Consider the following 43264-nt stretch of genomic DNA (forward strand, 5'->3'; position numbering starts at 1 on the left):
CACGCGCACAAGCGGCCCGCCCAGCTCTCAGGGGGTCAGCGGCAGCGCGTCGCGATCGCCCGCGCGCTCGTGGGCACCCCCCAGGTCCTCCTGGTCGACGAGCCCACCTCGGCGCTCGACCACGAGCGCGGCACCCAGATCATCGACCTGATCACGCGGCTCGCCCGCGAGCTCGATGCGGCCACGCTCCTCGTCTCGCACGACGCGTCGACCCTGGCCTCGGTCGACCAGACGGTCCGGATGCACGATGGACGGGTGGAGGACGCGGCTCGCGCCGCGGCCTGATGGGGCATCCGCGTGTCAGACCACCGGCAGCTCGTCCCCCGGACCGGGATACGACGCCTGCGCGCCCACGGACGTGACGGCGTAGGCGCCGACGCGGGCCGCGTGCTGCGCGGCGTCGGGCAGGGGAGTGCCAGCAGCGAGCTGCTGGGCGAGCGAGCCGACGAACGCGTCGCCGGCACCGGTCGTGTCGACCGCGTCGACACGCGGCGACGGCACGTGGGTGACGCGCGGTGCGCCGTCGACCGTCTCGGCGACGTGCGCGCCGTCGGCGCCGACCGTCACGAGGACGGACCGCACGCCCGCGTCGAGGAGGGCGCGGGCGACGTCGGCGTCCGACGCGCCCGCGGGCAGCGCGACGCCGAGGGCGCGCGCAGCGAGAGCAGCCTCGTGCTCGTTGACGACGAGCGGGTCGGCCTGCCGCAGCACCTCGGTGTCGAGCGCGATCACCGGCGCGAGGTTGACGATCAGGCGTTCGCGGGCGAGCCGCGCGGCCTCCTCGATGCCGTCGCGCGGCACCTCGCCCTGCACGACGACGACGCGCGCCCGGGCGAGCAGGCCCGCCTGGGCGCGCACGGCGTCGGCATCCGTCGCCGCGTTGGCTCCGGGGATCACGACGATCGAGTTCTCGCCGTCCGCCGACACGGTCACGATCGCGATGCCCGTGCTGCCGGGAACGACGCGCAGCCCCGACAGGTCCACGCCGTTGGCGCGCAGCCCCGCGAGCGCCGCGTCGGCGAACTCGTCGTCGCCCACCGACCCGACGAACGCGACGTGCGCACCCGAGCGCGCCGCCGCGACGGCCTGGTTCGCGCCCTTGCCACCTGCGAGGACTGCCATCGAGCGCCCGAGCACGGTCTCGCCAGGAGCGGGGTGCGCGGCGACCTGGACGAGCAGGTCAGCGTTCGTCGACCCGACGACGACCACGTCGGGGGACGCGGCACCGACCGCGGCTGACGACGGCCGCGGGGCGCCCGTCACGACAGGAGCCTGGCGACGTCGTCGACGTGCACGGCATGCGCAAGGAGGTGGGGGGCCGGCAGGCCTCGCACGTCCGGCGGGACCTCTGCCTCGAGCGGGGCGGGGGCCAGCACGTCGCGCCTGAGCGAGGCAGGCCCCGTGGACCCGCGCACCACGAGCTGCGCGTCGAGCACGACGCTCTCGACCTTGTCGCCGTCGAGCATCTTCGTGAGCAGCTCGACGGCGAGCTCCCCCGTGCGGGCGGGGTCGTGCGAGATGACCGTGATCGGCGGGTCGAGGAGCCGGAACGCCTCGATGTCGTCGTACCCGACGATCGACATGTCGTCCGGGATCGAGATCGCCCGGTCCTGGCAGACGTGCAGCGCGCCGAGCGTCATGAGGCTGTCAGCCGCGAGCAGCGCGGTCGGCGGGCAGGCGAGCTCGAGCAGGTGCCGGGCGCCTGCGACGCCGCTCGACACCCGGAAGTCGCCCTCGTAGATCAGCGCCATGTCCTGGTCGGCGCCGTGCTTCTCGATGGCGTCACGGAACGCGACGAGGCGGTCCCGGCCCGTCGACGTGGCCTGGGGCCCAGCGATGAAGCCGATGCGGCGGTGCCCGAGCCCGACGAGGTGCTCGACCGCCTGGGCGATCCCGCTGAAGTTGTCCGACGTGATCGACGGGACGTCGACGCCGTCGACCGTGCGATCGACGAACACGAGGGGGACGCCGAGCTTGAGGGCGTCCCGCAGCGAACCGGACCCGTCGCCCTGCGGCGCGATGACGATGCCGTCCGCGCGGTGCGCGAGCAGCAGGTCGATGTACCTGTCCTGCTGCTCTGCCGACTCGTTCGCGTTGCACAGCATGATCGTGAGGCCGGCCTCGCGTGCGGTCTGCTCGGCGGTGTGGGCGATCTCGGCGAAGAAGGGGTTCAGGATGTCGGAGACGACGACGCCGATGGACTCGGTGCGCGCCTTGCGCAGGGAGCGGGCCTGGGCGTTGGGGCGGAAGCCGAGCTCGGTCGCGGCCTCGGCGACGCGCGTGCGGGCGTCGACGGAGGTGGCGGGATGGCCGGACAGGACGCGGGAGGCTGTTGCGGTCGAGACGCCAGCGAGCCTCGCGACGTCCTGAAGGGTGGCGGTTCGCATCGTCGGCCTCCTCGCTCTCCACCCTCACGGCCGCGGGCGGGAGCCTCGGGACCGATCGCGTGGAATCGATTACATGACGCTAGGTCAGGAAGCGCTCCCACCACAAGCAGCCAAAACGGGCACCTTCTCAGGGCCCGTCCTGACTGCCTGTTCCCGAGGGCAGGCTCAGGAAGCCCGCCGGAGCCGGATGCTGTTCGTCACCACGAGGACCGAGCTGAGCGCCATCGCCGCCCCCGCGATCATCGGGTTGAGCAGGCCCGTCGCAGCGAGCGGGATCGCCGCGACGTTGTACGCGAACGCCCAGAACAGGTTCTGCTTGATGATCCGCAACGTCGCCCGCGAGATGCGCACGGCTGCGGCCGCGGCGCGCAGGTCTCCGCGCACGAGGGTGATGTCGCTCGCCTGGATCGCGACGTCCGTCCCGGTCCCCATCGCCATGCCGAGGCCCTGCCTGCCCGCCTGCGCGAGCGCTGCGGCGTCGTTGACGCCGTCCCCGACGACCGCGACGACGCGCCCCTCGTCCTGGAGCCGGGCGACGACGTCGACCTTCCCTTCGGGGAGCACGCCGGCGACGACGTCTGCCGGGTCGATCCCCACCTCGCGGGCGACGCGGCGCGCTGCGCCCGCGTTGTCACCCGTGACGAGGAACGGCCGCAGCCCTAGGCCGCGCAGCTCCGCGATCGCGGCGGCCGAGGACTCCTTCACCGGGTCGCGCAGCACGACGACCGCCTGCGGCTGGCCGTTCCACGCGACGACGACCGCGGTCGCGCCGTCCTCCTCCGCGGCGAGGACGGCCTGCTCGGCCGCGTCGTCGTGCGCGCCTGTCTGCTCCGCGACCCAGCCGGGCTTGCCGACGACGACGCGCCGCGACACGTGCGGGCCCGAGTGCGCCGTGCGCACGGTCCCGGACACGCCGCCGCCCGGCGACGTCGTGAAGTCGAGCGCCTGCAGGCTCCCGATGGCGACGCCGTCCGCCCCGACGGCGGGCTCGCCGCCCTCGCCCTCGGCGACAGACTCTTCGCCGAGGTAGGCGCGTGCACGCGAGGTAGAGGCCTCCAAGGCACTACCTCGCGGGGAGACCCCTACCTCGGCGGCGGGGGCAGGGCTGGAGGGGGCAGGGCTGGAGGGAGCCAGGCTGGCGGGGGCGGACGAGAGCGCGACGGGTCGGGCGGGGGCCGCACCTGCAGCGGTGATCGCGCGGGCGATCGGGTGCTCGCTACCGGCCTCGATCGCCGCCGCGTACCGCAGCGCCTCCTCGGCGGTGACGCCGGGACGCAACGGCACGACGTCGGCAACCTCCATCGCGCCCGCCGTAACCGTCCCGGTCTTGTCGAGCACGACCGTGTCGATCCGGCGCGTCGACTCGAGCGTCTCCGGGCCCTTGATGACGACGCCGAGCTGCGCAGCCCGGCCTGTGCCGACGAGCAGGGCGGTCGGCGTCGCGAGCCCGAGCGCGCACGGGCACGCGATGATCAGCACCGCGACCGCGGCGGTGAAAGCCGCCTGGACGTTCGCCGCGTTCGTGCCACCGACGACGAGCCACGCGACGAGCGTGCCGACCGCGAGCACGAGGACGACCGGAACGAACACGGCCGAGATCCGGTCGGCGAGCCGCTGGACGGGCGCCTTCCCGGACTGGGCGTCCGCGACGAGGCGGCCCATCTGGGCGAGCGTCGTGTCCTCGCCGACGCGCGTGGCGCGCACGACGAGGTGGCCGTCCGTGTTGATCGTCGCGCCCGTCACGGCGTCGCCGACCGACACGTCGACCGGCACAGGCTCGCCCGTGAGCAAGGACGTGTCGATCCCTGCGCTGCCGGCGACGACGACGCCGTCGGTCGCGATCTTCTCGCCCGGCCGCACGACGATCTCGTCGCCGACCTGCAGCGCGCCGGTCGGGACCTCGTGCTCGGTCCACGCGCCGGCGCCGTCGGGTTGGCGGACGATCGCGGTCTTCGCGCCCATCTCGAGCAGGGCCCGGAGCGCGTCGCCCGCGCGGCGCCGTGACCGGTGCTCCGCGTAGCGGCCTGCGAGGAGGAACGTCGTGACGACGACGGCGACCTCGAAGTAGAGCTCGGGCATCGCGCTGTGGGCGCGCCGGGGGATCAAGGTGGGCTCCATCGTCATGCCGAGCCTGCCTGCGCCGCCGAGGAGCAGCGCCCACAACGACCACCCTGTCGCGGCGATGACGCCGATCGACACGAGCGTGTCCATCGTCGAGCCGCCGTGACGACCTGCGCGCAGCGCGGCGCGGTGGAACGGCAGCGCGCCCCAGGTGACGACGGGGAGCGAGAGCGCGGCCACGACCCACTGCCAGCCGGTGACCTGGAGCGCGGGGATCATCGACAGGGCGACGACGGGGACGGCGAGCAGCGCGGACGTGCGCAGCCGACGCCGCAGGTCGACGCCGCGGTCCGGCTCGGGCGCGGACGTGTCGGCGTCGGGGTCGTGGTCGTGACCCGCGCCGTGCGCGGAGAGCGCGTGCGCGACGGTGTCGGTCGCGTCGGCGACGTGGGCTGAGTGGTCGGCGGGGCCCGACGGCGCGGCGTCGTCCGCGCGGCTGCCGCCTGCGCTCGCGGCGTGGGAGCCGTGTGGCGCGGCCTGCGCGGCCGCAGCGGCCGGCTCGGCGGGGCGCGTGGTCCTGGTGACACGCGCGGTGTATCCGGCGCGCTCGACCGCGGCGACGAGCTCCGTGTCGTCGGCGACGTGGCCGTCGACAGGGAGGAGGGTTACGCGTGCGGACTCGAGCGGGAGGTTGACGGTCGCGGTCGCGCCGGGGACGCGGGCGAGGCGCTTCTCGACGCGGGCGACGCACGACGCGCACGTCATTCCGGAGACGGCGAGGTCGACGGTGATCGCGTCAGGGACGGTGGTGTGGTCGGTGCTCATCGCAGGAGCCTCCCGATCGCCTGGGTGGCTTCCTCGACCTTGGCGGCCGCCGCCTCGTCGGACTCCTTGGCTGCGTCGACGACGCAGTGGCCGAGGTGGTCGCCGACGAGCCCGAGGCTCACGGCGTGCAGCGCCTTGGTGACGGCGGCGACCTGGGTGAGGACGTCGATGCAGTAGGTGTCCTCGTCGACCATGCGGGCGATGCCGCGGACCTGGCCTTCGATGCGGCGCAGGCGCTTGAGGTAGGCGTCCTTGTCCTGGACGTATCCGTGAGACTTCGAGTGCTCGTCGTGTGCCATGCCATCACTATACCCCTGGGGGGTAACTTAGGCCAGGGGCCGAGGCGTGATGCGTGGATTGTGAAGTGCCACACTCAGGTAAAAGTCACGTTGCTATAACGATCGTGTCGCGAACGTTTCCGCAGGTCAGGCGGGGATCATGGTCAACGTTCCGCAAAGAACTCACCACGACGGCAGGCGTTTTGGCAGCGAGATCGTCGCGAGTGGGGCAAGGTGGTTCGGGGCCTGTGACAGGTCCCGGTGCAGGGTCATACCCCTCGTGCCGCTCCGGCGCCGCCCCCTCGGGTGGTCGTGGCCGCCCCGCGGGCAGAGCCTCCTCCGGACCGGCCGCACGCGCAAGGCGAACGAGGGGAGCGCCCCCTCGCGCCTCACCCGACGGAAGGTGGCGAGCCCGTTCAGCATGACGGCGATACGTGTGGAGAACGTCTACAAGGTGTTCGGTCGACGACCCCAGGAGGCGGTCCGGCGCCTGCGTGAGGGCGCACCCCGGGAGGACGTCAAGCAGCACGGCACCGCCGCGGTCATCGACGCGTCCTTCGAGGTCGCCGAGGGCGAGATCTTCGTCGTCATGGGCCTGTCGGGCTCGGGCAAGTCGACACTCATCCGCATGCTCAACGGCCTGTGGCGCCCTACGTCCGGACGCATCATGCTGGGCGACGACGACCTCGCGACGGTGAGCGCGAGCCGCCTGCGCAGCCTGCGCCGCTCGACCGTCTCGATGGTCTTCCAGCACTTCGCGCTCCTGCCGCACCGCACGGTTCTCGACAACGCCGCGTACCCCCTCGAGATCCAGGGCATCAAGAAGCCGGTGCGCCGAGAGCGTGCCCTCCAGGCGCTCGAGCTCGTCGGCCTGTCCGGCTGGGAGGACTCCCTCCCGTCGCAGCTCTCCGGCGGTATGCGCCAGCGGGTCGGGCTCGCCCGGGCGCTCGCCGCGGACACGGACATCCTGCTCATGGACGAGGCGTTCTCGGCGCTCGACCCGTTGATCCGCCGCGAGATGCAGGAGCAGCTCGTCGAGATCCAGCAGAAGCTCGGCAAGACGATCATCTTCATCACGCACGACCTCAACGAGGCGATGTTCCTCGGTGACCGGATCGCCGTGATGCGCGCCGGACGCATCGTGCAGATCGGCAGCGCGGAGGAGATCCTCTCCGAGCCCGCCGACGATTACGTCGCCCAGTTCGTCGCCGACGTCGACCGCACCCGGGTCCTGACCGCAGGCTCCGTGATGGTGCGGCCCGGAGTCGTCCTCGCGACGAGCGCCGGCCCACGCCAGGCAGCCCGCGCGATGCGCGAGGCCCACGCCTCCGCCGCGTTCGTCGTCGACCGTGACCGCGTCTTGCGCGGCGCCGTCCAGGACTCCGACGTCGTCGCCGCCGCTCGCGCCGGCGCCACCCGGCTCGACCCGGCGCTGCTCGACTCCGCGCACACCGTCGACGAGAGCACCCCGCTGTCCGAGGTGTTCGCGCCCTCGGCCGAGTCCCCGCTGCCCGTCGCCGTCACGGACGACCGAGGCCGCCTGCTCGGCGTCGTGCCGCGCGTCGCGCTCCTCGAGGCGATGGTCCCCCCGGACACCGACGCCGAGGGTGCCGGGGTGAGCGCCACCCCGACCGTCCCTGAGGGTTTCGAGCCGCTTCCGCCCGACGACGGCGTGCCGGGCCTCGCGCCCGACGTCCTGCCCGAGCCGACGACGCAGCTCCCTGCCGTCGGCGTGCGCGCAACGATCCAGGGAGGTGCCCGATGAGCGAGACCATGGTTCCCCGCCTCCACCTCGGCGACGCTGTCGAGAGCTTCGTCGACTGGGTGACCGTCGCCGGCGCCAGCTTCTTCACGGCGGTCAAGGACGGGCTGCTCGCTGTCTTCGACGTCCTCGACACCGCGCTGTCCGCCCCGCCCGCCTGGGCGATCATCCTCGTCGTCGCGGCCCTCGCCTGGTTCGCGAAGGGCTGGCTCCTCGCCGTCGGTGCGGCCGTCGGTCTCGTCGTCATCGGCGCGGTCGACCAGTGGGGCAACGCGATGGACACCCTCGCGCTCGTCATCCTGGCGAGCGGCATCGCCCTGCTCATCGCGATCCCGCTCGGCATCTGGGCTGCACGCAACCGCAAGGTGTCCCGCGTCGTCCGGCCCGTGCTCGACTTCATGCAGACCATGCCCGCGTTCGTCTACCTGATCCCGACGGTCGTCATCTTCCTCACGGGCGTGGTGCCCGGGCTCGTCGCGACGATCATCTTCGCCCTCGCACCAGGCGTGCGCTTCACCGAGCTCGGGATCCGCCAGGTCGACTCCGAGGTCGTCGAGGCCGGGCACGCGTTCGGCGCCACCGAGGGCCGCATCCTGCGGCAGATCCAGCTCCCGCTCGCACTCCCGACGATCATGGCCGGGGTCAACCAGGTCATCATGCTGTCCCTGTCGATGGTCGTCATCGCAGGCCTCACCGGCGCTGCGGGCCTCGGCCGCGAGGTCGTGTCCGCGCTCCAGCGCGTGAACGTCTCGCTCGGCTTCGAGGCTGGCCTCGCCGTCGTGATCCTCGCGATGATCCTCGACCGCACGACGTCGGCGCTGTCGGACCGCGCCCCCGTCGCCAAGGCCCTCAAGGCCGCCTGATCCGCCCTGACACGCCGGGCCGCACGGCCCGGCGCACGTCGCCCTGCCTTCACGGCTCCCGCACCCCTACCCGGGCGTCCACGCGCCCACGAGAGGAACGCATGACCCGCTCGACTCGCACCGCCCTCGCCGCCGTCACGACGGCCGCCCTCGCCCTCGGCCTCGGCGCGTGCGCCAGCGAAGAGGACGCAGGCACCCCGAAGGCCTCCGCCACGGACGACAAGAAGATCAGCATCGGCATCCACGCCGGCTGGGACGAGGGGATCGCCGTCTCGCACCTGTTCAAGGCCATGCTGGAGGACGACGGCTACACCGTCGATGCGGAGACCGCGGACCCCGGGGTCGTGTACACGGGCCTCGCAGGCGGCGGCTACGACCTCAACTTCGACATGTGGCTGCCCGCGACCCACGCGGACTACCTCAAGAAGTACGGCGACGACCTCGAGCAGCTCGGCGTCTGGTACGACGACGCGCGCCTGACGATCGCCGTCAACGAGGACTCGCCCATCACCTCGCTCGCGGAGCTCAAGGACGCCTCGGGCGACTTCGGGGACCGTCTCGTCGGCATCGAGGCGGGTGCGGGCCTGACGCGCATCACGCAGGACGAGGTCGTCCCGACATATGGCCTCGAGGAGATGGACTTCGTCATCTCGTCGACCCCGGCGATGCTCGCCGAGCTCAAGAGCCGCACCGGCGCCGGTGAGAACGTCGCCGTGACGCTGTGGCGCCCGCACTGGGCGTACGACGCGTTCCCGATCCGCGACCTGGAGGACCCCGAGGGTGCGCTCGGGGGTGCTGAGGAGATCCACACGGTGGGCCGCACCGGCTTCGCCGCCGATCACCCGGACGTCGCAGCGCTCATCAAGGCGTTCACGCTGACCGACGAGCAGTTGTTCTCGCTCGAGAACATCATGTTCAACGAGGACGACGGCGCCGACCCGGACAAGTCCGTGCGCACGTGGCTCGAGGCGAACCCGACGTTCGTCGACGACCTCAAGGCCGCTGCGGGGGTCTGAGAGCTCCGGCGCAGCGCCGCGCAAGAACGAGACGGTCCCCGTCGCGTCCGCGAACCGGACGCGACGGGGACCGTCCGCATGTCCGGCGGCGCAGGCTGTTGACCTGGTGCTCGGCGAGGTCCACTCTGGGGCCAACGGGACAAATCATCCAGGGGGCTCTCATGTCCGACACGACTGGCACGGCTCACACCGCTCGACCCGCTCGGCACGCGACCGCGGTCCCTGCCGGGGTTCCGGACCCGTTGGCGCGCATCGCGGAGCAGGTCTGGTGGCTCATCCTCCTGCGGGGCGTCGTCGCGATCGTCTTCGGCGTGATCGCGATCGCCTCGCCCTGGAGCACCGCGGCGGCGCTCGCGATCGTGATCGGGGCCTTCGTGGCGGTCGAGGGCTTGATCGACGTCGTCGAGGCGTTTCGGCACCGGAAGTTCGGCGGGATGGTCCTGCATGCTGTGGTGGGCGCCGTGGGGGTGATCGCTGGCGTCATCATGCTGGCCTGGCCAGGGATCACGCTCGTGGTGGTCGTCTACACGGTGGCGTTCTGGGCGATCATCTCGGGAGTCGTGCAGGTGGCGCTCGGCGCGACGACGCGCGGGCTCTCGGTGGGTGCCCGCATCTGGGTGATCCTCGGTGGCGTCCTGTCGTTCGCGTTCGGCGTGCTGATGCTCACCCAGCCGGCGACCGGGCTCGGCGCGCTCGTGTGGATCATCGGCGTCTACGCGATCATCTTCGGCACCGCTCTCGTCGCGTTCGCGTTCGCCGCCCGGTCTGCGGCCAAGCAGCTCTCTGCTGGCAGCTCGACCGTCTAGGCGTCCGTGACTCGCAGCAGCACCGTCATCGCACGGCTGCCGGGCCACAGCGCGTGCTCGGGCCGCACGTCCATGCCGCACGTGCGCGACCCGAGGCCGTGCTGGGCCGCGTCGAGGTAGAGGTAGGTGCGACTCGGTGACGGCAGCTCGTGCTGGTGCCGGGCGACGTCGAGCTCTTGGGCGGTGTGGCGTACCAGCGTGAACCCGGGACGTGTCCCGAGGGTGCCAGGTCGTGCGCCTGAGCCGTCGGCGATCGTCCGGACCCGGAGCGTCGGGACGTGCTCGCCGGACGTGACGAGCTCGCGCAGGTCGGGACGGTGGCCTGTCTCCTGGGGGACCGCGTACGGCTCGACGAGCTCGTCGACGAGTGACGCGAACCGGCCGATGCGCGCAGCGGAGCGGGAGTCCGCGTACGCCTCACCGGGCCCGGTGCCGAACCATGCGACCTCGTCGAACCCGAGGGGCAGGTCGAGGCGCACGCCGATGCGAGGCCACGTGCAGTCCCACCCGTTCGACGCTTCGAAGCTGGCGTGGACCTCGAGCTCGTCGTCGAGCCAGCGGTAGGTGAGGGTCGTCCCCAGCCAGAGTGCGGTACCCGCCGCCCCGGAGCGCAGATGCACGACGACGGCGTCGTCCCGTGTCTCGACGTCGCGGACGCGATGCTCGAGCCGGTCGAGGCCGCGTTCGCGCCAGCGCGCGGCGGCGGACGGCTGGGCGAGCGACTCCGGGGAGGGAACGTCTCCCGAGGTGGCAGGGTCGACAACCTCGTAGCCAGGCCCTCCCGTGGCGGAGTCGTTCTCCGTCGGTGCGCGCCACAGCTCGGGCTGCGGACCGTCGACGTCGAGGGATCCGATGCGCAGGAGTGCGCCGGTGTCGCGGTCGAACCACGCCTCACCGAGGCGCAGCGCACCTCCGGGGGCGTCGAGACCGGCGGGCATGTCGGTGGGGCTGACCACCTGAGGCGCCGCCGTGCCGTTCCGGCGCCGCGGCGCAGGCGCCGGATCGAGCCCGACGACGCGCGGGTCGATCGCCACCTGGTGCCGGGCGACGACGTGCCCGGCGGGAGCCCAGGGCGTGGCCTCACGGAGCGCAGCCGTGAGCGTCAGGAACACCTCGGAGCCCGGCTCGTGGCGTCGTGCGTCGAGAGCGGTCGGCTGCAAGCTGGTGCTGCGCGCCTCGCCCGCGGGGACGTCTGGTAGGTCGAGAGGTCCGTCGGCAACCGCGCGCCCGTCCACCTCGAGGGACCACGTGACGTCGAGGTCCGCGGTCGACGCGAACGCGCGACGGTTGCGCAGTGTCGCCCGACCAGCGTCGAACGACAGCCGCACTGGTGCGATGACGGCGGCGAGCTCTGCGAGCGCGGGCGACGGCACGTCGTCGGACCTGATGAGGCCGTCCATGACGAAGCTGCCGTCGTGGACGGGTTCCCCGAAGTCGCCGCCGTACGCGTAGAACGGCACGCCGTCACCGGTCGTCGTGAGGATGCCGTGGTCACGCCACTCCCACACGAACGCGCCGTGGAAGCGGTCCGAGGAGTCGAACAGCTCTTCGTATGCCGCGAGAGCGCCTGGCCCGTTGCCCATCGCGTGCGCGTACTCGCACAGCAGGAACGGTTGTGCGCGCAGGCGGGCGGCCTGCGCGGGGGCGGTGACGCCGAAGATCTCGCCGGACTCACCGAGGATCGCACGCACCTCCTCGAGCGTGGGGTACATCCGGGAGTACACGTCGGTGTACGCCCCGGTGCGGTCGCCCTCGTAGTGGACGGGGCGGGACGGGTCGCGGCCGTGCACCCAGCTCGACATGGCCGCGAGGTTGGACCCGGTGCCGGACTCGTTCCCGAGCGACCACATGATGACCGACGGATGGTTCTTGTCGCGTTCGACCGTGCGCTGGATACGGTCGAGGAAGGCGTCGCGCCAGCGCGGGTCGTCGCTCTCGGTGTCGAGCGTGCCGACGAGCTCGAAGCCGTGCGTCTCGAGGTCGCACTCGTCGACGACCCAGAAGCCGAGCTCGTCCGCGAGGTCGAGGACACGCGGGTGCGGCGGGTAGTGCGCGGTGCGGATCGCGTTGATGTTGTGACGCTTCATGAGCGCCATGTCGGCGCGGGCATGGGCCTCGTCGAAGACTCGGCCCCGTACCGGGTGGGTCTCGTGCCGGTTGACGCCTCGCATGACGATGCGCTGGCCGTTCACGGTGAAGCGCGTCCCGTCGATGCGGACCGTGCGGAACCCCAGCCTGAGGCTGACAGTCTCGCCCGGCGAGGAGACCTGGGCGTCGTAGAGGCGGGGAGTCTCCGCGGTCCAGGGCTCTGCCGGGACACGGACGGGGTTGACGTCGGAGGGCGCGTCCCAGCGGACCTCCGCGCCGAGCTCGGGAACGGTGAGCGTCACGGGCCAGGCGCTCGGGCTCGCGGCGATGTCGAGGTCGATCTCGCCGGTGCCGGCGACGTGGTCGTAGCCGGTGCGAGCCCACACGTCGTCGAGCCCGCCGACCGGCCGGGCGAGCAGGGTGACCGAGCGGAAGATCCCGGGCAGCCACCACTGGTCCTGGTCTTCGAGGTAGGTGGCGTCGGACCACTGGTGGACGCGCACGACCAGGACGTTGCGGCCGGGCCGGACGAGGCCTGTGACATCAAGCTCGTGAACGAGCCTGCTGCCCTTGACGACGCCGACCTCGGACCCGTTGAGCCATACGCGGCAGGCCGACTCGACGCCGTCGAGCCGCAGGAGGACGCGTTCGGCGTCGCGCCAGGCGTCGTCGTCGGGGAGCTCGAACGTGCGGCGGTGGTCGGCGGTCGGGTTCGTGCGGGGGACGTGCGGTGGGTCGACCGGGAACGGGTACTGGACGTTCGTGTACCAGGGCCGCCCGCGGGTGCCCTCCCCGGTGAGGACCCAGTGCGAGGGGACGGTGATGGTCTCCCAGCCGGAGTCGTCGAGGAGCACGTCCCAGGGTGGTTCCGTGGCGTCGCTGGCAGGGTCGGCGACGTCGTGCAGCCGGAACCGCCAGGTCCCGTCGAGCTGCAGCGAAGGGGCGTCGGTCGGGAGCCATGCGCGTGCGGGCAGGACGCGTCCGGCGCTGGGGGTGAGGTCAGACAGGTACGTCGGTTCGGTCACGTGCGTCATCTCCGTCGATGGCAGGTGCGTGGGTCGGGGTGCTCGAGCGTCAGCCTGCCGGGCGCGTCGCGTCGGCGGCAGCCCGAGCGGCGGCCGGCAGCGCATCCACGATGCGCCCGACCGCGTCCGCGTCGTGCGCGGCCGTGAGGAACCACGCCTCGAAGACGGACGGCGGGAGCGCGACGCCCGCGTCGAGCATCGCGTGGAAGAACGGCGGGTACCGCCACGACTCCTGCGCCTGGACGGCCGCGTAGTCGCGCGGTCCCGCGACGCCGGAGGCGTGCGCGGGGAAGGTGCCGAACGCGAACGAGAACAGCGACCCCGCACGCTGGACGGTGTGCTCGACGCCCGCGCCGGTGAGCGCGGCGCTGACCGCCTCGGAAACGATGTCGGCGGTGCGGTCGACGTGCTCGTAGACGGCGGCGTCGGCGGCGGCGAGCGTCGCGAGGCCTGCGGCGACGGCGACCGGGTTACCGGAGAGCGTCCCGGCCTGGTAGACGGGACCGAGCGGTGCGAGGTGGTCCATGATCGCGGCGGGGCCGCCGAGCGCGGCGACCGGCATGCCGCCGCCGACGACCTTGCCGAACGTGAACAGGTCGGGAGCCCAGCCTTCGCCGGCGCCCTCGAGGCCCCACCAGCCGCCTGCGGAGACGCGGAAGCCCGTGAGCACCTCGTCGAGGATGAGCAGCGCACCGTGCGCTGCGGTGATCGTGCGCAGCCCCGCGTTGAACCCGGGGTTGGGCGCGACGACGCCCATGTTCGCGGCTGCCGCTTCCGTGATGACCGCGGCGATGCTGTCACCGTGAGCCGCGAAGACCGCCTCGACGGCGGCCAGGTCGTTGTAGGGCAGGACGATCGTCTCAGCGGCGGCCGCAGCGGTCACACCCGCCGAGCCGGGCATCGCGAGCGTCGCGAGGCCCGATCCGGCCGAGGCGAGCAGCGCGTCGACGTGACCGTGGTAGCAGCCCGCGAACTTCACGATGAGCGGCCGCCCGGTGACGCCCCGCGCGAGGCGCACGGCGGTCATCGTCGCCTCGGTGCCCGTCGACACGAGCCGCAGCTTCTCGACGGCGGGCACGCGCGCGATGACGGCGTCGGCGAGCTCCGCCTCCGCGAGCGTCGGCGCGCCGAACGAGAGACCGCGCGCGGCCGCCTCCTGCACGGCGGCGACGACCGCCGGGTGCGCGTGCCCGAGCAGCGCCGGGCCCCACGACGCGACGAGGTCGACGTACTCGCGGCCCTCGACGTCGGTCACGTAGGCGCCGCGCGCCGACGCGATGAGCCGCGGCGTCCCGCCGACCGACCCGTACGCCCGCACGGGCGAGCTGACGCCACCGGGCAGTACTCGCTGCGCGCGCTCGAAGGCGCCGTCATTCGTCGTGGTGTCGCGGGAGTCGGTCACAGCAGCTCCTGGATGGCGGGGTTGGTCGCGGCCTCGAGGGCCCAGTAGGTGAGGGTCATGTCAGCGCCTGCGCGGCGGATCGCGACGAGGGACTCGGCGATCGCGCGCTCGCGGTCGATGTAGCCGATCGCGGCGGCGGCCTCGAGCATCGAGTACTCGCCGCTGACCTGATACGCGGCGACGGGTACCTCGGACGTCGCGGCGACGTCGGCCAGGACGTCGAGGTACGGGCCGGCCGGCTTGACCATGACGACGTCCGCACCCTCCGCGATGTCGAGCCCGACCTCGAGCGCTGCCTCGCGACGGTTGCCGGGGTTCATCTGGTAGGTGCGGCGGTCGCCCTGGAGGGTCGACTCGACCGCGTCGCGGAACGGCCCGTAGAACGCCGACGCGTACTTCGCGGCGTACGCGAGGACGGCCGCGCTCGGGAACCCGGCCGCGTCGAGGGCCTCGCGGACGGCGGCGACCTGGCCGTCCATCATCCCGGACAGCCCGACGACGTCCGCTCCGCGCTCAGCGTGCTGCACCGCCATCGCGGCGTAGCGCTCGAGCGTCGGGTCGTTGTCGACGGAGCCGTCGGCTGCGAGGAGCCCGCAGTGCCCGTGGTCCGTGAACTCGTCGAGGCACACGTCCGTCATGACGACGAGCGCGTTCCCGACCTCCGCGACGACGTCCTCGACGGCGACGTTGAGGATCCCGTCAGGGGCGGTCGCGCCGGAGCCGACGGCGTCGCGCTCGAGCGGCACGCCGAAGAGCATGATCCCGCCGATGCCTGCCTCGGCGGCGCGTGCCGCCTCGCGGCGCAACGAGTCGCGGCTGTGCTGCACGACGCCGGGCATCGTCGCGATCGGCGCCGGCTCGGCGAGCCCCTCCTTGAGGAACACGGGCAGGACGAGCTCGCGCGGGTGGACGCGCGTCTCGGCGACGAGCGCGCGCAGGGCGGGCGTGCGCCGCAGCCTGCGCGGCCGGTGGACGGGGGTGGGAGCGGCGCTCATGGCGTGTGCCTCTCGTCGGTGTCGGGTGCTGCAGTTCCAGACGCGGGTCCAGCCTGCCAGTGTCGTGTGACGGCCGTGCTTCCGCGTAGTGCCGCCTGGACGGCGGCGACGAGCGCGGGGACGTCGGGGCTGGTTGCCTCGCGGGTGATCGTGAGGCCGAGCGTGTGCGCGGTCTCGGTGGTGCGCGGTCCTATCGACACGAGGACGGGCCTCGCCGCGTCGGGGGCGACGCGTGCCCACGTCTCGGCCGTGCTCGACGACGTGAGGACGACGACGTCGACCCCCGCAGCGGCGTCGGGCACAGACAGCGCGGTCTCGGTGACGTACGCGTCGGGTGCGTCGACGTCCCAGCCGGCGGCGCGCAGGCCGTCGACGAGCTCGGGGCGCGCGATCGAGGATCGCGGCGCGAACGCGGTCGCGGGCGGCTCGTCGCGCAGCGCCGCGAGCAGGCCGGTCGCGGTGCGGTCCCACTCGGGCGTGACGTCGACGTCTAGGCCTGCGGCGCGGGCGCGGCGCCCGGTCGACGGCCCGACGACGGCGACGCGCGTGCGCTCCGGGAGCGTGCCGAGGCCGTGGTCGACGAGCGCGTCGACCGTGCGCTCCGACGTGAGCACGAGCCACCCGTACGCGCCGTCCGCGAGGCGGCGCAGGCCTGCGCGCAGGGGTGCGACGTCGTCCGGGTCGCGGAACGAGATGAGCGGCGCCGTGACCGGTTCGAGGCCCGCCGCCGCGAGGGCGGCAGCGAGCTCGCGGCCCGGGCGCCCGCCACGCGGGACGAGGACGCGCACGGCCCGTGCCCGGTCCGCCGCCGTCGTGGTCATCGCAGGGGCGCGATGTCCGCCGCGCCCATGTCCAGGACGAGCTCGGCGAGGCTGACGCCGAGCGCCGCTGCGCTCCTCACGTTGTGCACGAGGATCACGGCGAGCTCCTCGTCCGTCGGACGCGGCTCGCCGGGCAGCCAGGCGGCATTGCAGACCGACGAGGCGCCGTGGCGCAGCACGCGCGACCCGTCGAGCGAGGCGACGACGACCTGGAGGTCGAGAGTCCGGCCGTCGGCGGACACGGTGCCGAGCGCGCCGACGGGTGCGGCGCAGCCTGCCTCGAGGCGGGCGAGGAGCGCACGCTCGGCGGTCGCGGCGAGCCGGGTCGGCAGGTGGTCGAGCGCTGCGATCCCGGGAACCGTGGCTCCGGCACGTTGCTCGACGGCGAGCACGCCCTGCCCGGGGGCGGGCATCATCACGTCGGGCGCGAGCACCTCGGAGACGACGTCGGACCGTCCGAGCCGCGCGAGACCGGCCGCGGCGAGCACGACGGCGTGCAGGTCGGCGTCCGCACCCAGGGCCCGCGCGAGGCGCGTCTCGACGTTGCCGCGGATGTCGACGACCTCGAGGTCGGGGCGCGCTGCGAGGAGCTGCGCCTTGCGGCGCGGTGACCCGGTCCCGACGCGAGCGCCACGAGGCAGTCCCGCGAGGTGGAGGCCGTCGCGTGCGCACAGCGCGTCGAGCGGCGACACCCGTTCGGGCATGGCCGTGATCTCGAGCCCGGGCGCGGCTGCGGTGGGCAGGTCCTTGAGCGAGTGCACGGCGAGGTCGCACGTGTCTGCGAGCAGCGCGTCGCGCAGCGCCGTCACGAACACCCCGGTGCCGCCGAGCTGCGCGAGCGAGGCGCGGCTGCGGTCGCCCTCGGTTGTGACGTGCACGGTCTCGACCTCGACGGGCGTGCCGGCCGCCGCAGCCACCGACGTGAGCGCGTCGGCGACGTGCCCCGTCTGCGTGCGGGCGAGCGTCGAGGCGCGCGTCCCGATCCGGACGGTCGTGGCGGTCACGGCACCTCGCCGGCGACCGCAGGCAGCGGTTCCGCGACAGGGTTGAGGCAGCAGCCGGGGCGGCACACGTCGTACCAGGGGCCGAGCGTGGTCGCCGACCCGCAGCGTCCGCCTGCGGGGGCGGTCGTGCCGTCGTCCGCCGTCACGAGGGTGCGCTCGGCGACGAGGTCGACGAGCCCGCTGACGAACGCCGGGTGCACTCCCGGGGTGGGGACGCGCTCAGCGAGGATCGCGTGCTCCCGGGCTGTCGTCATCGCCTCGTTGTCGAGGTCCCACAGGACCTCCATGTGGTCCGACACGAAGCCGAGCGGCACGATGACGACGGCGTCGACGGCCTGGTCGTCCTCGGGGTCCTCACGCTCGGAGACGGGCTTGGCGAGCTCCTCGATGCGGTCGTTGATGTCCGGCTCGAGCCACGGCGTGCGGGGGTTGCCGGAGCGGGACTGGTAGACGAGCTCCCACGGCACGGTCGTGTCGACGGCCGTCATGATCGCGTCGGCGACGGCGTAGTGCTGCGCGTCGTACGCGCCGCCCTCGGCCCAGGGGATCTCGTGCTCGCCCTCGTCGTCGGTCCCGGTCTGCGGGCCCGTCGCGGACGCGGCCGCCGTCGGGATGGAGTGGGTCGCGAACAGGACGCGGACGCCGTCGGGCGCGACGCCCTCCTGGGCGCACAGGCGCTCGAGCGCCCCGCGGACGCCTTCGACGAACGGCTCGACGAACCCGGGGGAGTCGTAGAACTGGCGCACCTTGTCGATCGTCACCTGCCCGGTGAGACCGGCCGTCTCGATCGCGGCGGCGAGGTCCTCGCGGTACTGGCGGCAGCCGGAGTAGGAGGAGTAGGCGGCCGTCACGACGGCGAGCAGGCGGGTGTGGCCGTTCGCTGCTGCCTCGGTGATCGCGTCGGGGAGGTACGGGTCCCAGTTGCGGTTGCCCCAGTAGACCGGCAGGTCGAGGCCGCGTGCGTCGAGCTCGGCGAGGAGCGCGGCGCGCAGGTCGCGGTTCTGCTGGTTGATCGGTGAGACGCCGCCGTGGGCGCGGTAGTGGACGGCCACCTCTTCGAGGCGCTCGTCGGGGATGCCGCGCCCGCGCGTGACGTTGCGCAGGTACGGGATGACGTCGTCCTGGCCTTCCGGGCCGCCGAACCCGACGAGGAGGACGGCGTCGTAGGGCGCGGGCTCGGCAGGGACGGGCGTGGGGAGCGCCTCGCGGAGGTCGGCGAGGTAGTCGTCGAGGCCTACCTCGACGAGGCCGTGCTCGTCGCTGGTCTCGGCGCCGCAGCCACCCTCGCCGCACGCGCAGGCGTGCGGAGCGGCGTCCGTGGCGGCGCGCTCGGGCTCACCGGGCGTGCGTGCGCCCGGGGTGGGGAGGTCGGTGGCGCTCATGCCTGGCCCACCAGGATCTCGGCGAGCTCGACGGTGCCGACGCGGCGCCCGGTGTAGAACGGCAGCTCGTCGCGGACGTGGCGGCGGGCCTCGGTGTAGCGCAGGTGTCGCATGAGGTCGACGAGGTCGGTCAGCTCGTCCGCCTCGAGGCCGAGCAGCCACTCGTAGTCGCCGAGCGAGAACGCGGAGACGGTGTTGGCGAGGACCTGCGGGTAGTCGCGACCCTTGCGGCCGTGGTCGGCGAGCATCTCGCGGCGCTCGTCCTCGGGGAGGATGTACCACTCGTAGGACCGCACGAACGGGTAGACCGTGAGCCATGCGGCGGGCGGCACGTCGCGCATGAACGCGGGCAGGTGGCGGGCGGTGAACTCCGCGGGGCGGTGCACGCCGAGCGCGTTCCACGTCGGGACGAGCGCGCCGAGCAGCTCGGTGCGGCGCAGCGTGCGCAGCGCTGCCTGGAGGCCCTCGGCGGTGGGGCCGGTGAGCCAGATGATCACGTCGGCGTCGGCGCGCAGCCCGGACGCGTCGTAGGTGCCGCGCAGGGTCACGTCCTCGGGGAGGTGCGCGACGACGGCGTCGAGCTCGGCGGCGAGCTCCGCCGGGACGGCGGCCGTGGCTGCGGCGCGTGCTGCGGGGGTCTCGTCGCGGCGCAGGACCGCCCAGAGCGTGTAGGCGACGGGCTCGGGGCCGTCGGCGTCCGGGACAGCATTTCCGTAGGTGTCCGTGGAGGTCATGCTCAGTAGTCTGCGCCCTTTGCCGGGTGCGTGCGAAACGGTGGCGCACGTTTCGGGGAGTGACATTGTTCTGACGGTCTGTAAAAAAGAGCCGGGCGCTGCCGGCGGCTTGCTGCAGCTCTCGCGGGAAGGCGTGTGCGCCCACATGGTGCTCGTCCCCACCGCGCGTCGTCGGCATCGCGCCGAGTCGCTAGACTCACGTCGCGTTCTCGACCGACCGATAGGAAGATGTACGCCGCACCCTGGACAGGGCACTGGCGGGGTCGCTCGACTGACGGCACGGCGACGGACGGAGGATGGAAGACGATGCTGCCCCTGCAGCTGCTCGACGAGGTCGACGAGCTGACGCACCGCTTGGGAGCGGACCTGATCATGGGTCCGCGTGCTCACCACGCCTACGGCAGCTGGTTGACGGTGCACCTGGACGACGAGTCGATGGAGACGCTGGGCCAGAAGGTCTACGTGACGTCGCTCGAGGACGACAGGGTGCGCGTCGAGGCGGGCTTCGCGATCCGTACCGAGGTCGCCGCGCTCGCGGGGTCGGGCAGGCGGAGCGAGGCAGCAGCCTTCGTCGAGGCGCTCCTGACGGGAGCCGTGCGCGAGGGCGTGGTCCGCGACGTCGTCGGCGGCTGGTCCCGGCTGGTCTGGGAAGGTTCCACGCCGCTCTTCAGCTGGACCGAGGCGGGCCCGACGCCGGACGAGCACGTCCTGTGGCGCCGCACCCTCGGCATGCCGCGCAGCGGCCGCACACCCATGGACGCGACCGCATGAGCCCCGTGAACCCGCAGGAGGACCCGGCCTGGACCGCGGCGGTCGAACGGCTCCACGCCCTCGCGACCCGCGTCTCGTGGGACGTCGCCAGGCCGAGCCCCGGCCGCGTCGAGCTGTCTGACGGTGCTGGCCACCGCATGAGCATCACCTGGTACGACGAGGACACGGCGCGCGTCGAGAGCGGCGAGCTCCTCTCGACGCTCGTCCCGCTGTCCTCCGACCGTCCCTCGGGCGACGACCTGATCGACCACGTCACCGCGATCGCGCGCGGTCGTGCTGCGGAGGGTGTCGTCCTGACGACGGACAGCGTGGCGTGGGCGTCGGTCGTGACGATCGTCGAGGGCACCGACCACCTGTGGCGCAGCGGTGAGCTGACGCGCGGCACGCCCGTCCTGTGGCGTCGCATGACGCCGTGGACGCCGGTCACCCGTCCGTCGAAGCCGGAGGAGCAGCCCGCCTAGGCGAGCATCTCCGCGGCTGTGCGACGCGCGTCCGTCACGACGGCGGACAGCCCCGTGCCGGCGACCCAGGCCCCGGCGACGTGCAGGCCGGGAACGTGCGCGACGGCGTCGCGCAGCCGAGCGACCCGGGCGCGGTGCCCGGTCGCCGCGAACGGCAGCGCGCTCGCGAACCGGACGACCTTCGCCCCGACGACGTGCGCGGGTGTGAGAGGCACGCCGAGGAGCTGCCCGGCGTCGTGCAGGGCTGTGCGCTCGAGCGAGGTCGCCGACGCGTCCCCCGGGTCGGGCTCCCCGCCGAGACGGCCGTAGGAGAGCCGCACGACGTGGTGACCGGGCGGCAGCGAGTCGGCGAGCCACGACCACTTCGCGCTCGCGTGGGTGAGCGCCTTCGCGCGGATGCCGTGCGCAGCGTTGGTCCCGTTGGCGACGAGCACGCCCGTGCCGCGGGGCGCCGCGTCGAGCGCGGGCGCGTCGAGCACGAGGGTGACGAGGTTGACGTGCCCGCTCGGCACGGCCGGGAGGGTCTCGGCGGGGACGTGCGGCTCGAGGAGGCGCGCGGCGTCAGCGGAGGACGTCGCGACGACGACGTGCTCGGCCTCGAGCGTGCCCGCCGCGGACGCGCCGACGGCAGCCTCGTGCGAGCCGGGCCGTGACGGCCCGACGACGTGCACGGCCCAGCCGGTGCCGGTGCGCTCGAGCCGGGCGACGCGCACGGACGTGCGCACGTCGACGCCGAGGGCGGCGAGGTCGGCGAGCAGCGCCGTGACGATCCGGTGCATGCCGCCGCGCAGGCCTGCGACCGCTGCGCCCGACGGCGCAGCCTGGCGCAGCGCGGAGGCGGCGGCGACGAGCGAGCCGTGGCGCGCGACGCCGTCGCGCAGGCCGGGGGCGACGGCGTCGACGTCGAGCACGTCCGCCGACGTCGAGTGGACGCCGCCCGCGACGGGCGCGACGAACGTGCGCAGGACGCGTGAGCCGAGCCGGGCGCGCACGAGGTGCCCGACGGACACTCCGTCGTCCCCGCGGGTGCCGACGCTCGCCGGCAGCACCGTGTCGAGGCGGGCCCGCAGCCATGCGCGGGTACCGAGGGCGCGACGCACGTCGGCGAGGTCGCCGGGGATGCCGAGGACGCCCGAGCGGGGCAGCCGCGTGAGGACGTCGGGGGAACGCACCCAGGCGGAGGCGGACGACGGCGCTACGACGTCGTCGACGAGCCCGAGCTCGGCGAGGAGCTCGGGGACCGCGGTCGAGCGCGTCGCGAACGACTCGGCGCCCGCGTCGACGGTGACCGCCGTGAACGGTGACGACTCCGGGCACTGCGGTTCTGCGCCGTCGATGCCCCCGCGCGTGACGGTGAGGGGCCCGACGGCGCCGCCCGCGTGCGCGCGCGCCTCGAGGACGATCACCTCGTGCCCGGCGCGCGCGAGGTCGCGTGCGAGGACGAGGCCCGCGACCCCGCCGCCGACGACGACCGTGCGCCCGTCCATCACCGCTCCTCGACCCGCGCCTCGTGGACGGTCCGCACGACCGCGCTGAGCACGTCGGGGTCGGCGTCGGGCGGGACACCGTGCCCGAGGTTGACGACGTGCGCGGGCGCCGCGAGGCCGCGGCGCAGCACGTCGTGGACGTGCGCCTCGAGCGTCGCGGGCGGCGTGAAGAGGAGGGCGGGGTCGATATTCCCCTGGAGCGGCGTGCGGTGCCCGAGCAGGGCAGACGCCTCGTCGAGGGGGGTGCGGTGGTCGACGCCGACGACGTCCGCCCCGACGTCGCGCATCGCCCCGAGGAGGTGGCCCGTGCCCGTCCCGAAGTGCACGACCGGGACACGCGCGCCGCCGAGGTCGAGCGCGTGGACGCCTTCGAGGGCGAGGGCGGAGAAGGGGGCGACGGACGCCTCGTAGTCGGCGAGGGAGAGGGATCCGGCCCACGAGTCGAAGAGCTGGACCGCGCTCGCCCCGGCGCGCACCTGGGCCACGAGGAACGTGCCTGTCACGCGCGCGCACCACGTCAGCAGTCGCGCCCACAGCTCGGGGTCGGCGTGCATGAGCGCACGAGCAGCGAGGTGGTCGCGTGACGGTCGCCCTTCGACGAGGTAGGCCGCGAGCGTGAACGGAGCGCCGCCGAACCCGATGAGGGGCGTGTCGCCCTGGCCGCTCGCGCCCGGGTCTGCGGCGAGCCCGGCGACCGACAGCTCGACGGCCTCGCGCACGGGCGCGAGCGCCTCCTCGGTGAGGTCGAGTGCCTCGAGCCGCGCGACGTCGTCGGCCGTGCGGACGGGGGCGCCGAGGACGGGCCCGACGCCGGGCGCGATGTCGACGTCGACGCCGGCGAGGCGCAGGGGCACGACGATGTCGGAGAAGAACACGGCGGCGTCGACGCGGTGGCGGCGCACGGGCTGGAGCGTGATCTCGGCGGCGAGGTCGGGGCGCAGGCAGGACTCGATCATGCCGACACCCTCGCGGACGCGCCGGTACTCGGGCAGCGAGCGGCCTGCCTGACGCATGAACCACACGGGGGTGACGTCGGGTCGCTGACCTCGAAATGCGCGGACAAGACGAGAATTATCTGTCGTCCTGTCAGTTAGGGGGTGGTTCTCTGAGACGCTCATCACGCGATTGTGCCCCGAATTCTTGTCGGTGATTGAATCGTGCCTGCCGTGAACATCTTCTCCTTTGCAGCCTCCCACCACGACCTCGGGCTCGACGAGCTCGAGGAGCTCAGTGCAGCCTCGGGAGCCCTCGGGGAGACCTTCGTCGCGGACCCCACCCTCACCGAGGGTGTCGTCGTGCTCGCGACGTGCAACCGGTTCGAGGTCTACGTCCACGCGCCCGCGAGCGCCGGCCCAGCGGAGGTTGCCGACCTCGTAGCACGCCGCGTCGCGAGCGCGACCGGCCTCACCCCCGAGGGCGTCCGCGCCGCCCTCACCGCGCGTACGGGAGCCGACGCCGCCCGGCACCTCCTCGAGGTCGCGTCCGGGCTCGACTCGATGGTCGTCGGCGAGCGAGAGATCGCAGGCCAGGTGCGGCGAGCCCTCGGCTCCGCGCGCGCACGCGACACGACGAGCCCGGACCTCGAGCGCCTGTTCGGCCACGCCTCCCGCGTCTCGAGGCGCGTCGAGTCGGCGACCGGCCTCGGCGCCGTCGGCCGCTCGATCGTCGGTGTAGGCCTCGACCTCGCGGGTGAGCACCTGGGGCCGTGGCGCCTCACGCGCGCCGTCCTCATCGGCACCGGCTCCTACGCCGGCGCCTCTCTCGCTGCGCTCCGCGCTCGCGGCTGCCACGACGTCCGCGTCTTCTCGAGGTCCGGCCGGGCCCCCGCGTTCGCGCGCGCCCGCGGCGTCGCTGCGATCGAGGAGGGCGGCCTCGTCGACGCTCTCGCCGACGCCGATCTCGTCGTCTCGTGCTCGGGCCGCATCGGCACGGTCCTCGATGCGGCTGCGGTGCGCACCGCGCGCGAGCGCGCGACCGAGCAGGCGGAGCAGCTCGCCCACGAGCCCGACCCGAGCGTGCGGCCGCTCGTCGTCCTGGACCTCGCCCTGCAGCGCGACGTCGAGGCGGACGTCGCCGACGTCGACGGCGTCTTGCTGTTCGACCTCGCGAACGTCCGCGCGCACGCTCCTGCAGCGGGCGCCGAGCCTGTGCGGCGTGCGCACGAGATCGTCGACGCGGCGGTCGCCGAGCTCGACGAGCTGGCGTTCGCGCGCCGTGTCGACCTCGCGGCGCTCCCCCGGATCCGGGCGGCGCAGGCCGACGCCGCGGCCCGCCTCGACGAGGAGCGCGCAGCGCTGGCTGCACGCGGGGTCGGCGGCGCCGAGGAGCGCCGTGCCGAGCGTGCCGTGCGCCGCGCCGTGGCGGCTGAGCGGCACGCCCGGATCATGGCCGCGAAGCAGGCGTCGCGCGCCGCGCTGACTGCAGCGCGCTGAGCGGCGGTCCGCACGTCAGTCGTCAGGCCTGTGGCGCCGAAGGGTCGCCCCGTTATGGTGGACAAGCCCCCAGAACCTGACGAAGGACCCGCTGTGAACGAGCACCCCGTCTCGAGCCTGCCCACCCCACCCTCTGGCCAGGGAAGACGTCGCAGCCGGCGGACGCTCGGCCTGCTCGTCGCACTCCTCGTCGCCGTCGGCACGGCGATCGTGCCGGGCACCGGTGCGCTGCCCGCCGAGGCGGCCACGGACCCCAACACCATCACCCAGACCACGCTCGGGAAGTTCGACCCCGGCAACCTCATCAGCGACGAGGTCTTCTTCACGGGGTCCGCGTTGTCGGCGGGACAGATCCAGACGTTCCTCAGCAGCAAGGTCACGAAGTGTGCGGCGACCGACGGACCGGCTTGCCTGCGCAGCTACCGTCAGACGACGCCGAACCGGCCCGCCGACGCGTACTGCAAGGCGTACGGGGGTGTGCGCAACGAGCTCGCGTCGACGATCATCGGCAAGGTTTCCAAGGCCTGCGGCGTGAGCGCGAAGGTGCTCCTGGTGCTGTTGCAGAAGGAGCAGTCGCTCGTCACGTCGACGGCCCCGACCGAACGCCAGTACCGGTCTGCGACAGGTTTCGCCTGCCCTGACTCGGCGCCGTGCGACGAGCAGTACTACGGCTTCTTCAACCAGGTCTACTCGGCCGCGCGACAGTACAAGCGCTACGCGGTCGTCGACGCTTACAGCTGGTTCCCGGTCGGGGTCGCGACCAACATCCAGTACCACCCGAACAAGTCGTGCGGCACCCAGAGGGTCCTCATCAAGAACCGGGCCACGGCGGGTCTGTACTACTACACGCCCTACGTCCCGAACGCGGCCGCGCTCGCGAACCTCAACGGCAACGGCGACCTGTCGAACCCGAGCGCCCCGAACTGCTCGTCGTTCGGCAACCGCAACTTCTGGCGAGGCTTCACCGAGTGGTTCGGTTCGACGAACATCGCGGTGACCGGCACGGTCCAGAAGGCGTGGCTCGCGAACGGAGGGCTGCAGGGCGCGTTCGGCAAGCAGCGCGGTTCGCAGGTCTGCTCGTCGAGCGGGCGCTACTGCGTGCAGGCGTTCGCCGGCGGCACGCTCGCGGCGAACGGCTCGGCGGGCATCGCCATGCCGAGCGGCGCTGTGCGCACCGCGTGGGTGAAGCAGAAGTCGCAGAACGGTGCGCTCGGCTGGCCGAAGAAGGCTCTGACGTGCCGCAAGAAGGACAACACCTGCGTCCAGACGTTCACCGGCGGCTATGTCGCCCAGGGAGCCGTGACCGGCACTCGCGTCGTCTCGGGCGGTCTCGCCAAGGCGTGGAAGGCGTCGAAGGGACGCGACGGCGCCCTCAAGATGCCGCGCGCCGCGGCGAGGTGCACGAAGGCCGGGACGCGCTGCACGCAGAAGTTCCAGGGCGGCTACGCCACGACGCACACCAGCTACGGCAACCGGGCCGTCGTCGGCCTGATCGCCGACCGGTGGGTCAAGAGCAAGGGAACCAAGGGGTCGCTCGGCTGGCCCACGAAGAACCAGAAGTGCTCGAAGGTCAAGGGTGGCAAGGCGTGCTACCAGTACTTCAGCGGCGGAGCTATCAGCTCCCACCCGCAGTACAAGACGCGTGCGCTGACGGGCAAGATCGGTGCTGCTTGGGTCAAGGCGCAGAAGTCCGGCAAGTCGCTCGGCTGGGCAACGGGCGCCCGCACGTGCTCGACGAAGAAGGGTGTGAAGACCTGCACCCAGAAGTTCACGAAGGGCAAGATCACCTACAAGGGCAAGGGCGCGGCGAAGATCGTGCGCTCCAAGCGCTGAGCAGCCGACCCGCCGGACGACGACGGCCTCCGCCCCGCACAGGGGACGGAGGCCGTCGTCATGGCTGGGCCTCGGTGCTCAGCGCACCTTGAGCCGGAGCGTCTTCGAGGTCGTCTTGAGGACCTGCGCCGAGCCGCTGTAGCTGACCTTCACCTTGTGGGTGCCACGCGGCAGCTTCACGACGAGCTTGCCCTTGTCCTTGGCACGGAGGGTCCGCGTGACCTTCTTCTTCCCGTAGCGCACGGTGACCTTCCCGGTGGGAGCCGCGACGCCTGCGGCCTTCACCCGGACGGTCGCCTTGCGCTTGCCTGCCTTCGCGGTGACGCGCGAGGCCGCCTTCGCGGCGCTGCTCGACGTGAGCACCTGGACGGTTGCCGACGCCTGGAGCGGAGCGGTCGCGACGAGCGTCACCCCGATGCGTGCTCCTGCGTCGGCACCGACGAGGGAGTAACGGTACGACCGCGCCCCGGCGATCGGAGCGCCGTTGCGGGTCCACTGGATCGCGACCTTGGTGCCCGGCGAGTCCCACGTGCCGGTGCTCACCGTGAGGGTGCGGCCGACCTGAGGGGTGCCCGAGACGATCGGCGCGGTCCGGGTCCGCGGGGCGTCGCCGGTGGCCGTGCGGCCGAGCCACGCGCTGCCGATGCTGATGACGTGCCCGGGAGCCGCGGCCGTCGAGAAGACGAGGATCGGGGTCCCGTGCGCCGACGCGGGGACGGTGAACCTCGACCCGGTACCGATGATCCCGTTGCCGTCGCTCCAGTAGGTCGTCACCTTGGTGCCGGCGGGCGCCGACGTGACCTTCGTCGAGGCGGTGAGCGTCGAGCCGACGCGCGCGGTGCCGTCGGCGCGCACGTACGTGAGCGGTGCGTTGCCCAGGGCGCCGAGGGCGAGGCTCAGGCTCTTCGTGCCGTTGCCGACCGCGACGACGGTCGACGCACGCTTGTCGCCGTTCTCGGCGTTGACGAGGTAGGTGCCGGGCGCGAGACCCGTGATCGTGCCGGAGGTGGTGCCCGCGCTCAGGGTCGTCGACGACGAGGAGTCGGCACCGATGTTGCGCGCGGAGATCGCCGTCGCCGTCGCCGCGCTCGCCCCGGAGACCTTCACGGCGAGCGTCGACGCGAAGGTGCGCAGGGCGATGGTCTTGCCGCTGACCGTGCCTCCGGACCTGGCCGACGTGAAGACCGTCGCCTGGTGCTGGCTGAGCAGGTTCGAGACCTTGCCGCCGAGCCACGTGGTGAGCAGGGTACGGCCGTCCGCGAGGTCGACGTAGGCGGCCAGGGTGACCGGCCGTCCTGGGCGCGTCCTGACGGTGAACGTCCCGTCAGCGCCGATCGAGGCCCAGGACTGGTTGATCCATGCGTCGGAGTCGATCGAACCGCTGCGGTCGAGCTCGTGCGCCTGGACCTCGCCCCAGCCGATCGTCGTGCCGGCGGGCACGGTGACCTTCCCGGTGACGGTCGAGTAGGCCGCGAGGGGGAGCGTGCGGGTCGCGGTCGTCGCGTTCGGGGTCGTGAACAGGACGGCGGAGTCCAGCCAGTCGCCTCCGCCGAGGAACTGCGAGTACGTCGTGCTCGTCGACCCGGCGCGCAGGCTGTAGCTGCGGCCCGACGTCGTCGCGAACGTCACCACGCCTGCCGTGTTCGTCGTCGCGGTCGCCTTGTACCCGAGCGAGCTGCCTCGTGCGTTGAGCTCGTACAGGTCGACCTGGACGGTGGTCCCGGCGGGCTGACCGGTCACCGTGACGGTGAGGGTCTGCGCGACGGCTGCCTGCGCGGCCGGCGGCATGAGCCCGACGAGGCCGACCGTGATGAGCGCGGTGAGGAGCGCCGTCGCGCGGCGCCTTATGGTTGTGGTGCTGCTGATCTGCATCCCTGTGTCTCTCCCTGTTCGAGGTGCGGGTGCTGCTGCCGCGACCTGGAGGTGCGGGTGGCCCGGCGCACGACCCGCGCTGAACGTAGTGATGGTGGGGGCGGTCGGCAAACGCTGAGCGGGTGATCTTGCGCCGCACTGGTCCGACCCGCGGACCTGCCGATCGGGGACTAACGTCGTCCCATGCGGCTGGGAGTCCTGGACATCGGGTCCAACACGGTGCACATGCTCGTCGTCGACGCTGAGCGGGGACGGCCGCACGTGCCTGTCGCGAACGTGCGCTCGGTGGTGCGGCTCATGCGGTTCCTCGAGCCAGACGGTTCGATCGGCCCGGAGGGTGTCGAGCTGGTGCTCGCCGGGGTGCGGGAGGGGCTCGCGCTCGCGCTCGCGCACGACGTCCCGGAGCTCATGGTGCTCGTCACCTCAGCGGTGCGCGAGGCACCCAACGGCGCTGACGTGATCGGTCAGGTCGAGCAGATCCTCGGCGAGGAGGTGCGGATCCTCTCGGGTGAGCAGGAGGCCGCGCTCACGTTCCTCGCCGCGCGCCGTTGGCACGGCTGGGGTGCGGGGCGGATCATGCTGCTCGACATCGGCGGGGGCTCGCTCGAGATCGCGTACGGCGAGGGCGAGGTGCCTGACGTCGCCCTGTCGGTCCCGCTCGGCGCAGGCCGGTCCACGATCCAGTTCCTCGACACGGACGTCTCGACGCCGGAGCAGGTCGAGGCGCTGCGCAAGCACGCCCGCGCGGTGCTGGCGGACGCGCTCGCAGTTCTTGACGAGCGGCCGCGGGCCGATCATGTCGTGGCGACGTCGAAGACGTTCCGCTCCCTCGCGCGTCTCGCGGGGATGCAGGTCGAGGCCGTCGGCCCGGACGATCGGTGGCGGATGCGTCGCTCGCAGCTCGCGGACTGGGTGCCGCGTCTCGCGCGTCTGACGGCTCAGGGGCGCACGGAGCTGCCGGGCATCACGCCTGAGCGCACGTATCAGATCGTCGGTGGGGCGATCGTCGCGGAGGAGACGATGCGCGCGCTCAAGGTCCAGGAGATCGAGATATGCCCGTGGGCGATGCGCGAGGGCGCGATCCTCGACCGCCTCGACCGACGCTGACGCGCGGGCTCCCTGCGGCGCCGCACCGCCGACGGGCGGTGCGGCGATTCAGCGGATCCGCACCGTCCTGGTCGCGGTCGCCTTGGCGACCCGCGCGTCGCCCTGGTAGGCGACGTACACCCGAGCGCGGCCTGCGGGAACCTTCATGGTGAGCGCGCCCTTGTCGCCTGCGCGTAGTGCGTAGGTCCGCGACCGCGCCCCGACCTTGACGGTCACCCTCCCTGTCGGCGCCGCGACGCCGACCGCTCTCACCTTCACGCGCACGGCGCGCTTGGCGGCACTGACGCGCACCTTGCTCGTCACCTTGGCGACGCGGACCGACCGCGAGGTGCTCGCTGCGGAGGCGTGCCCGGGCTTGCGCAGCGTGACGGTGACGGTCAGGCGCCGCCCGGCGTCGGACGGCGTCGGCTTGTAGGTGCGCGCGGTCGCGCGGGCGATGGTGCTCCCGTCGCGCTTCCACCGGTACGACGCCGTCCAGCCCTGGGGCGCGGCGGTGGCGGTCAGGCGGGCGCCGACCTTGGGCTGGCCGGTGATCCTCGCGGCGACGTTCGGGGTGGTGCGCGGGGCGGCGGGCGGTGTGGGCCTGGTGCTCGGCGTCGGGACGGGTCGGGGCGCCGGTGTCGTGGGGATCGGCGCGGGTGGGTGTGGCGGCGCGGGCGCGGCTGGGACGGCGTCGGTCAGTGCGAACTGGACTCCGGTGACGGGCGACTGGGCTGTCGCGGTGACGGTCGCTGCGGCAGGGCTCGGGGGTGTCGTCGTGCCGCCGCCGTACCAGCCCGTCACGACCGTGCCGTCGGCGCGCTCGACCTGGGCGCTCAGGGCGACGGGGACGCCCGCGGGTGCTTTGGCGGTGAACGTGCCGCCGGTCGCGTCCAGGTCGCCGACCGGGGCGTAGCTCGTGAGCGCCCACGTCTTCGTGGTCGTGTCCCACGTGTGCAGGGAGATCTCGCCGTACGTCGTCGCGCCCCTGTCAGGCCAGGTGAGGGTCCCGGTGACGAGCGGCGCGGGTGCGACGTCGAGCTGCTGCTCGGCTGTGTCGGCGTCGGGGGTCGTGAACCGGGTCGCGCCCTCGAGCGTCGTGGACCCGCCGAGATACTGCGGGACGGTCGTGGTGGTCTCGGCGGCCCAGAGCGTGTACGTCTGGCCGGGGATGGTCGCGAGCTCGACGGTGCCTGCGGCGTCGGTCGGTGCGGACTCCTGCCACCCGAGGTACGTGCCGGTCCGGTCGAGGCGGAAGAGCCCGATCTCGGTCCCGGCCGGGATGCCGGTCGTGCGGACGGTGAGGCGCTGGAGGGTGGACGCGTCGGTCTGCTGCGCGGGAAGGACGACGGCGAGCGAGGCGACGACCGCGAGCGCGAGCACGCGCGCGAGGGTCTGCCGCGTACGGGCGCGGGGCGTGAGGAAGGCGCGCGCGGGCTGGGCGGTCGGGGTGCTCATGCGGCTCCTGGGTCGACGGCGCGACCCGCGGTCCGGAGCGCGCACCTCCCATATCGGACACTCCGGGCGTCGGTTGAGCATTCCGGTGCGGCGCGGCCATCGGCGCAGGTAGACGGCGTGCGTGCCGACCCGAACCTCCGCCTCAGCGAGGCGACCCGCTCCCGCGAGGCACCCGGCTCGCGCCGACGCAGGCACCCCCGCAAGGCACCCGGCTCCCGCGACGTAGGCCGTTCCCCGCGAGGTAGGCCCTGCCCTGCGAGGTAGGCCCTGCCCTGCGAGGTAGGCCATTGCAGCCCCCTACCCGGCGTCCAGCCCCCTACGTCGGCGCCGCGAGCGGCCGACGGAAGGGCCGAGCCTCGCGGTCAGAGGTAGTCGGCGACGAGCTTCTCGGCGAGGCCCGTGTATGACGCCGGGGTCATCGCCTGCAACCGCGCCGCGACGTCGTCGGGCAGGCCGAGGGTGCCCACGAACTCGCGCATCTGCTCGCCCGTGAGGCGCTGCCCGCGGGTGAGGTCCTTGAGCCGCTCGTACGGGTTCTCCATCCCGGGGACGCCTGCGACGGAGGCCGCGCGCATCGCGGACTGGATGGCCTCGCCGAGCACCTCCCAGTTGGCGTCGAGGTCGGCGCCCAGGATCGTCGGGTCGACGGCGAGCGCCTTGAGGCCGCGCGCGACGTTGTCGATCGCGAGGAGGCTGTGGCCGAACGCGGTGCCGATGTTGCGCTGCGACGACGAGTCGGTCAGGTCGCGCTGCATGCGGCTCGTGACGAGGGTCGCCCCGAGGGTGTCGAGCAGGGCGTTCGAGATCTCGAGGTTGGCCTCGGCGTTCTCGAAGCGGATCGGGTTGACCTTGTGCGGCATCGTCGAGGAGCCGGTCGCGCCGGGGACGGGGATCTGCTTGAAGAACCCGAGCGAGATGTACGTCCACACGTCGGTCGCGAGGTTGTGCAGGATCCGGTTGAACCGCGCGATGTCCGCGTAGAGCTCGGCCTGCCAGTCGTGCGACTCGATCTGCGTGGTGAGCGGGTTCCACGTGAGGCCGAGGTGCTCGACGAACGTCTTGGAGACGGTGGGCCAGTCGGCGTCGGGGACGGCGGCGAGGTGCGCGCCGAAGGTGCCGGTCGCGCCGTTGAGCTTGCCGAGGTACTCGGCGTTCTCGATGCGGCGCAGCTGGCGGCGCAGCCGGTGCGCAAGGACGGCGAGCTCCTTGCCGAGGGTCGACGGCGTCGCGGGCTGGCCGTGCGTGCGCGACAGCATCGGGACGGCGGCGTGCTCGCGCGCCATGTCGGAGATCTGGTCGACGAGCGCGGTCGCGGCGGGCAGCCAGACGTGGACGACGGCGCCGCGCACCATGAGCGCGTAGGAGAGGTTGTTGATGTCCTCGCTCGTGCAGGCGAAGTGGACGAGCTCGCCGACCTCGGGGAGCACGGTGTCGCCGAGCATCCCGGGGGCGGCGGCGATGCGGCGCTTGATGTAGTACTCGACGGCCTTGACGTCGTGCACGGTGGTCCGCTCGATCTCGCCGAGCTCGGTGATGCCGGCGGAGCCGAAGTCGGAGACGATCGCGCGCAGATACCCCTGCTCGTTGTCGCTCAGCGCGGGGGCGCCGGGCACGACCTGCTGGGAGGTGAGGTGGATGAGCCACTCGACCTCGACGTGCAGGCGCTCGCGGTTGAGCGCGGCTTCGGAGAGGTGGTCGACGAGCGGCGCGACGGTGGCGCGGTAGCGGCCGTCGAGCGCCCCGAGGGCGACGGGCGGGTTGGCCTCGGCGAGGAGGACGCGGGTTCCGGCGGTCGTCTGCGGGGTCGTGTTCGACATGCGCGCATCATTTCACGCTGGCCTCGAGCGGGTCCGGGCTGTCCGTCCTCCGGCCTGCCCACAGGGCACGAGACGCACCGGTACGCCGTCGGGTGCCCCCTCCGGTGCCACGGGCCGACGCGCGGGGTGCCTAGCGTCGCGGCATGACCGAGCAGACAACTTCGCCACCGCTCCCTCGAGGCGCCACCGCGCCCTGGGGCGAGGAACGTCAGTGCATCACCGCCCGGGCCCTCTTCCTGGCCGATCGCGTGGCCGTCGTCGGGTCCCGTCTCGCTGCTGCGCAGGATGTTGACTGGGCGTCGAACGCGGCGTCGAGCTTCCGCGCGCTGATCCAGGACGTCGAGGCAGATGTCGCGCAGCTCGGTGCAGACATCGCCGACCTCGAGGAGGCGGCGACGTGGCTCTGCGCGGCGGGGGACGAGGCGGAGTCGAGCCTGGACGTCCTCGCGGCTGCCAACGCGGCAGGAGCGTCATGACGGGCTTCGAGGACGCGCCCTCGTGCGCGGCGACAGGGAACCCGTCCTATGCCAGCCGGCAAGGACGCGCGAGCGAGTCGCCGCTGGTGGCGCCGCGCACGGCGGGTGAGCTGTTCTCGGACCTCGGGCTTGGCGGGACCGACCGCTCGGCGCAGGTGGAGGCACGGCCAGGCCTGAAGGACGTCGTCGAACCGCCGGAGCATGCGCGGCCGTCGGGCGTGGACCCGGGGATCACGGTGACCGGGGGGATCGGCGGCATCCGTGCCCGCCTCGACGACCTCGTGCTGGTCGCCAGCATGCTCGGTGTGCAGGCGCAGGGCCTCGACGAGGCCGCCGAGCAGGCAGTGGGAATCGCGCGCGATGCTGAGAGCTGGAGCCTGCTGATCCAGGACCGTCGCGAGGCGCTGCGCGCAGACGGCGCGGCGGTGGCCGCAGGGTCGTATGCCGATCAGGCTGTAGCGACCTTTCGTGCCCGGCTCAGCGCGACCCTGTTCGTCGCGGACAGGTGCGCGTCTCGTGCGTCCGGGCTCGCGCGTGACCTCGACGACGTCGTTGCCGCGCTCGACGGCGCCCGGAAGTCGTACGAGGCGGCGGAGAAGAACGCCGCGGGAGTCATGCTGAGCACGTCGAACAACTTCGTCCGTGGCTTCACGAGTGCCTTCCCGTGGGTGAACAGCCTGGGCAGTTCCGTGCTTGTGGGGATGTGGGGGGCCTCGAACGGCATCGACAAGGCGGGCGAGGCTGTCGGCTGGGATCCGGGCTTGCGCGACCGGCTTCCCGGCTCGCAGGAGATGCTCGGGTCGATCCTCGACCAGGCCCGGCGCGGCATGCTGGGCGGGTTCGTGGCTGACTCTGACCCGCGGGACGCCGTCAGGTCGACGGCGGGGGCGGCGACGAAGCTGGTCTTCGGCCCGTTCGGCCTCTACCGGAAGGGTGCTGTGGTCGAACGGAAGAAGGTCCAGCGCTTCATCCCGCCGGCGAGGGACCTCGCGAGTGCCGCGAGGGCGCTCGAGCAGGTGAGCAAGGCCGGTGACGGTGCGGTCGGGGTGCAGCGGGTGCGTCTGCCGGACGGGACGAGTGCGTGGACCGTGCTGGTGCCTGGCACTCAGTCGAACCCGTTCCTGTGGCGGCAGGACCATGGCCGGGACGGGATCTCCGCGGTCGTCACGACGACGAGCGAGCAGACCGCGGCGGCGCTCGCTCCGCTCCTCGCGCTGCAGAAGGCCGGAGCGCGTCCGGGGGACAAGGTCTCGTTCGTCGGGCACAGCCAGGGCGGCACGATCGTCCAGATGGCCGCGGCGGACAGGGGCGTCCGTGCGACGTACGACGTCGGTTCGGTCGTCTCCTTCTCGTCGCCGACGCCCGCGGGAACCGTCCCAGAGGACCCGGACGTCAACCACCTCGAGCTGTGCAACACGACGGACATCGTCCCGATGCTCGACGGCGTCCCCCCGGCTGCCGGGGCGAACCACGTCAACGTGCACGTGCAGGACTCGAAGCTTGCGGACGAGAGTCTCAAAGAGAGGTCGTCTGACCAGGGCGGGCGGCACAGCCTCGCGACGGCCGTCGCGGTCAGCGAGGTCGCGCAGAGAGGGACGGACCCGTCGCTGCGACGATCGCTCGCGCGTCTCGCCGACGACCTCTCGGGCGGGCCGGCCCCGGCGACGGGACTCGGCACGCCGGGGGAGACGCCGCTGCGCTCCATGCTCGACGGCGGCGTCCAGATCTTCGGCGTGACCGCGAGGTGAGGTGGCGCTCAGTCCCTGTCGCGGCGGCCGATCGCGAGCGACGTGAAGAAGGAGACGATCGAGAGGATGAGCGCCGCCCAGACTGCGGTCCAGAACCCGTCGATCCGCAGGCCCCAGTCGGTGTGGCCCGTGATCCATGCGGTCAGCAGGAGCATGAGCGCGTTGACGACGAGCGTGAACAGCCCGAGCGTGAGGATGTAGAGAGGCAGGGACAGGAATGCGACGATCGGCTTCACGCCGGCGTTGACGACCGCGAGGATGAACGCGACGACGACGAGCACGACGACGGTCGCTCCGGTCGTGTCGCCTCCGACGATCTCGAAACCGCCGACGAGCAGGCTGGTGATCCAGATGGCGAAGGCGCTGACGAGGACACGCAGGACGAAGGCCATGTGGTGATACTGCCACGCACTCTCGCCGTGTCGGGTGGGATGCTGGGCGTCGTGAACGACCACGTGCGCCTGCGTCCCCAGATCGAGGCTCTTCCGGCCTACGTCCCCGGTGCCCGCCCGAGCGGCTCGGCCTTCAAGCTCTCGTCGAACGAGAACCCCTTCCCGCCGCCGCCCGCGATCGTCGCTGCGATCATCGATGCGGCCCAGGAGACCAACCGCTACCCGGACATGTACGCGACGGAGCTGACTGAGGCGATCGCCGCGCACATCGGTGTCGACGCGGACCAGGTCGTCGTCGGCAACGGTTCGGTCGCGGTGCTCAGCCACATCCTCGAGGCCTTCGTGAACCCGGGCGACGAGGTGGTCTTCGGCTGGCGCTCGTTCGAGGCCTACCCGATCGCGGTCGCGGTCGCCGGCGGCGAGTCGGTGCGAGTCCCCCTGCTCGACGGTGCCGCCGATGACGGCGCCTCGGCCGGCCGCCTCGACCTGGCGGCGATGGCGGACGCGATCACGGACCGGACGGCGGTCGTCCTCGTCTGCACCCCGAACAACCCGACGGGTCCGGTCGTCCGCGCCGACGAGCTCGACGCGTTCCTCGCCCGCGTGCCGCGCGACGTCCTCGTCGTGATCGACGAGGCGTACCTCGAGTTCGTCCGCGACCCGCAGGCCCCGGACGCGCTCGCGGTGTTCGCCGACCACCCGAACGTCGTGCTGCTGCGGACCTTCTCGAAGGCGTACGGCCTTGCTGGTCTGCGTGTCGGGTATGTCGTCGCGCGCAAGCGTCTCGCGGACGGCATCCGCGCGACCGCGACCCCGTTCGGTGTCTCGCACGTCGCGCAGCAGGCTGCGCTCGCGGCCCTGCGGGTCACGGACGAGCTCGAGGATCGCGTCGAGGCGCTCGTCGCCGAGCGTGCTCGGCTCGTCGACGGGTTGCGCGAGCAGGGGTGGACGGTGCCGCAGACGGAGGCGAACTTCGTGTGGCTGCCGCTCGGGGACCGGACCGCGACGTGCGCTGCTGAGGCGGCCGCGGCGGGTGCCGTCGTGCGCCCGTTCGCGGGGGAGGGCATCCGCGTGAGCGTGGGCGAGCGCGAGGCGACGGACCTGTTCCTCAAGGTTGCGGCCTCCTGGCGCTGACGGCTGTCAGGTGAACGTCCTGGCCCGTGGTGCGGGTTGTGGGGTTCCCACAAGAATGGCCGGGTGATTCCGGGTCTCTGCCCGCATGGTTTGGTGCACACCCGCTGCTTACGCTGGCGTAGGTTACGCGACCGTAGCCACGTGGCGCGGCTCTGCGCGGCACGGCACCAGCGGCCTCGTGGCCGCCGAGCCCCGGGAGTGACTTGAGCGACGACGTGACCCGGCTGACGGACGACGACGACGATCTCGTACGCCTCGTGGACCACGAGGGCGAGCGGACGACTGACGCTCGTTGGGACGCGTACCGCGCCCGCGCTGCGCACCTGTCCCTCTCCGACGTCCGCGACATGTTCCGCGACATGACCCTCGTCCGTGCTTTCGACAACGAGGCCACGTCGCTCCAGCGCCAGGGCGAGCTCGGCCTGTGGGCACAGAGCCTCGGCCAGGAGGCCGCACAGATCGGCTCGGGCCGCGCGCTCGCCCCGCAGGACTACGTGTTCCCGTCCTATCGCGAGCACGGCGTCGCGCACACGCGCGGCGTCGACCTCGCGCAGATCCTGCACCTGTTCCGCGGTATCGACCACGGCGGCTGGGACGCGCAGGCGCACAGCTTCCAGAACTACACGCTCGTGATCGGCGCGCACACGCTGCACGCGACGGGCTATGCGATGGGCGTCCAGCGCGACGGCCTCGTCGGTACCGGCGACCCGACGCGCGACATGGCTGTCGTGACGTACTTCGGCGACGGCGCTACGAGCCAGGGAGACGTCAACGAGTCCCTCGTCTTCGCGTCCGTGAACCAGGCGCCCCTCGTGATGTTCTGCCAGAACAACCAGTGGGCCATCTCGGAGCCGAACGCCCGGCAGTTCCGCGTTCCCGTCGGCCGCCGCGGCGAGGGCTTCGGCGTCCCGGGCGTCCGCGTCGACGGCAACGACGTCCTCGCGTGCTACGCCGTCATGCAGGAGGCGCTCGAGCGCGCGCGGTCCGGCGGCGGCCCCACGCTCGTCGAGGCTTTCACGTACCGCATGGGCGCACACACGACGTCGGACGACCCGACGCGCTACCGCACCCGTGAGGAGGAGCAGTTCTGGCGTGACCGTGACCCGATCGACCGGGTCGAGCGACTGCTGCGCCGCGAGGGCGCGTGGGACGACGCGTGGGCGGAGCAGGTCGCCGCGGAGGCGGCCGAGCTGGGCGCCCGCGTGCGCGACCACGTCCGTGCGCTCGGTCGCCCGGTGTCGAGCTCGATGTTCGACGACGTCTACGCGACCGAGCACGCCCAGGTGACGCACGAGCGCCAGCTCTTCGAGACGTACGAGGCCGGTTTCGCTGACGGAGGTGCACGATGACGAGCACGACGACCCGCACGGGTACGACCCCCGCGGTCGCCCCGTACCCCTCGGGCCCGACGACGATGACGCTCGGCAAGGCGATCAACACGGGCTTGCGCCAGGCGCTCGCAGAAGACTCCAAGGTCCTCCTCATGGGTGAGGACATCGGCCGCCTCGGCGGCGTCTTCCGCGTGACCGACGGCCTGCAGGCCGAGTTCGGCGCGGATCGCGTCGTCGACTCGCCCCTTGCGGAGTCGGGCATCGTCGGGACGGCGATCGGCCTCGCGCTGCGCGGCTACCGGCCGGTCCTGGAGATCCAGTTCGACGGCTTCGTCTTCCCCGCGTTCAACCAGATCACGACGCAGCTCGCGAAGATGCGCTACCGCACGAAGGGCCGCACCGAGCTGCCCGTCGTCGTCCGCATCCCGTATGGCGGCGGTATCGGTGCGATCGAGCACCACTCGGAGAGCCCCGAGGCGTTGTTCGCGCACACCGCGGGCCTGCGCGTGGTCTCGCCGTCGAACCCGGCGGACGCGTACCGGATGATGCGCGAGGCGATCGCGAGCCCTGATCCCGTGCTGTTCTTCGAGCCCAAGGGTCGCTACTGGGACAAGGCGTCGGTCGACGTCGTCCCGTTCGCCGTCGGGCCCCACGCCGAGCCCGCCACCCTGGGCGCCGAGACGCTCAACCGCGCCGTCGTGGCGCGTCCGGGCACGGACGCGACCGTCGTCGCGTACGGCCCGTCCGTGCACGTCGCGCTCAAGGCGGCCGAGGCCGCCGCGGCCGAGGGCACGAGCCTCGAGGTGATCGACCTGCGCACGGTCTCGCCGATCGACTTCGCGACCGTCGTCGAGTCCGTGCGCCGCACGGGCCGCTGCATCGTCGTCCACGAGGCGCCCGTCTTCCACGGCACGGGTGCGGAGGTGGCTGCGCGCGTGACGGAGGAGTGCTTCTACTCGCTCGAGGCTCCGGTCCTGCGGGTCGGCGGTTTCCACACCCCGTACCCCGTGTCGAAGATCGAGCACGACTACCTGCCGGGCCTCGACCGCGTCCTCGACGCCGTCGACCGCGCCCTGGCGTTCTGAGGAGACCGCGATGCCCACGTTCCAGCAGTTCCTGCTGCCTGACGCAGGTGAGGGACTGACCGAGGCCGAGATCGTGCAGTGGCACGTCGCGGTCGGTGACACGGTCACGGTCAACCAGACGATCGTCGAGATCGAGACGGCGAAGAGCCTCGTCGAGCTGCCGAGCCCGTACACGGGGGTCGTCGCGGAGATCCTCGCGCCGGAGGGCACGACGGTCGAGGTCGGCACGCCGATCGTCGTCGTCGACACGGACCCGGGCGGCGCTCCGTCGGGCGACGCGCCCGCGGCGGCGGCCGCCGGCAGCGGTGCGCCGGTCGATGGCGCGCCCGCTCAGGCTGATGCTGCGGGGGGTGCGGTGCTCGTCGGCTACGGCGTGAGCGAGCAGGGTTCGCGCCGCCGCCCCCGGGCTGCCGCGCCGAGCGCGGCGGCCTCCGCTGGTCGTGCGACGTCTGCCGTCGCGACGGGGCCGGCGGTCGCGGTGGCGCCGAGCGCCCCGGTTCCTGCGCCGGAGACCAGGGCGCAGGCTGGCCGGGTGCTCGCGAAGCCGCCGGTCCGCAAGCTTGCCCGCGACCTCGGCGTCGACCTCGCGAGCGTCGTGCCGACGGGGCCCGGCGAGATCGTCACGCGGGAGGACGTCCTCGAGTTCGCGAGCCGCGCCGAGGGTCGCTCGCTCGCGACCTACCCGGGCGACGACGTGCCGTGGGAGGCGGAGGGTGCGGTCGTCGCGGAGGGTCGTCAGACGCGCGTCCCGGTGAAGTCGGTGCGCAAGCGCACCGCCGAGGCGATGGTCGCGAGCGCGTTCACGGCGCCGCACGTGACGGTGTTCCACACGGTCGACGTGACGCGCACGATGAAGATGGTTGCTCGTCTGCGCGAGGAGCGGGAGTTCCGGGACGTCCGCGTCACGCCGTTGCTCATCACGGCGAAGGCCTTGCTCATCGCGGTGAACCGGCACCCGGAGATCAACGCGAGCTGGGACGAGTCCGCGCAGGAGATCGTCTACAAGCACTACGTGAACCTCGGGATCGCGGCGGCGACGCCGCGCGGGCTCATGGTGCCGAACATCAAGGACGCGCACCGCATGACGCTCAAGGAGCTCGCGCAGGGTCTCGCTGACCTGACGGCGACGGCCCGTGCGGGCAAGACGTCGCCGTCGGACATGTCGGACGGCACGATCACGATCACGAACGTGGGCGTGTTCGGCATCGACACGGGTACGCCGATCCTCAACCCGGGCGAGGCGGGGATCCTGGCGTTCGGAGCGATCCGTGAGCAGCCGTGGGTGCACAAGGGGAAGATCAAGAAGCGCTGGGTCACGCAGCTGGCGCTGAGCGTCGACCACCGTCTGGTCGACGGTGAGCTCGCGAGCCGGGTGCTCGCGGACGTCGCGACGATCTTGCACGAGCCGGCGCAGGCGCTCGTCTGGGCCTGACGCAGAAGAGCGCACCGACCGTCACGAGACGGTGGGTGCGCTCTCCTGCATCCGGGGGCGCGCCGTGGCTTCAGGGGCGGAGGCGACGCGGCTTCCCGGGACGTGTTTGGTTCAGGCGGCGACGTCGAGGACGTACGTGTCGGTGGACTGGTCGTACGTGAAGCCGAGCGCCTCGTAGTAGGTGCCTGCGTTGTCCTTGACGCCGGGGCGCGAGGCGACGCGTCGGAAGCCGCGCTCGGAGAGCAGGCCGGAGCGGCGGAAGACGAACTCGCCGGGGGTGAAGTCGCGGTAGCGCGGCACGACGTAGTCGAGCTTGATGTTCGCGACGCCGTCGGTGGGCTCCTCGAGGATCACATAGCCGACGGTCTCGTCGCCGAGGAGGACGAGGTAGGCCTCGCCGGAGGCGGTTGCGCTCGCGAGGTCGAAGCCGGGGTTGAGCGCGGCGATGTCATCGGCGTGCCGGGTGAGCTGGCGCACGAGGTACGGGGAGTCCGTCGCCGTCGGCACGACGTCGTACGAGTCCTCGGAGTGACGCTCGCGGAGCAGCTTGCGTAGCTGGATGATGTTGATGACGGCGAGCACGACGTTGAGCCCGACCATCGGCCACACGGAGAACGCGAAGTTGTAGCCGATGTGGATGAAGCATCCGATGAGGTTGAAGATGCGCAGCCGCAGGATGCGGGTCTGCATGAGGGACCAGACGAGGATGGCAGAGCCGACCCATCCGATGATCTCGAGGTACATGGTGGGATTCCCCAGGGTGACGGCACGAAGCCGGGGCCAGCGCCCGTGCTGGCGGAACCATGGTAGCGACGCGGCGGCCATCTTGGAGTCGAATCGTTCCGATGCCACAATGGGCGGGCGGCGCAAGCCGCCTGACCCGCACGCGAAGGAGCCTCCCGCATGACCGCCGCCGACGAGTCCGTCCTCATCACGACCGAGCGGGCGGGACTGCCTGCTGAGCGCGGATGGTGGCGCAAGGCTGTCGTCTATCAGATCTATCCCCGCTCGTTCGCCGACTCGAACGGCGACGGCATGGGTGACATCCGGGGCATCATCGAGCACCTCGACCACATCGAGAAGCTGGGCGTCGACGTCGTGTGGTTGTCGCCCGTGTACCGCTCCCCGCAGGACGACAACGGCTACGACATCAGCGACTACCAGGACATCGACCCGATGTTCGGCTCGCTCGCGGATCTCGACGAGCTGATCGCGGGTCTGCACGCGCGTGGCATCCGGCTGGTGATGGACCTCGTCGTCAACCACACGAGCGACGAGCACCCGTGGTTCGAGTCGTCGCGCTCGAGCAAGGACGACCCGAAGCGCGACTGGTACGTCTGGCGCCCGGCGCGTCCGGGAACGGTCCCGGGTGAGCCGGGTGCGGAGCCGAACAACTGGGGCTCCATCTTCTCGGGTCCGGCGTGGGAGTACGACGAGCGGACGGGTGAGTACTACCTGCACCTGTTCACGCGCAAGCAGCCGGACCTCAACTGGGAGAACCCTCAGGTGCGTCGCGCGGTCCACGACATGATGCGCTGGTGGGTGGCTCGCGGCGTCGACGGCTTCCGGATGGACGTCATCAACTTCATCTCCAAGGTCGACGGTCTGCCGGACGGCGAGGTGCACGACGGCGCGCTGTTCGGCAACGGGTTCCCGTTCTTCGCGGGCGGTCCGCGGCTCGACGAGTTCCTCGCGGAGATCAACCGCGAGGTGTTCGGCGACGACGAGGAGGCGGCGCGCTTCCTCACGGTCGGTGAGATGCCCGGCTCGACGGTCGAGCAGGCGCGGCTGTACACGGACCCGGCGCGGCGCGAGGTCGACATGATCTTCCAGTTCGAGCACATGGAGGTCGACGAGGGCCCGGGCGGCAAGTTCGACCCTCGCCCGATCCACCTGCCGGAGCTCAAGCGTTCGCTGGCGCGGTGGCAGGACGGTCTCGCGGAGAACGGTTGGAACAGCCTGTACTGGTCCAACCATGACCGTCCGCGAGCCGTGTCCCGCTTCGGTGACGACTCGGAGGAGTACCGAGAGGTCTCTGCGAAGGCGCTCGGCACGGTGCTGCACCTCATGCGTGGCACGCCGTACGTCTACCAGGGCGAAGAGCTGGGTATGACGAACACGGTCCTGGAGCGCATCGAGGACTTCCGCGACGTGGAGTCGCTCAACTACTTCCGCGAGGCCACCGTGGTCCGGGGCCAGGACCCTGCGGAGGTTCTGCCGGCGCTCGCGTACGCGGGCCGTGACAACTCGCGCACGCCGGTGCAGTGGGACGACTCCTCGAACGCGGGTTTCACCGTGGGTGAGCCGTGGATCGCGGTCACGCCGAACTACCGGATGATCAATGCGGCGGCCCAGGTCGACGACCCGACCTCGGTGTTCTCCCACTACCGCGAGCTGGTGCGGCTGCGCCACGAGCTGCCGATCGTCTCGGACGGCACCCTCACGATGCACCTCCTGGACGACGAGCAGGTGTTCGCGTACTCCCGTGCTCTCGGTGACGAGGGTCTGCTGGTCCTGGCGAACCTGTCGGGTCGCCCGGCGCGCGTGGACGCGTCCGCGCTTGGCTGGACGGAGGGCGAGGTCGTGCTGACCAACCTGCCCGACGGCGTTCCGAGCCTTGGCGCGGAGGTCGCGCTGCGTCCGTGGGAGGCGGTGGCGTGGCGACGTCGACACGCCTGACCGGAGCAGTGCGGGGGGTGACCATCGACGGTGATGGGGGTCACCGCTCAGGGATTTGACCTGCGTCGCGACGCCCCCGTAGTGTCTTCCACGTCAGCCCAGCAGGGAGGAACGGACACAGAGCTCAAGCTCTGGAGGCCGGTCCCGCGGGCAGACTCCCCCAGAACGAACGATTCGCGGTGAGAGCCGCGTTGAGGTAGTGTTCTGGTCCGGCCCTCCAACCGATCCCCTCCAAGTCTCCGGCTCACCCGGAACGCGGATTGGACACGGCGGGATGGATCGGGTAAGTTTGAACGGTTGCCTCCGAGCCGGCCTGGAAGG

The 43264-nt window shown here is 72.4% G+C and carries 35 protein-coding genes (1 of these 35 running past the window's edge); 17 read left to right on the forward strand and 18 right to left on the reverse strand.

The window, feature by feature from the left end:
• Window positions 1–285, forward strand: partial view of an ABC transporter ATP-binding protein gene (locus AC4F3Q_RS12810; RefSeq protein ID WP_491040297.1) — the end only. The gene continues 408 nt to the left of window position 1, outside the view; the window shows 285 of its 693 coding nt (coding positions 409–693); its start codon lies beyond the left edge, outside the window; it ends in the stop codon at window positions 283–285.
• 15 nt (window positions 286–300) lie between these two features.
• Here AC4F3Q_RS12810 and AC4F3Q_RS12815 read toward each other — a convergent pair whose 3' ends face one another.
• The 4 genes from AC4F3Q_RS12815 to AC4F3Q_RS12830 all read right to left on the reverse strand — a co-directional run bounded on the left by AC4F3Q_RS12815 (window position 301) and on the right by AC4F3Q_RS12830 (window position 5572).
• Entirely contained in the window at window positions 301–1263 is a 963-nt protein-coding gene (locus AC4F3Q_RS12815; RefSeq protein ID WP_491040298.1) for a ribokinase, read from the reverse strand.
• Complete coding sequence (locus AC4F3Q_RS12820) at window positions 1260–2387, reverse strand: LacI family DNA-binding transcriptional regulator (RefSeq protein WP_491040299.1); 1128 nt, start codon at window positions 2385–2387, stop codon at window positions 1260–1262. The genes AC4F3Q_RS12815 and AC4F3Q_RS12820 overlap by 4 nt, the downstream gene beginning before the upstream one ends.
• 165 nt (window positions 2388–2552) lie before the next feature.
• Entirely contained in the window at window positions 2553–5273 is a 2721-nt protein-coding gene (locus AC4F3Q_RS12825) for a heavy metal translocating P-type ATPase (RefSeq protein WP_491040300.1), read from the reverse strand.
• Window positions 5270–5572 carry a metal-sensitive transcriptional regulator gene (locus AC4F3Q_RS12830; RefSeq protein ID WP_491040301.1) on the reverse strand — a complete coding sequence of 101 codons (303 nt, stop codon included), beginning with the start codon at window positions 5570–5572 and terminating at the stop codon, window positions 5270–5272. Before AC4F3Q_RS12830 ends, AC4F3Q_RS12825 begins: the two co-directional genes overlap by 4 nt.
• A gap of 400 nt (window positions 5573–5972) precedes the next feature.
• Between AC4F3Q_RS12830 and AC4F3Q_RS12835 the strand changes: the two genes are divergently transcribed.
• The 4 genes from AC4F3Q_RS12835 to AC4F3Q_RS12850 all read left to right on the forward strand — a co-directional run bounded on the left by AC4F3Q_RS12835 (window position 5973) and on the right by AC4F3Q_RS12850 (window position 9998).
• Window positions 5973–7316 carry a quaternary amine ABC transporter ATP-binding protein gene (locus AC4F3Q_RS12835; RefSeq protein WP_491040302.1) on the forward strand — a complete coding sequence of 448 codons (1344 nt, stop codon included), beginning with the start codon at window positions 5973–5975 and terminating at the stop codon, window positions 7314–7316.
• Window positions 7313–8176 (forward strand): ABC transporter permease, encoded by an 864-nt coding sequence (locus tag AC4F3Q_RS12840; RefSeq protein ID WP_491040303.1) that lies wholly within the window; start codon window positions 7313–7315, stop codon window positions 8174–8176. The genes AC4F3Q_RS12835 and AC4F3Q_RS12840 overlap by 4 nt, the downstream gene beginning before the upstream one ends.
• A 101-nt stretch (window positions 8177–8277) precedes the next feature.
• Window positions 8278–9192, forward strand: coding sequence for a glycine betaine ABC transporter substrate-binding protein (locus tag AC4F3Q_RS12845; RefSeq protein ID WP_491040304.1), 915 nt, complete (start codon window positions 8278–8280; stop codon window positions 9190–9192).
• A gap of 161 nt (window positions 9193–9353) precedes the next feature.
• Window positions 9354–9998, forward strand: coding sequence for an HdeD family acid-resistance protein (locus AC4F3Q_RS12850; RefSeq protein ID WP_491040305.1), 645 nt, complete (start codon window positions 9354–9356; stop codon window positions 9996–9998).
• Here AC4F3Q_RS12850 and AC4F3Q_RS12855 read toward each other — a convergent pair.
• Genes AC4F3Q_RS12855 through hemQ form a run of 7 tightly spaced genes read right to left on the reverse strand, consistent with a single transcriptional unit; the run spans window position 9995 to window position 19449 of the window.
• Window positions 9995–13120 carry a glycoside hydrolase family 2 TIM barrel-domain containing protein gene (locus AC4F3Q_RS12855; RefSeq protein WP_491040306.1) on the reverse strand — a complete coding sequence of 1042 codons (3126 nt, stop codon included), beginning with the start codon at window positions 13118–13120 and terminating at the stop codon, window positions 9995–9997. The two genes, AC4F3Q_RS12850 and AC4F3Q_RS12855, sit on opposite strands and share 4 nt — an antisense overlap.
• 40 nt (window positions 13121–13160) lie before the next feature.
• Complete coding sequence (gene hemL, locus AC4F3Q_RS12860; RefSeq protein ID WP_491040307.1) at window positions 13161–14513, reverse strand: glutamate-1-semialdehyde 2,1-aminomutase; 1353 nt, start codon at window positions 14511–14513, stop codon at window positions 13161–13163.
• Window positions 14510–15508, reverse strand: a complete 999-nt coding sequence (gene hemB / locus AC4F3Q_RS12865) for a porphobilinogen synthase (RefSeq protein ID WP_491040308.1) — start codon at window positions 15506–15508, stop codon at window positions 14510–14512. Before hemB ends, hemL begins: the two co-directional genes overlap by 4 nt.
• The gene (locus tag AC4F3Q_RS12870) at window positions 15505–16329 is read right to left on the reverse strand and encodes a uroporphyrinogen-III synthase (protein ID WP_491040309.1); all 825 of its coding nucleotides are present in this window, start codon (window positions 16327–16329) and stop codon (window positions 15505–15507) included. Before AC4F3Q_RS12870 ends, hemB begins: the two co-directional genes overlap by 4 nt.
• Window positions 16326–17333 carry a hydroxymethylbilane synthase gene (gene hemC / locus AC4F3Q_RS12875; RefSeq protein ID WP_491040310.1) on the reverse strand — a complete coding sequence of 336 codons (1008 nt, stop codon included), beginning with the start codon at window positions 17331–17333 and terminating at the stop codon, window positions 16326–16328. The genes AC4F3Q_RS12870 and hemC overlap by 4 nt, the downstream gene beginning before the upstream one ends.
• Window positions 17330–18715 carry a ferrochelatase gene (locus AC4F3Q_RS12880; RefSeq protein WP_491040311.1) on the reverse strand — a complete coding sequence of 462 codons (1386 nt, stop codon included), beginning with the start codon at window positions 18713–18715 and terminating at the stop codon, window positions 17330–17332. Before AC4F3Q_RS12880 ends, hemC begins: the two co-directional genes overlap by 4 nt.
• Window positions 18712–19449, reverse strand: a complete 738-nt coding sequence (gene hemQ / locus AC4F3Q_RS12885) for a hydrogen peroxide-dependent heme synthase (protein WP_491040312.1) — start codon at window positions 19447–19449, stop codon at window positions 18712–18714. Before hemQ ends, AC4F3Q_RS12880 begins: the two co-directional genes overlap by 4 nt.
• Window positions 19450–19755: 306 nt before the next feature.
• Here hemQ and AC4F3Q_RS12890 point away from each other — a divergent pair, with 306 nt between their 5' ends.
• Both AC4F3Q_RS12890 and AC4F3Q_RS12895 read left to right on the forward strand, forming a co-directional pair.
• Window positions 19756–20220, forward strand: a complete 465-nt coding sequence (locus tag AC4F3Q_RS12890; protein ID WP_168446892.1) for a hypothetical protein — start codon at window positions 19756–19758, stop codon at window positions 20218–20220.
• On the forward strand, window positions 20217–20681 hold the full coding sequence (locus tag AC4F3Q_RS12895) for a hypothetical protein (RefSeq protein ID WP_491040313.1): 465 nt from the start codon (window positions 20217–20219) through the stop codon (window positions 20679–20681). The genes AC4F3Q_RS12890 and AC4F3Q_RS12895 overlap by 4 nt, the downstream gene beginning before the upstream one ends.
• On the opposite strand, the gene hemG is transcribed toward AC4F3Q_RS12895, so the two are convergent.
• Entirely contained in the window at window positions 20678–22168 is a 1491-nt protein-coding gene (hemG, locus tag AC4F3Q_RS12900; RefSeq protein WP_491040314.1) for a protoporphyrinogen oxidase, read from the reverse strand. The genes AC4F3Q_RS12895 and hemG overlap by 4 nt on opposite strands.
• Window positions 22168–23286: a uroporphyrinogen decarboxylase gene (gene hemE / locus AC4F3Q_RS12905; RefSeq protein ID WP_491040315.1), complete on the reverse strand. Its 1119-nt coding sequence runs from the start codon at window positions 23284–23286 to the stop codon at window positions 22168–22170. Before hemE ends, hemG begins: the two co-directional genes overlap by 1 nt.
• Window positions 23287–23334: 48 nt before the next feature.
• Between hemE and AC4F3Q_RS12910 the strand changes: the two genes are divergently transcribed.
• Together AC4F3Q_RS12910 and AC4F3Q_RS12915 are read left to right on the forward strand one after the other, a co-directional pair.
• Window positions 23335–24600, forward strand: a complete 1266-nt coding sequence (locus AC4F3Q_RS12910; RefSeq protein ID WP_491040316.1) for a glutamyl-tRNA reductase — start codon at window positions 23335–23337, stop codon at window positions 24598–24600.
• Window positions 24601–24693: 93 nt separating this feature from the next.
• Window positions 24694–26433 (forward strand): LGFP repeat-containing protein, encoded by a 1740-nt coding sequence (locus AC4F3Q_RS12915; RefSeq protein ID WP_491040317.1) that lies wholly within the window; start codon window positions 24694–24696, stop codon window positions 26431–26433.
• Window positions 26434–26511: 78 nt separating this feature from the next.
• Here the strand turns inward: AC4F3Q_RS12915 and AC4F3Q_RS12920 are convergent, their stop codons facing one another.
• The gene (locus tag AC4F3Q_RS12920) at window positions 26512–28305 is read right to left on the reverse strand and encodes a hypothetical protein (RefSeq protein WP_491040318.1); all 1794 of its coding nucleotides are present in this window, start codon (window positions 28303–28305) and stop codon (window positions 26512–26514) included.
• Window positions 28306–28488: 183 nt separating this feature from the next.
• Here AC4F3Q_RS12920 and AC4F3Q_RS12925 point away from each other — a divergent pair, with 183 nt between their 5' ends.
• Window positions 28489–29412 (forward strand): Ppx/GppA phosphatase family protein, encoded by a 924-nt coding sequence (locus AC4F3Q_RS12925; RefSeq protein ID WP_491040319.1) that lies wholly within the window; start codon window positions 28489–28491, stop codon window positions 29410–29412.
• Between the two features lie 48 nt (window positions 29413–29460).
• On the opposite strand, the gene AC4F3Q_RS12930 is transcribed toward AC4F3Q_RS12925, so the two are convergent.
• Both AC4F3Q_RS12930 and purB read right to left on the reverse strand, forming a co-directional pair.
• The gene (locus AC4F3Q_RS12930) at window positions 29461–30849 is read right to left on the reverse strand and encodes a hypothetical protein (RefSeq protein WP_491040320.1); all 1389 of its coding nucleotides are present in this window, start codon (window positions 30847–30849) and stop codon (window positions 29461–29463) included.
• A gap of 362 nt (window positions 30850–31211) precedes the next feature.
• Entirely contained in the window at window positions 31212–32666 is a 1455-nt protein-coding gene (gene purB, locus AC4F3Q_RS12935) for an adenylosuccinate lyase (RefSeq protein ID WP_491040321.1), read from the reverse strand.
• Window positions 32667–32809: 143 nt separating this feature from the next.
• On the opposite strand from purB, the gene AC4F3Q_RS12940 reads away from it, so the two are divergent.
• Entirely contained in the window at window positions 32810–33142 is a 333-nt protein-coding gene (locus tag AC4F3Q_RS12940; RefSeq protein WP_491040322.1) for a hypothetical protein, read from the forward strand.
• Window positions 33139–34890 (forward strand): lipase family protein, encoded by a 1752-nt coding sequence (locus AC4F3Q_RS12945; RefSeq protein WP_491040323.1) that lies wholly within the window; start codon window positions 33139–33141, stop codon window positions 34888–34890. Before AC4F3Q_RS12940 ends, AC4F3Q_RS12945 begins: the two co-directional genes overlap by 4 nt.
• A gap of 8 nt (window positions 34891–34898) precedes the next feature.
• Here the strand turns inward: AC4F3Q_RS12945 and AC4F3Q_RS12950 are convergent, their stop codons facing one another.
• Window positions 34899–35282, reverse strand: a complete 384-nt coding sequence (locus AC4F3Q_RS12950; RefSeq protein ID WP_491040324.1) for a phage holin family protein — start codon at window positions 35280–35282, stop codon at window positions 34899–34901.
• A gap of 39 nt (window positions 35283–35321) precedes the next feature.
• On the opposite strand from AC4F3Q_RS12950, the gene hisC reads away from it, so the two are divergent.
• From hisC to AC4F3Q_RS12970, 4 genes are all read left to right on the forward strand, one after another.
• Window positions 35322–36416, forward strand: a complete 1095-nt coding sequence (hisC, locus tag AC4F3Q_RS12955) for a histidinol-phosphate transaminase (protein ID WP_491040331.1) — start codon at window positions 35322–35324, stop codon at window positions 36414–36416.
• 203 nt (window positions 36417–36619) lie between these two features.
• Entirely contained in the window at window positions 36620–37765 is a 1146-nt protein-coding gene (gene pdhA / locus AC4F3Q_RS12960) for a pyruvate dehydrogenase (acetyl-transferring) E1 component subunit alpha (RefSeq protein WP_491040325.1), read from the forward strand.
• Window positions 37762–38832: an alpha-ketoacid dehydrogenase subunit beta gene (locus tag AC4F3Q_RS12965; protein ID WP_491040326.1), complete on the forward strand. Its 1071-nt coding sequence runs from the start codon at window positions 37762–37764 to the stop codon at window positions 38830–38832. The genes pdhA and AC4F3Q_RS12965 overlap by 4 nt, the downstream gene beginning before the upstream one ends.
• A 10-nt stretch (window positions 38833–38842) precedes the next feature.
• Complete coding sequence (locus tag AC4F3Q_RS12970) at window positions 38843–40264, forward strand: dihydrolipoamide acetyltransferase family protein (RefSeq protein ID WP_491040327.1); 1422 nt, start codon at window positions 38843–38845, stop codon at window positions 40262–40264.
• Between the two features lie 111 nt (window positions 40265–40375).
• Here the strand turns inward: AC4F3Q_RS12970 and AC4F3Q_RS12975 are convergent, their stop codons facing one another.
• Window positions 40376–41008, reverse strand: a complete 633-nt coding sequence (locus tag AC4F3Q_RS12975; RefSeq protein WP_491040328.1) for a hypothetical protein — start codon at window positions 41006–41008, stop codon at window positions 40376–40378.
• Window positions 41009–41167: 159 nt separating this feature from the next.
• On the opposite strand from AC4F3Q_RS12975, the gene AC4F3Q_RS12980 reads away from it, so the two are divergent.
• A complete protein-coding gene (locus tag AC4F3Q_RS12980) occupies window positions 41168–42943 on the forward strand; it encodes an alpha-glucosidase (protein WP_491040329.1) in 1776 nt (591 codons plus the stop codon).
• Window positions 42944–43264: the final 321 nt, after the last annotated feature.

This window comes from Flavimobilis sp. BM9, from assembly GCF_058313055.1.

What these genes read in the sequence shown, in the direction of transcription:
- AC4F3Q_RS12930 (WP_491040320.1), bottom strand. Translation starts at nt 30,849, where the DNA reads ATGAGCACCCCGACCGCCCAGCCCGCGCGCGCCTTCCTCACGCCCCGC.
- AC4F3Q_RS12920 (WP_491040318.1), bottom strand. Translation starts at nt 28,305, where the DNA reads ATGCAGATCAGCAGCACCACAACCATAAGGCGCCGCGCGACGGCGCTC.
- AC4F3Q_RS12940 (WP_491040322.1), top strand. Translation starts at nt 32,810, where the DNA reads ATGACCGAGCAGACAACTTCGCCACCGCTCCCTCGAGGCGCCACCGCG.
- AC4F3Q_RS12965 (WP_491040326.1), top strand. Translation starts at nt 37,762, where the DNA reads ATGACGAGCACGACGACCCGCACGGGTACGACCCCCGCGGTCGCCCCG.
- purB (WP_491040321.1), bottom strand. Translation starts at nt 32,666, where the DNA reads ATGTCGAACACGACCCCGCAGACGACCGCCGGAACCCGCGTCCTCCTC.
- hemE (WP_491040315.1), bottom strand. Translation starts at nt 23,286, where the DNA reads ATGAGCGTCTCAGAGAACCACCCCCTAACTGACAGGACGACAGATAAT.
- hemB (WP_491040308.1), bottom strand. Translation starts at nt 15,508, where the DNA reads ATGAGCGCCGCTCCCACCCCCGTCCACCGGCCGCGCAGGCTGCGGCGC.
- hemQ (WP_491040312.1), bottom strand. Translation starts at nt 19,449, where the DNA reads ATGACCTCCACGGACACCTACGGAAATGCTGTCCCGGACGCCGACGGC.
- AC4F3Q_RS12840 (WP_491040303.1), top strand. Translation starts at nt 7,313, where the DNA reads ATGAGCGAGACCATGGTTCCCCGCCTCCACCTCGGCGACGCTGTCGAG.
- AC4F3Q_RS12970 (WP_491040327.1), top strand. Translation starts at nt 38,843, where the DNA reads ATGCCCACGTTCCAGCAGTTCCTGCTGCCTGACGCAGGTGAGGGACTG.
- AC4F3Q_RS12880 (WP_491040311.1), bottom strand. Translation starts at nt 18,715, where the DNA reads ATGAGCGCCACCGACCTCCCCACCCCGGGCGCACGCACGCCCGGTGAG.
- AC4F3Q_RS12825 (WP_491040300.1), bottom strand. Translation starts at nt 5,273, where the DNA reads ATGAGCACCGACCACACCACCGTCCCTGACGCGATCACCGTCGACCTC.
- AC4F3Q_RS12950 (WP_491040324.1), bottom strand. Translation starts at nt 35,282, where the DNA reads ATGGCCTTCGTCCTGCGTGTCCTCGTCAGCGCCTTCGCCATCTGGATC.
- AC4F3Q_RS12835 (WP_491040302.1), top strand. Translation starts at nt 5,973, where the DNA reads ATGACGGCGATACGTGTGGAGAACGTCTACAAGGTGTTCGGTCGACGA.
- AC4F3Q_RS12850 (WP_491040305.1), top strand. Translation starts at nt 9,354, where the DNA reads ATGTCCGACACGACTGGCACGGCTCACACCGCTCGACCCGCTCGGCAC.
- AC4F3Q_RS12945 (WP_491040323.1), top strand. Translation starts at nt 33,139, where the DNA reads ATGACGGGCTTCGAGGACGCGCCCTCGTGCGCGGCGACAGGGAACCCG.
- AC4F3Q_RS12830 (WP_491040301.1), bottom strand. Translation starts at nt 5,572, where the DNA reads ATGGCACACGACGAGCACTCGAAGTCTCACGGATACGTCCAGGACAAG.
- AC4F3Q_RS12890 (WP_168446892.1), top strand. Translation starts at nt 19,756, where the DNA reads ATGCTGCCCCTGCAGCTGCTCGACGAGGTCGACGAGCTGACGCACCGC.
- AC4F3Q_RS12855 (WP_491040306.1), bottom strand. Translation starts at nt 13,120, where the DNA reads ATGACGCACGTGACCGAACCGACGTACCTGTCTGACCTCACCCCCAGC.
- hisC (WP_491040331.1), top strand. Translation starts at nt 35,322, where the DNA reads ATGCTGGGCGTCGTGAACGACCACGTGCGCCTGCGTCCCCAGATCGAG.
- AC4F3Q_RS12980 (WP_491040329.1), top strand. Translation starts at nt 41,168, where the DNA reads ATGACCGCCGCCGACGAGTCCGTCCTCATCACGACCGAGCGGGCGGGA.
- AC4F3Q_RS12845 (WP_491040304.1), top strand. Translation starts at nt 8,278, where the DNA reads ATGACCCGCTCGACTCGCACCGCCCTCGCCGCCGTCACGACGGCCGCC.
- AC4F3Q_RS12975 (WP_491040328.1), bottom strand. Translation starts at nt 41,008, where the DNA reads ATGTACCTCGAGATCATCGGATGGGTCGGCTCTGCCATCCTCGTCTGG.
- AC4F3Q_RS12895 (WP_491040313.1), top strand. Translation starts at nt 20,217, where the DNA reads ATGAGCCCCGTGAACCCGCAGGAGGACCCGGCCTGGACCGCGGCGGTC.
- hemG (WP_491040314.1), bottom strand. Translation starts at nt 22,168, where the DNA reads ATGGACGGGCGCACGGTCGTCGTCGGCGGCGGGGTCGCGGGCCTCGTC.
- AC4F3Q_RS12870 (WP_491040309.1), bottom strand. Translation starts at nt 16,329, where the DNA reads ATGACCACGACGGCGGCGGACCGGGCACGGGCCGTGCGCGTCCTCGTC.
- AC4F3Q_RS12820 (WP_491040299.1), bottom strand. Translation starts at nt 2,387, where the DNA reads ATGCGAACCGCCACCCTTCAGGACGTCGCGAGGCTCGCTGGCGTCTCG.
- AC4F3Q_RS12925 (WP_491040319.1), top strand. Translation starts at nt 28,489, where the DNA reads ATGCGGCTGGGAGTCCTGGACATCGGGTCCAACACGGTGCACATGCTC.